Consider the following 53,895-nt stretch of genomic DNA (forward strand, 5'->3'; position numbering starts at 1 on the left):
CGACCACCCAGCCGTACCCGGCCGAGGTGAACTGCACCTCGAAGACGTCCGGTCGCTCGGCCACGAGCGCGAGCTGCTCGGCGATCGTCTGCTTGAGCCCGACGGTGCTGGTCGCCGGCCACAGGTAGCCGAACACGCGGCCGGACGCCTCGAACCGGCTCCACTTCTCCCGGTCGTGCTGGCTGACCTCGGGCAGCTGGGCGACCAGCTCGAGGAAGTCGGGGATCCGGCACGGCACGACCAGATCATGGCAAGAGCCGCCGACCTTCGTGCCAGGCCTCGACCAGCGACGGTCCGTACCAGGTGACCAGCCGGCCGCTGACCAGTCTCGTCGGAGTGCGGGCGAAGGCGTCCGGCCCGTCGGCGGCCGTGAAGACGTAGGGCTCGTCGGGCAGCAGGACCAGGTCGGCGCGTCCGTCATCCACGTCGGCGACGTCCACGTGGGGGTAGCGGTCGGGGTGGTCGGCGTAGACGTTCTCGAGGCCGAGCCGGCGCAGCAGGTCGCCGGTGAACGTGCGGCTGCCGACCACCATCCACGGGTCCCGCCAGATCGGCACCGCCACCCTCGCCGTCACCTCGGGGAGCTCGCCGGACCAGAGCCCGCGCGCCTCCGCGAGCCAGGCCGGCCGCTCCCAGCCGAGCACCTCGTCGAAGAGCTCGTCGTACGCCGCGAAGGCCTGGGGCACGGTCTCGATCTCGCAGACCCAGACGCTGATGCCCGCGTCCCGCAGTCGGCGTACGTCGATCTCGCGGTTCTCCTCCTTGTTGGCGATCACCACGTCCGGGGCGAGGTCGCGGATCGCGCGGAGGTCGGGGTTCTTGGTCCCGCGCACCCGACGGACGTCGAGGTCCGGCGGGTGCGTGCACCAGTCGGTCGCGCCGACCAGTGCCGCCGACCGCGCCGCCGCCAGCCCCTCGGTGATCGAGGGGACGAGGCTCACGACGCGGTCGGCGGGCACGCCCCCCACGTTATGGGCAGTTGTGTTGCCTCCGAGGAGCGGCGCGGGCGGTGGTTGATACCGGCGGGGGTGAGCCTCCCGGGGCCGGCTCGGACCCCACAGCACCGCTACACGTTGCGCCGGTACGCCCCGCCCACCTCGAAGAACGCCTCGGTGACCTGGCCGAGCGAGCAGACGCGGGCGGCGTCCATGAGGACGGCGAAGACGTTCTCGCCCGAGGTGGCGGCCTCCTTGAGGCGGGTCAGTGCGGCCTCGGCCTCGGACCGGTGCGCGGCCTGGAAAGCGTGGACGCGGTCGAGCTGCGACTTCTTCTCGGCCGAGGTGGCGCGGGCCAGCTCGACGTGGTCGGGCGTGCCGTCGTGGGCGTCGGGGTTGCGGAAGGTGTTGACGCCGATGATCGGCAGGGAGCCGTCGTGCTTGCGGTGCTCGTAGAGCATCGACTCGTCCTGGATGCGGCCGCGCTGGTAGCCGGTCTCCATCGCGCCGAGCACGCCGCCGCGTTCGGAGATGCGATCGAACTCGAGCAGCACCGCCTCCTCCACGAGGTCGGTGAGCTGGTCGATGATGAACGAGCCCTGCAGCGGGTTCTCGTTCATCGCCAGGCCCCACTCGCGGTTGATGATCATCTGGATCGCCAGTGCCCGGCGCACCGACTCCGCGGACGGCGTGGTCACGGCCTCGTCGTAGGCGTTGGTGTGCAGCGAGTTCGCGTTGTCGTAGATCGCGATCAGCGCCTGCAGGGTCGTGCGGATGTCGTTGAAGTCCATCTCCTGCGCGTGCAGGGACCGACCGGACGTCTGCACGTGGTACTTCAGCTTCTGCGAGCGCTCGTTGGCGCCGTACTTCTCCTTCATCGCGACCGCCCAGATGCGGCGGGCGACGCGGCCGATCACGGAGTACTCCGGGTCCATGCCGTTGGAGAAGAAGAAGGACAGGTTGGGGGCGAAGTCGTCGATGTCCATGCCGCGCGCGAGGTAGGACTCGACGTAGGTGAACCCGTTGGCGAGCGTGAACGCGAGCTGGCTGATGGGGTTCGCCCCGGCCTCGGCGATGTGGTAGCCCGAGATCGAGACCGAGTAGAAGTTGCGCACCCCCTGCTGGATGAACCACTCCTGGATGTCGGCCATGCAGCGCAGCGAGAACTCCGTGGAGAACAGGCAGGTGTTCTGCCCCTGGTCCTCCTTGAGGATGTCGGCCTGCACGGTGCCGCGCACGGTGCGCAGCGCCTCGGCCGGCTCGATGCCCTTCTCGCGCGCCTGGTCGATGACGGTGTTGAGGAAGAACGCGAGCACGGTCGGCGCCGGCCCGTTGATCGTCATCGACACGGAGGTGGTCGGCGCGAGCAGGTCGAAGCCGTCGTAGAGCTGCTTCATGTCGTCGAGCGTGGCCACGCTGACGCCGGACGTGCCGACCTTGCCGTAGATGTCGGGGCGCTCGTCTGGGTCGCGGCCGTAGAGCGTGACCGAGTCGAACGCCGTCGACAGGCGGGTCGCGGGCTGGCCCTCCGAGAGCAGCTTGAAGCGCCGGTTGGTGCGCGCGGGGTCGCCCTCGCCGGCGAACATCCGGGCGGGGTCCTCGCCCTCCCGCTTGAACGGGAAGACGCCGGCGGTGAAGGGGAAGCGGCCGGGCAGGTTCTCGCGGCGCCAGAACCTCACCAGCTCGCCGTGGTCGGCGTACGTCGGTACGGCGACCCGCGGGATCACGTTGCCCGAGAGCGACTCGCGCCCGGGCTTCGCGGCGTACTCGTCGACCACCGCAGGCCAGGCCGTGACCTGGTCGGTGACCTCGGCCGGCAGCTCCGCGCGCGCCGAGGAGAGCAGCGCGGCGACGTCGCCGCTGTCCGGCAGCTCGGCGGCGACGGCCGCCACCTGCTGCACGCGACGTGCCGCCGCGGCGAGCGCCTCGGTGGCGGCGTGGTAGTCGCGCACGGTCTGGGTGATCTCGGAGAGGTAGCGGACCCGCTCGGCGGGCAGCACCTGGGAGATGACCGTCGAGTGCCGCACGTCGACCGGGGCGAGCACCCCGTCGCTCAGCGGCAGGCCGCGCTCGGCCAGCAGGCCGCGCACGTACTGGTAGAGCGCGGTGACGCCGTCGTCGTTGAACGTCGCGGCCGAGGTGCCGAAGACCGGCATGTCCGACGGCTGCTTGCCGAAGGCCTCGCGGTTGCGGACCAGCTGGCGGCCGACGTCGCGCAGCGCGTCCATCGCGCCCCGGCGCTCGAACTTGTTGATCGCGACCGCGTCGGCGAAGTCGAGCATGTCGATCTTCTCCAGCTGCGACGCGGCGCCGAACTCCGGCGTCATCACGTAGAGCGAGGAGTCGACGAACGGCAGGATCCCCGCGTCGCCCTGGCCGATGCCGGGCGTCTCCACGACCACGAGGTCGAAGCCCGCCGCCTTCACGACCGTCAGCACGTCGTCGAGGTGCTCGGGCACCTCGTGGGCACCCCGGGTCGCCAGGGACCGGAAGAAGACCCGGTCGCCGTCGAGCGAGTTCATCCGGATCCGGTCGCCGAGCAGCGCGCCGCCGCCCTTGCGCCGGGTGGGGTCGACCGCGATGACCGCGATCCGCAGCTTGTCCTGCTGGTCGGTGCGGAAGCGGCGGACCAGCTCGTCGGTCAGGGAGGACTTGCCCGAGCCGCCGGTGCCGGTGATGCCGAGCACGGGCACGACGGCGCCGGCCCGCGCCGTACGCAGCCGGTCGAGCAGGTCGGCCGGCAGCTTGCCGGTCTCGGCGCCGGTGATCGCGCGGGCGATGGCGGACCGGTCGCCGCTGAGCACGTCGTCCGCGGTGACCGCGCGGGTCTCCCAGAGGTCGAAGTCGCAGTCGGCGACGACCGAGTTGACCATCCCGGGCAGGCCGAGCCGCTGGCCGTCCTCGGGGGAGAAGATCGTGACGCCGGACGCGCGCAGCCGCTCGATCTCGTCGTGGACGATCACGCCGCCACCGCCGCCGACGACCTTGATGTGGCCGGCGCCCTGGGCGCGCAGCAGCTCGACGAGGTACTCGAAGTACTCCACGTGGCCGCCCTGGTAGGACGAGACCGCGACGCCCTGCACGTCCTCCTCGATCGCCGCGTCGACGACCTCCTGGACGGACCGGTTGTGCCCGAGGTGCACGACCTCGCAGCCCTGCGACTGGAAGATCCGCCGCATGATGTTGATCGAGGCGTCGTGGCCGTCGAACAGGCTGGCCGCGGTGACCAGGCGGACAGGTGACGTGGGCGTGTGCAGCTCGGGCATGCGGTACCTCGGCAAACTAGTTGGACGTCCTAGTAATCGATAGTAGGACATCCAACTAGTTCCGCCTATCCGGCCGTCGGACACACTGGCGAGGTGCCCCAGCCGCGCCTCGTGACGACCTCGGCGCCCCGCGCGCCCGAGGCCGTCGTGCTCGCGCTCCACGGCGGCGCCGCGCGGGCCGGTGGCGCGGCGGTCAGCCCGGCCCAGCTGTCCGTGCTCCGGATGGTCCCGGTCGCCCGCCGCATCGCCCGCGCCGGGCGCGGCCGGCTCGCCGTGCACCGCCTGCTGAACTCCTACCGCGGCTGGAACGCCACCCACACGCCGGTCGACGACGTCCGCTGGGCGCTCGCCGAGGTCCGGGAGAGGTACGGCGACCTGCCGGTCGCGCTCGCGGGGCACTCGCTCGGTGGCCGTGCCGCGCTGCTCGCCGGCGGCGAGCCCGGCGTCCACGCCGTCGTCGCGCTCAACCCGTGGGTCTACCCGACGGACCGCGCGGACCTGTCCGGCCGCCGGGTCCTCGTCGTGCACGGCACCGAGGACCGGGTCGCGGACCTGGGCCGGGCGGAGGCCGTGGTCGCGGCGATCGGCCGGACGACCGACGTGCGGTTCGTCCGGGTCGAGGGCGGCGACCACGCGATGCTCCGCCGGGGCGGGGAGTTCGAGCGCCTGGCGGCGGACTTCTGCCTCAGTGCCCTGTCACGTCCAGGACGCTGACCAGCCGCTGCAGCCGCCTGGCCAGCAGCTCGACCTTCGCATCGGGGTCGCGCAGGCCGAGCACCACGCTCACGGTGCCGTCGGCGCCGGACCGGTAGTCGAAGCTGGCGACGTCGTGGTGCCCGAGCTGCGCGGCGATGCGGGTGAGCAGGGCGTTGCCGTCGAGCGCGGTCAGGTGCAGGGTGCCGGGCATGTCGCGTCCTCCGGGGTGTCGGGACAAACAAAAAACCTCCCGGGGTACGGGAGGTTTGCGCGTCGACGGTGGTCGGCGCGCGGCTAGGTAATGACAGCGATGACGTGGGTGGTCACGCCGCCACTATCGCAGGTCCGGGGGTCCGGGCGCGGGCCATCCCACGGATCGATGATCGAACATGTGTTCGATACGATCAGCGGATGCGGGCGGGGGACGGCACAGGGCAGCGGGGGCACGTCGCCCCGCGCCACGTGTGGGTCCGCTACGGCTCCCTGGCCTCGCCCGGCGTGCTGCTCGACTGGCGCAAGCGCGGCGACCAGTGGGAGGCCTACGTCGCCTACGCGACCGGCGGCGGCACCAGCTCGGTCACGGTCACCGTGCAGTGGGTGCCGTCGGCGCACGTGAAGCCGATGGAGTAGTCAGACGAGGGGGCGACCCCGGCGCAGCCGGCGGCGCAGGTCGGCGAGCAGCACGTTGAACGGGAAGATCCGCACGGCGGCCGGCAGCGCGCGCTCGACCCGCCCGGCGCGCCGCAGCATCCGGTCGAAGCGGGCCTGCCGCTCGGCGTCCCAGGCCAGGCCCATCGCCTCGCGGAGCTCCGGCGGCAGGAAGCCGGTCGTCACGAAGACGTTGCGCTCGCCCAGCCGCCGCAGCGGCCGCGGGAGGTTGTCGCCGCGGGTCAGCCGCATCAGGTAGTCGCGGACCGGCGGATCGATCCGCACCCGCGACAGCCCCTCCTTCCAGTACGTCTCGAAGGCCGCCCGGTCGGCCGGCCACGCGTCGGCCGGCACCTGGAGCGTCGTACCGAACCGCGCGCAGTAGGCGTAGAGCGCGTCGGCCTCGGCCTCGCTGACCGGGCGCTGCAGCTTGGCGCCGACGTCGACGGTGCCGTAGTAGAGGCAGGCCGCGACCCACAGCTGGAGCTCGGGGTCCAGAGCCCGGTAGGTCACCGGCTCGTCCGGCGCCGACACCACTCGGGCGTGCTGGCCGGTGACCGCGCGCCGGTACGCCGTGCGCTCGGCGTCGGTGCCAAGCATCGCCACGGCGAGGTAGGTGAAGGTCGTCCGCGCCCGCTTGACCGGGTGGAGCATCGCCGAGCCCTCGGGCACGCGGCTGTTCATCACGCCGTAGCCGACCTCGGGCCGGCTCAGCTGGAGGATCACGTTGGCCGGCCCCGCGAGCTGGGCGCCGATCCCGGACAGGTGCCGCCGGATGTCGAACCCGGGTGGCACGGGCACGTCGCGGTCGGCCATCCGCACAGCCTAGGGTTCCGGCATGCCCCGCTACGCGCCGTTCGTCGCGGCGGCGGTGCTGCTGGGCGTGCTCGCCGAGATCGCCGTGCGCGGGGCGACGTCGCAGATCTGGACGACGGTGGGCACGCCGTGGCTGCTGCTGGCGTTCGCGGCCGGACGTCGTACGGCGCGGCCGCTCGGCGCCGCCGCGTGGGGAGCGGGCCTCGTGCTGCTCGGCTTCGCCACCTACTACGCCTGGCTCCTGCTGGTGCAGGGCATGCCGTGGACCGAGGTGCGCGACCGCCACCATGCGCTCGGGTGGCTCGCGCTCGGTGCGGTGGCCGGCGCCGCGTGCGGCCTGGTCGGCGTGCTCAGTCGGCACCCTCGCCCGGCGATCCGGACGGCGGCCTGGTCGCTGGTCGTGGCGATCCCGCTCGTCGACCTCGTGGTCTGGGTGCGCGGCGCCCAGGAGGGGCGGCTGCTCGTCGTCGTCGGTCTGGGGCTGGTCGCCGCCGCGCTCTTCACGTGGGCGCTCCGGGCCGGCCACCTCCAGCCCGAGGTGCTGATCCCGTCCACCGTGCTCGCCACGGTCCTGTTCTGGGAGGCGCAGCTGGTCGCGCTGCGCGCGCTCTTCGACCTGCGGGTCTAGCGCAGGTGGGCGCCGGCGGCCAGGACGTCGGCCAGCTGGGTCGGTGTCGACGCGGCGGCGACGTCGCCGACGAAGGCGGTCTTGACGCAGGCGGCCGCGACCTTCTGGAGCAGGCCGAGGTAGCTCTGCGGGTCGTCGCCCGGCGCCGCGATCAGCAGCACCAGGCGCACCGGGTCGGACCCGCCGGGCCAGCTGATGGCCTCCGCGAGGAGTGCCGCGGCGACCGACGGCGTCGTCACCGCGGCGCTGCGGGCGTGCGGGATCGCGATGCCGCCGGGCAGCGCGGTCGAGCCGACGGACTCGCGGGCCAGCACCGCCTCGACGAGCGCCTCCTCGTCGGTGACGCGGCCGGCCGCGTGCAGCCGCGCGACGAGGGCGCGGACCACCGACGTGGCGTCGGTGCCGAGGTCCTCGTTGACGACGGCGATCTCGGGGGCGACGGCGGGGGAGGGAGCTGCGTTCACGCGGCCCATGCTTCCACGCGCGGCCCGGTCACCGTCAGCCGCGGTGACGGTGACGTGCGCGACGTTCGTAGGCGTCGTTGAACGAGCCGAGCGAGCGGATGAGGTCCCGGGCGGCGTCGGCGCCCATCTCGGCGAGGACAGAGCGCAGCAGGTCGGAGTGCACGGCCAGGTCGTGCTCGTACTGACGACGACCCGCCGCGGTCGGACGCACCGGCTTGCTCGGGCTCCCGGCGACGGTGAACCGCTCGAGCAGCCCGGCCCGGACGGCGGCGTTGACCTGGCGGTTGATCGTGGAGAGGTCCAGGTCCAGCTCGTCGGCGAGCTCGCGGAGCGTGCGCGGCTGGTCGTCGGAGAGCACCCAGAGCAGCTTGAACGCCGAGGAGTCGAGCTCCGCGCCCTCGATCGTCGTGTGCCGGCGCTTGCTGAACCGCAGCAGCTCGTCGGCGAGCTCGCCGAGCAGCGACTGCTCCGTCGTACGTCGGACCTCGGTGGCCATGGGGCCGAGGCTACCGCGGTGGTGTGCATCATGCATATGTATGATGCACATCGTGACCGACACCGTGAAGACAGCCAGCGAGGCCGAGCCGCTCGTCGACCAGCCGCGCTCCTCGGCGCTGCTGACGATCATCGTCCTGTGCTTCGGCGGCATGAGCGTCGCGCTCACGCAGACGCTGGTCATCCCGATCCAGATCGAGCTGCCGGGGCTGCTGCACGCCGCGCCGGCCGACGCCGCCTGGGTCGTCACGTCGACGCTGCTCGCCGCGGCGGTCACCATGCCGATCGCCGGTCGGCTGGGCGACATGTTCGGCAAGCAGCGGGTGCTGGTCGTGAGCGCCCTGCTGCTGCTCGCCGGGTCGCTCGTGTGCGCGCTCTCCGGGTCGCTCGCCCCGGTGCTCGTCGGCCGCACGCTGCAGGGACTCGCGATGGGCTTCATCCCGGTCGGCATCAGCCTGATGCGCGAGGTCGTCCCCCCGGCGATGGCGACCACCGCCGTCGCCGCGATGAGCGCGACCCTCGGCGTCGGCGGCGCGATCGGCCTGCCGCTCTCGGCCTGGATCGCCGACGCCTTCGACTGGCACGGTCTCTTCTGGGTGGCCAGCGCCTTCGCGCTCGTCGTGCTCCTCGGGGTCTGGCTGGCCGTGCCGCACGTGCACGACGAGCACCCCGGCCGCCTCGACGTCGTCGGTGGGGTCGGCCTCGCGGTCGGACTCGTCGCCACCCTGCTCGGCGTCTCCAAGGGCAACTCGTGGGGCTGGGGATCGACGGAGACGATCGGCTGCCTCGTCGGCGGCGTGGTCGTGCTGCTCGTCTGGGGCTGGTACGAGCTGCGCCAGGACGAGCCGCTCTGCGACCTGCGCGTGACCGCCCGCCGCCCGGTGCTGCTCACCAACCTCGCCGCGATCCTGATCGGCTTCGGGATGATGGCCCAGGCCATCGTCCTGCCGCAGCTGCTCCAGATGCCCGACGCGACCGGCTACGGCCTGGGTCAGTCGCTCCTCGCCGCCGGCCTCTGGCTGGCGCCCGGTGGCCTGATGATGCTGGCCTTCGCCCCGGTCTCGGCGCACATCATGCGGCGGTACGGCGCGAAGTACGCGCTGGCCCTCGGCGCGTTCGTGCTCGGCGGCGGCTACCTGCTGTCGTTCTTCCTCATGGACGCGCCGTGGCAGATCGCGGTGGCCGGGGTGGTCTGCTCGGCCGGCGTCGGCATCGGCTACGCCGCGATGCCCACGCTGATCATGGACGCGGTCCCGATGCACGAGGCCGGCTCCGCCGTCGGCATCAACGCGCTGATGCGCTCGGTCGGCACCACGGTCGCCTCGGCCGTGATGGCCGCGATCCTGACCGGCCAGACCACGCTGCTCGGCGGTGTCGAGATCCCGGCCGAGGGCGCCTTCCGGACCTGCTTCATGGTCGCCACCGTCGCCGCGGTCGTCGGCGCGCTGGTCGCGCTGACGATCCCCCGGGCCGAGAAGGCCCCCGCCTGACGTCGAGTTGGGCCTGGGTCGCACGCGAGTTGGGCCCGGTTCGCAGGGTCGTGTGAACGACGCCCAGCTCGATGGGGATTCCTGCCCAACTCAACGGTGGGTCAGGAGCCGAACATCTCTAGCCACTGCTCGGCCGCGGGCGTCATCCGGTCGTGCTCGCGCGCGGCGCGGCACCACCTCGTGGTCGCGCGCAGGAACGTGGCGGGGTTGTAGACGTCCTCCTCGCAGGACCAGAGCCCGTCGCCGGCGTAGGTGAGGATCGTGATGTTGCTGGCGCCGTGCGGCTGGCCGTCGCCGGGGTCGTGCATCTGGTTGTAGACGTCGCAGACGATCCGGCCGCGCTCCTCGTCCACGAGGTGCCACGTGATCGGGAAGCGCGGCATCTCGCAGCCCGGGAACGCCGTCATCGTGCGCACGATCCAGGCCCGGATCTCCTCGCGCCCGCTGAAGGTGCCGTAGGCGTGCTCGACGTACGTCGCGTCCTCGGTGAAGAGGTCCGCGAAGCGGGCCCAGTCGCCGGAGCCGGCGATCCGGTCCACCTCGTCCTGGTAGTGCTGGAACGCGGACTCGAGCTCGTCGCGGGAGTAGGGCGCACCTGGGACCGGCATGCGGGCGACTGTAGGGGCCTTGCGTGAAAAGGGGAACACGTTCTAGATTGGACAGGTGTCCAGTTCCACCGCCGAGCGACTGCTCGAGGCCGGCCGCGAGGAGCTCCGTGCCGTCGGCCACCAGACGCTGACGATCCGCACGGTGGCCCAGCGCGCGGGCGTCTCGTCGGCCACGGCGTACACCTACCTGGAGTCCAAGAACCGGCTCTGCGCCGAGCTCTTCTGGCGGTTCCTCGAGGAGGACGCCGACGTCGCGCCCGACGGCGCCGACCCGGTCGGGCGCGTGCGCTCGGTGACCCGCAGCCTGGCCGAGCGCCTGGCCGGTGCTCCCGAGCTGGCCGCCGCGGTGACCCCGGCCCTGCTCGGCTCCGACCCCGAGGTCGACGAGCTGCGGCTGCGCATCGGCGGCGAGCTGGTGCGTCGCTTCCGGGTCGCCCTCGGCGACGGCGCCGAGCCCGCGGTGCTCGAGGCACTCGCGCTGGCGTTCTCCGGCGCGCTGCTCCAGGCCGGCATGGGGCTGATGACGTACGCCGAGATGGCCGACCGGCTCGACTCGGTCGTCGCCGTGATCATGAAGGGCAACGTGGCATGAGCACCCCGATCGTGTTCGACCCCTACGACTACGCGTTCCAGGAGGACCCCTATCCGACGTACCGCCGGTGCCGGGACGAGGACCCGCTGCACCACAACGAGGACCTGGACATCTGGTTCCTCACGCGGCACGCCGACATCCAGCACGCGCTGCGGGTCGAGGGCACCTACTCCAACGCCATGGGCGTCTCGATCGACAAGAGCGCGTGGGGGCCGGACGCGCACAGGGTGATGTCGTTCCTCGGCATGGACCCGCCCCGCCAGAAGCGGCTCCGGTCGCTGGTCTCCAAGGGCTTCACGCCGCGCCGGGTCACCGAGCTGGCCCCGCGGATCCGGGAGCTGACCGACCACTACCTCGACCAGTGCCTGGAGATGGGCTCCTTCGACTGGATCCACGACTTCGCCGGCAAGCTCCCGATGGACGTCATCTCCGAGATGATGGGCGTGCCGGAGGCCGACCGCACGGAGATCCGCCGACTCGCCGACCTCGTCGTGCACCGCGAGCCGGGCGTGCGCGACGTGCCGCGCGAGGGCATGGAGGCGTCGCTGACGCTGGTCGTCTACTACGCCGAGATGGTCGAGGAGCGGAAGAAGCGGCCGACCGCCGACCTGACGTCGGCGCTGCTGACCGCGGAGATCGACGGCGACCGGCTGACCGACGAGGAGATCATCGCCTTCCTCTTCCTCATGGTGGTCGCCGGCAACGAGACGACGACGAAGCTGCTCGGGCACGCGCTCTTCCACCTCTCGCGGCACCCCGAGCAGCACGAGAAGGTCTTCGCCGACCCCGCTGATCCCGACGGCCTGGTGTCGCCGTGGATCGAGGAGACGCTGCGCTACGACACCTCCAGCCAGATGCTCGCGCGGCACCTGCTGGAGGACGTCGAGCTGCACGGCAAGGTCGCGCCCGCGGGCGCCAAGGCCGTGCTGGTGCTGGGCTCCGCCAATCGCGACGACCGGGTCTTCGCCGACCCGGACCGCTACGACGTCTTCCGTGACAAGGACGAGCTCGGGCAGCTGCTGAGCTTCGGCGGCGGCCGGCACTTCTGCCTCGGCGCCAACCTCGCCCGGCTCGAGGCGCAGATCGCGCTCGGCGAGCTGGTCCGGCGCGTCAAGGCCATCGACGTCGCGCACGACGACTGCCGGCGTGTGCACTCGGTCAACGTGCGCGGGTTCGCCTCGGTCCCGGTCCGGATGGAGGTCCGATGAGCAAGTACTTCCAGCCCGAGCGCCGCCCGGCGGTCGTGACCGGGGCGTCGTCGGGCATCGGCGCGGCGACCGCGCTGGCGCTGGCGGCGGCCGGGCACCCGGTGGCGCTGGGCGCACGGCGTACCGACAAGTGCGACGAGGTCGCGGCCCGGGTCCGCGAGGCCGGCGGCGAGGCCGTCGTGCACGCGCTCGACGTCACCGACGACGCGTCGGTGCGGACGTTCGCCGAGAAGGTGACCGCCGACCTCGGCGACGTCGAGGTCGTGATCTCCAATGCCGGCGCGGTCGGCCCCGGCACGATCCACGAGGTCGAGACCGAGCGGTTCGCGCGGGAGCTCGACCTCAACATCACCGGCGCGCACCGGCTGGTGCGGGCGTTCGTGCCCGGCATGGTCGAGCGGCGCCGCGGCGACGTCGTGTTCGTGTCCTCCGACGTCGCCGTGCGGGCGCGGCCGTTCATGTCGTCGTACGCCGCCGGCAAGTGGGGACTCGAGGGCCTGGCACACGCGATGCAGATGGAGCTCGAGGGGACCGGGGTGCGCGCCTCGATCGTGCGGCCCGGTCCGACGTGGAGCGAGATGGGCTCGGACTGGGACGTCGACGCGGCGGCGTTCGTGCTCGACCAGTGGGTGCGCTTCGGCCAGGCCCGGCACCCCCACTTCCTCAAGCCGGCCGCGATCGCCGATGCGATCGCCACCGTCGTCGGCGTCCCGCGCGGCGTGCACCTCAGCCTCGTCGAGGTGAACCCCGAAGCCCCCTTGGAGGATCGATGAGCGTGTCTGAAATCCGCGAGGTCTCGTACGCCGTGCCCGACGACGGGCACGGCCACCTGGCCGAGATGCGGGTCGACCCGATCGGCCTCTTCCAGCGCGTCTACGACGAGTGCGGCGACATCGGGCGCTTCCGGCTGGCCGACAAGGACGTCGTGCTCGTCTACGGCGCGGAGGCACAGGAGCAGTTCTTCCGGGCACCGGACTCGACTCTCGACCAGGCGGCGGCGTACCCCTTCATGACGCCGATCTTCGGCAAGGGCGTGGTCTTCGACGCCTCCCCCGAGGAGCGCCAGCAGATGCTCAAGAACCAGGCGCTGCGCGGCGACATGATGCGCGGGCACGCCGCCACGATCGAGGCGGAGATCAACCGGATGGTCGCCGCGTGGGGCGACGAGGGCGAGATCGACCTGCTCGACTGGTTCGCGGAGCTGACGATCTACACGACCTCGGCGTGCCTGATCGGCAAGCCGTTCCGCGAGGAGCTCGACTCCTCCTTCGCGCACCACTACCACGACCTCGAGCGCGGCACCGACGCGCTGGCCTACGTCGATCCCTACATGGACATCGAGTCCTTCCGGATCCGCGACGCCGCGCGCGAGAAGCTCGTCGAGCTGGTGCAGGGGATCATCGACCGCCGCAAGGAGCGCGGCACGGTGGCCCGTGAGGACCGCGACCTGCTCGACGTGCTGATCTCCATCGACCTGAGCGCCGACTACATCACCGGCATCTTCATCTCGATGATGTTCGCCGGCCACCACACGTCGTCGGGCACCGCGTCGTGGGCGCTCATCGAGCTGATGCGCCATCCCGAGACGATGGCCGCGGTCGTGAAGGAGCTCGACGAGCTGTACGCCGACGGCTCGGAGGTCTCGTTCCAGGCGCTGCGGTCGATCCCGCAGCTGGAGGCCGCGCTCAAGGAGACGCTCCGGCTGCACCCGCCGCTGGTGATCCTGATGCGCGTCGTGGCCGAGGAGATCGAGCTCGCCGGGCACACGATCCCGGTCGGCACCGTGGTCGCCGCGTCGCCGCGGGTGTCCAACCGGATCGCCGAGGACTTCCCGCAGCCGGACGCCTTCGACCCCGGCCGCTACATCGACCCGCGCCAGGAGGACCTGCAGAACCGCTGGACCTGGATCCCCTTCGGGGCCGGCAAGCACCGCTGTGTCGGCAACGCGTTCGCGATGATGCAGATGAAGGCGATCTTCTCGGTGATCCTGCGCGACTACGAGTTCGAGATGGCCCAGCCGTCGGAGAGCTACCGCGACGACGTCTCCAAGATGGTCATCCAGCTCCAGCAGCCGTGCCGGGTGAAGTACCGCCGGCGGGCGCGATGAGGGTCGTCGCCGACCTCGGGCTCTGCCAGGGGCACCAGATGTGCCAGGGCGAGGCGCCCGACGTCTTCGGGTTCGACGACGACGCCGACCAGGTGACGGTGCTCCAGGAGCACCCCGACGAGTCGTTGCGGTCCGACGTGCAGTCGGCCGTGAGGTACTGCCCAGCCATGGCGCTGGCGATCGAGGAGGAGTGACGGTGTCCCTGACCCGAGCAGAGATCGAGGAGTTCTGGGGCTCCTGGCTCGACATCAACCGCAAGGCCGAGCAGTCGGGCGACTGGCGCGTGATGGCGGAGTGGTACGCCGAGGACGCGACGTACGGCTGGATGCTCACGCCGGACGAGCACTTCATGGCGGTCGGCCGCGGCCAGATCCGGGACTGGGCCATCGGCATCGAGATGGACGGCTTCGACGGCTGGCACTACGACTACATGGCGACGGTCATCGACGAGAGGAACGCGATGGTCGTCGGCTTCTGGAAGCAGCGCTCCGGGATCGTCGACGACGCCACCGGCCGTGAGTTCGAGGTGCCCGGCCTGGGCGGCAGCTGGTTCGGCATCGAGCGGCAGCCGGACGGCGAGCTGAAGTTCGCGTGGCAGCGCGACTGGTTCGACTTCGGCGCGATGGCGCACACGATGGGCGCGGTCGTGAAGTCGGGCAAGGCCCCGGACACGCTGATGGAGCGGCTCAAGGTCTTCGGTCTGGAGGTGCCGGGTCACTACCGGCCGCAGGACCTGCCGTCGACCGTGTGGCCGCCGCCGGTGGAGCGCGGCGACTTCATCACCCAGGAGGACGCGCGATGAGCCTCCCGCCTCCGGCGCAGCAGCTCATCGACGGCAAGCTCGTCGCGGCCTCGGACGGCGCGACGTACCCGATCCTCAACCCGGCCACGGGTCGGGAGATCGGGCGGGCACCCGACGGCACCGCAGCGGACGTCGAGGGGGCGGTCGCTGCGGCCCGTCGGGCCTTCGACGAGACCGACTGGTCGACGGACACGGAGCTGCGGCTGCGCTGCCTGCGCCAGCTGCACGCGGCGCTGCTCGAGGACGCGGACCCGTTCAAGGAGCTGACCACGGCCGAGGTCGGGATGCCCGGCTTCATGATGGGCGCGGCCGGGTTCGACGTACCGGTGGAGGGCCTGAGGTGGGTCACCGACCTGCTCGGGTCCTACGAGTTCGAGACCGACCTCGGGGTCGCCGCGCCGATGGGCATCGCGAGCCGGAGGACGGTCCGCCGGGAGCCGGTCGGCGTGGTCGCGGCGATCTCGCCGTGGAACGTGCCGACGCAGATCAACCTCGCCAAGGTCGGCCCGGCGCTCGCCGCCGGCTGCACGGTCGTGCTCAAGCCGGCACCGGACACCCCCTGGGTGGCGGCCGAGCTGGGCCGGCTGGTCGCCGAGCACACCGACATCCCGGCCGGTGTCTTCAACGTCGTGACGCCTCGCTCCAACGAGGTCGCGGCGCTGCTGACCACCGACCCGCGCGTGGACATGGTGTCCTTCACCGGCTCGACCCAGGTGGGCAGGGCGATCATGGCCGCCGCGGCGCCCACGCTGAAGAAGGTGTTCCTCGAGCTCGGCGGCAAGTCGGCCGCGATCGTGCTCGACGACGCCGACATCGCCTCTGCTGCTGGGGCGACGGCGTTCACGGCCTGCATCCACGCCGGCCAGGGCTGCGCGATCACGACCCGGCTCGTCGTCCCGCGGGAGAGGTACGACGAGGCCGTGCAGGTCGCCGCCGCGACGATGGAGTCCATCGGCGCCAAGGACCCTGCCGACCCCGGCGCGATCTGCGGGCCGGTGATCTCGGCCGTGCAGCGCGACCGGGTCGAGGCCTACCTGCGGCTGGCCGAGGAGGAGGGCGGCACGTTCGCCACCGGCGGCCAGGTCATCGACCAGGACGGCTTCTGGATCCAGCCCACTGTGATCGCCGGGCTCGACAACTCCAGTCGCCTGGCGCAGGAGGAGATCTTCGGTCCGGTGCTCGTCGTCATCCCGCACGACGGCGACGACGACGCGGTGCGGATCGCCAACGACTCGGCGTACGGCCTCTCGGGCTCGGTCGAGTCCGGCTCGCTGGAGCGGGCCAAGGCGGTCGCCGCGCGGATCCGCACCGGCACGATCGCCGTCAACGGCGGCGTCTGGTTCAGCCCGGACGCGCCGTTCGGCGGCTACAAGCAGTCCGGGATCGGCCGGGAGATGGGTGTGGCTGGCTTCGAGGAGTACCTCGAGACCAAGACGATCGCTGAGCCTGCGAGGGGATGAGCATGCGTTTCGAGAACAAGGTCGTCGTCGTGACGGGGGCCGCGCAGGGCATCGGCGAGGCCTACGCGCGGGCGCTCGCGGCCGAGGGGGCGTCGGTCGTGGTGGCCGACCTCAACGCCGAGGCGGGCCAGAAGGTCGCGGCCGACATCGGTGGGCTGTTCGTGCGCTGCGACGTCTCGTCGCACGAGGACGCGGCGGCGCTGGTCGAGGCGACGGTGGCGGCGTACGGCGGGATCGACGGGCTGGTCAACAACGCCGCGATCTACGGCGAGATGGCCTTCGACCTGCTGATCAGCGTGGACTGGGACTACTACCGGAAGTTCATGTCGGTGAACATGGACGGCGCGCTGGTGATGACCCGCGCGGTCTATCCGGAGCTGCAGAAGCGCGGCGGCGGCTCGATCGTCAACCAGTCCAGCACCGCGGCCTACCTCTACTCCGGCTTCTACGGCCTCGCCAAGGTCGGCGTGAACGGGCTGACGCAGCAGCTCGCCCACGAGCTCGGCGGCATGAGGATCAGGGTCAACGCGATCGCGCCCGGCCCCACCGACACCGCCGCCACCCGCACCCAGGCCGGCGACGCCGCCAAGGAGCTGGTGAAGGGCCTCGCGCTCAAGCGGATGGGCCAGCCCGAGGACATGGTCGGCGCCTGCCTCTTCCTGCTCTCCGACGAGTCCGCGTGGGTGACCGGGCAGATCATCGCGGTCGACGGCGGACAGACGTTCCGCGCATGAGCGATCGGACCAGGGTGGGGTTCGTCGGCCTCGGCAACATCGGCAAGCCGATGGCGCTGCGGCTCGCGGCCGCCGACGGCATCGAGCTCACGGTGCACGACGTGGTGCCCGACCCGGTCGCCGAGCTGGTCGCGGCCGGCGCGACCGCGGCCGAGAGCGTGGCGGCGATCGAGGCCGACGTGGTCTGCGTGATGGTGCGCGACGACGAGCAGGTGCGGTCGGTCGCCGCCGACGTCGGCCCGGGCACGGTGCTGGTCGTCCACTCGACGGTGGCGCCCAGCACCCCGGCCGAGCTGGCGGCCCAGGGGCTCACCGTCCTCGACGCACCCGTCTCCGGCGGCGCGATGGGCGCCGCCGACGGCACGCTGGCGATCATGGTCGGCGGTGCAGACGACGCCGTCGCAGCGGCCCGCCCGGCGCTCGACGCGATGTCGTCGTACGTCGTGCACGCCGGTCCGCTCGGCGCCGGCACCAGGATGAAGCTGGCGCGCAACCTCATGCACTTCGTGGCGTTCACGGCGGCGACCGAGGCGCAGCGGCTCGCCGAGGCGTCCGGCCTCGACATCGTCGAGCTCGGCAGGGTCGTGCGGCACACCGACGCGATCACCGGCGGGCCCGGCGCGATCATGCACCGCGACACGACGGCGCCGCTCGCGCCGGACGACTTCTGGTACGGCGTCTTCGAGCACGTCGTGGCGCTGGGGGAGAAGGACCTCGCGTTCGCGATCGAGCTCGCGGACGAGCAGGGTGTCGACGTACCGCTCGCGCGGCTGGCGCTCGAGCGACTCGGAAAGGGGCTTGGCCTTGGGTAAGTTCGACGACCTCCCGGAGGTCCGCCGCCGCGGCCTGGAGCGGATGGAGCAGGTCTACGGCTTCGAGATGACCGACGGCACCGGCGACTTCTTCGCCTACACCGCCGACCACCTCTTCGCCGACATCTGGAACCGGCCCGGCCTCACCGACCGCGACCGCCGGCTGCTGCTGATCGGGCTGCTCGCCGGCTCCCACCAGCACGACGTGCTGACCATCCAGATCCCCGCGGCGTACGCCGCCGGCGAGCTCGACGAGCAGCAGCTGCGCGAGATCGTGATCCTGCTCTGCCACTACGCCGGCTGGCCGAGCGGCTCCCGGGTCAACCAGATCGTCGAGGAGACGATCGCCAAGGCGGCCAAGGCGGCCAAGGCGGCCGAGGCGGCCGCGTCGTCGGGATAGCCACAGACGTTCTGGCTGGTCCCAGGCGTCCGGAACGACCGGTTCGTCGCTGGCTATCCCCGCGCGGCCTCGCCCGCAGCCCAGGCCGGGACGATGAAGACGCCCTCGGCCTCCACGGTCACGCCGTCGGCGTCGCCGATGGACGCGACGACCCAGACCTTGCGGCCCTCCTCGCGGTCGATGCGCGCCTCCAGGCGGAGCGGCCCGAGCGGGGTGCCGCGGCGGTAGGTCATCGTCAGGGTCCCGGTGAACGTCACCCGGGTGAAGGCCGCGCTGGCGGTCTCACCCATCAGGTGGTCGAGCAGCATCGCGGAGACGCCGCCGTGCACGAGCCCGGGCGGTCCCTCGTACGGCGCCCCGAGCTCCACCTCGGCCCAGGCGTGCCCCGCGGACTCGTGGACGATCCGCAGCGGCGGCGCGACGGCGTTGCGCAGGCCGACGACCGCGTTGCCCCAGTTCCACGCGCGGGCCTCGGAGTTGAAGCGCACACCGGCCGGGCCGGGCAGCTGCTCGGCGCGCAGCCGGGCGACCAGGGCCTCGATCTCGGCCTGCGCGGCGCGCACCTGCTCCTCGGGCACGGTCGTGCGGATCGTCGCGTCCAGCAGGTCGCGGACCGCGTCCGCGAGCGGCCTGTACGTCGCCTCGAGCCGGTCGAGCTCGGTGCTCGGGATCTCCTCGTGGACGAACTCGCCGATGCTCACGCCCGGCTCCCTTCGGTCGTCGTGCCCCGGGCCATCAGGTGCTCCCGAGGTAGGCCGCGATCGCGGCGGTCAGCCCGCGCCGGGCGAGGTCGAGGTCGGAGTAGGTCGACAGGTGCGCCTCGGAGTTGAGGCCGCGCATGGCGCCGGGCAGCAGGGCGGCGACCTCGCGCACCCGGCCGGCGTCGAGGTCGAGGTCCGCGAACGCCGCCTGGCAGGTCTCCACCCAGCTCGCCTGCCAGGACGCGAGCGCGCCGGCCGTGCGGGGCAGCTTCTGCTCCAGCTCGCCGCGCTCGCGCGGCAGCGCCATCCGCAGTGTGTCGATCGCCCGGGCGTCCGGGGTCTCTAGGCCGCGCCACAGCGTGTCGACGATCCCCGCGACCCGGTCCGCGACGGAGCTGCCGGTGCTCGGGAAGGACAGCGGCCCGCCGCGACGCTCCTCGAGGTGGTCGAGCACCGCGGCCCAGAGGCCGTCGACGTCGCCGAACTGGTACTTCACCGCACCCCAGGTCGCGCCCGCGCGCTTGGCGACGTGGTTGGCCGACACCGCGTCCGGGTCGCCGGTCGCGAGGCAGTCGAGGGCGGCGGCGAGCATCCGGATGCGGGTCGCGTCGCCCCGCCTGTTGCGGCGGTGGTGGTCGGCGCCAGCGCCCGCGCTCACGCCACCTCCGCCCCGTGCATGCCCGGATCCTAGTTTCATCGAGCCTTCTACGAAAGACCTGTGCAGGATGCACGGGCCTGGTCGCCCGGGCCGGCGACAGCGCTCCCAGCCGGATCCCAGTGGTTCTCAAGGGGTGCGGAGCAACGTAGGTATCGCCGGGAGACCTCCCGGCGACACGAACCGGCCGGCCATCCGGCCCGCACCCAGGAGAGCCCCCCATGCACGAGACCCTCACCGCCCTCGGCTACGTCTTCATCGCGTTCGCCGCGGCCGTCGTCGCCTTCGCGGTCTACGCCGTCGTCAGCGTCCTCCGCGCCGAGCGCGTCACCACCACGCCGGTCGTCACGGTCACCCGGGCGACCGAGGTCGAGCTGACGCGCGCCGCGTGAGCACCCGGCCGAGAGCCCCTCACCGCCCCGGGCGGAGAGGGGCTCTTCGCGATTTTCGGCCGGCCGGGATCGGGTACCGGGGAGGCCCCGACCGAGGAGGCTCCATGCCAGCCAGCAAGAAGCCCGGACCCAGCGTCAAGGACGACGAGCTCTACGAGAAGCTCCGCGACGAGGGCAACAGCAAGGAGAAGTCCGCGCGCATCGCCAACGCGGCCGCCAACACCTCCCGCTCGGAGGTCGGGCACCGCGGAGGGTCCTCGCCGGCGTACGAGGACTGGACCGTCGACGACCTGCGCGAGCGAGCCGCGGAGCTGGGCATCGAGGGTCGTTCCAGCATGGACAAGGACGCCCTGATCGACGCGCTGCGACACCACTGACGAGTCCCACGCGCCACTTTCACCCCTTCGGGTGATGGGTTCGGGTGGCTCCCGAGGACCCGGTCCGGAAAGGATCGGAGCATGCCCGGGGAACCAGTCCGACTGCTGATCGCGAGCCCCGAGCCCACCGTGCGCGCGGGCCTGCGCGCCATGCTCGCGACCCACGGCGACCGCGTGGTGGTGGTGGAGGACGGCGCCGCCGACGTCGTGCTGCACGACGGCGACCGCGGCGGTGACGGCGACCTCGACGCGCTCATGCGGCGCCCCGGCGCCGCCGCCTGGGTGCCGCTGCGCGGCGGCGTGGAGCGGATCGTCGCGATGGTCGAGGGAGCGGCCCAGCGGCCCGGCTCGCCGGCCGGCTTCGGGCTCAGCGACCGCGAGGAGGAGGTGCTCGCGCTGATCGTCGCGGGCCTGTCGAACCGCGAGATCGCCGAGCGTGCCTTCATCAGCATCAACTCGGTGAAGACCTACATCCGGTCGGCCTACCGCAAGATCGGGGTCAGCAGTCGCAGCCAGGCGGTCGCCTGGGGTCTGCGCAACGGCCTCGACCAGTCGCGCGACGCCGTCTCGCCCTAGCGGCGCCCGTCGTACGCCGTCTCCATCCGGTAGTCCTTCTCCGGGCCGACCGCGTCCCACGCGACCCTCCAGGAGGAGACCGGGTGCCCGGTCACGTCGATGCGCCCGCGGTAGTGGTCGGGCGCGCACGGGTGCTCGACCTCGGCGCCCACCGACCAGGGGTGGAAGGGCCGGCCGTCCTCGAAGCGCACCAGCCAGCCGGAGGCAGCACGGTCCACGAAGAGCGTCCGCTGGACCTCGACGGCGTGCCCGGGCCACGTCATCGTGCCCGCCTCGGTCCAGCGCACCCGGTCGGGCGACTCGGCGGTCAGCGTCGCGGTCCCGGTGACGTCGCGGCGCTCGCCGGCCCAGCGGTCACGGACCACCCGGGTCAGCGTCCAGGTGCCGAGCAGGTCGGTCGGCGCCGGGATCGCTGCGGTCACGGCTCAGCGCAGGGACATCGAGCCCGAGAGCGCCGGCGCCCAGGACAGCTCGGCCTCGCTGGCGATCTGCTTGTCGATCGCCGCGGCGACGTCGTCGGGCCACGGCGCGGTCTTGCGGCTCGCCATGTCGATGTGGAGGAAGATCTCCTCCATCACGTAGCTGAGCACCTGGTGGGTGTCGTCGACGAGGTAGACCACGGCGTGCGCGGCCCGCTCGGACCGGCCGACCAGGCGGACGCGGACGGAGATCCGGTCGCCGGTGCGCAGCTCGGACAGGTAGGTCATGTGGTGCTCGGCCGTGAAGACGCCCTGCCCGGCGATCGTCGGCCAGTTCTGCGGGATGCCGACGGCGGCGAGCGACGCGTCGAGGCCCTCGCTCGCGATGCCGACGTAGTGGCGGATGTTGAGGTGGCCGTTGATGTCCTCGAAGGCCGCCGGCACCGACTGGGAGGTGTAGCCAGGCAGGTCGTGGAGCTGGTCGTACGTCGGATGCGCGGTGGTCACACCCCGGACGGTACCCAGCGGCTCCCGGGCGCGACACGCCGGGCCCGTGCTGGTCCTGCGACACGGCCGTGACCTGCGGGACGGGCGGTGCTCGCGGGACTACCGTGGCGCACAACCATCGACCGAGCCGGAGGGGAAGCCGCGTGGTCCGACGGGTCCGACCCGTGCGCCCTGCAGGCGTCCGGCGACCCCCCGCGTGGGCGGGGCCGCCGCCGCTGCTCCTGCTGGCGACCGTGCTCGGCGTCCTCGTGGCGCCCGCGGTGGCCGCCGAGGACCCCCGGTCGGCTCCGGTCGTCGCGCACGCCGCGACGACGATGGCTGCCTCCCCCCGGTCGATCGAGCCGCGGCTGGTCCTGCCCGTGACCGCCGGCCCGCTGCAGGGCGGGCAGGGCGTCCGGGGCGTCGCGCCCGTACGGCGCGCGCTCGAGGTCGGGGTCGCCAGCATGAACCTGTTCGCGCAGCAGGGCGTCGAGCAGGCATCGGCCGACGCCCACCGGCTCACCTCGAACCCGGCGGTCGACGTGGTCGGCTGGCAGGAGACCCAGAACTTCGGCAGCGTGCTCGCCGCGCTCCCGAAGCAGTGGCGGACCGCGACCGTTCCCCGTCCTGACGGCATCGGGGAGATCGCCGTGTCCTGGCGCCGCGAGCGCTTCCGGCTCGAGCGCGTCCGGCTGCTCGCGGGCACCGACGGGGTCGAGGCCGGCGAGGGCCCCTATCCGTTCGGGGGCCGCGGCATCCTGGTCGTCACGCTGACCGAGCGCTCCACGGGACATCGCCTGAGCGTCGTGAACGTGCACCTGCCGCCCCAGAGCGAGAGCTCGACGGCCCCGGGACGCTGGGCGGCGACGCTCAACGCCGATCGCGCCCGGCAGCACCTCGCCCGGCTCGCCCGGGCCTGGCGCGGCGTACCCGCCCGCTGGGTGGTCGGCACCGGCGACTTCAACTTCGACGCGAAGGCCGACCTGCGCCGGCGACCCGCCGGAGGGCCGGTCGCGACCCTGGGCCGGGTCGCCTCGTCGACCTACCAGCAGCTCGGCACCGACGTGCCGCCGACCTACCCCGGGCTCGACCGGCACATCGACTACGTCTGGGTCGACCGCGACGCGCTCCGACGCGACCGGATCGAGGTGCGCGCCCAGCGGGTGCTCGGCGGCTACCACAGCGACCACCGGCCGTTGGTGGCCCGGCTGCGGCTCCACTGACGGCGCCGCTGCACCTGCCTACATCTGAAGCGTGTCGCCCGGCCGGGCGAGCACGGCCTTGGTCTGCGGTGCGTGCGTGGCCATCGCCTTCAGGAACCGGTCGCCGGGGGTGACGAAGAGGTGCCGGTGCCGGGCGCGCATGAAGAGCCGCAGCCCCAGGGGCCAGAACGTGCCCCAGTGGACCGGGACGGCGACGTCGGCCCCGACGAGGGCGACCGCCTCCGCGCCGTGCACCGGGTCCATGTGGCCGTCCTCGAGCGTCGGCCCCCAGCCGCCGATCGGGATGAGCGCCAGGTCGACGTGCCCCACGTCCGCCATGTCCGCGCGCACCTCGGTGTCGCCCGGGAACCAGAACGACCGGCCGCCGGCGTCGACCCGGAAGCCGAGCGGCGGCCCGACCGCCTTGGACTGAGGGCCGCGCCGCCCGTCGTGGGTGGCAGGGAGCACGGTGATCCGCGCGCCGCCGACCTCGACGACGTCGCCGGGCTCGACCGGCCGCACCTGCTCGGGCCGCAGCCGGCGCAGCAGCGACTCGCCGCCCTTGGGCACCAGGACCGGCACGTCCGGGGCGAACCGGCGCAGCGACGCGACGTGCAGGTGGTCGGCGTGCAGGTGCGAGAGCAGCACGACGTCCGCGACCGCGGCGGTGACCCCCGGCGTCTGCGTGTAGCGGTGCAGGTGGAAGAGCCGGTCGGTGAGCAGCGGGTCGGTGGCGACGCGGACCCCGCCGATCTCGACGGTCGCCGACGCGTGGCCCCACCACGTCACCGCGAGGTCGCTCATGCTCGAACTCTAGGTCTCGGACCGGACGAGCGTCCCGACGGCGACGGTCGCGTCGAGGTCGTCGTCCCGCTCGACGGTCACGGTGAGCCCGGCCGCACGCTGGAGCGCCGCGCTGGTGGCCGCCTGGCCGCGGCTGGTCTCGACGAGCAGCCGACCACCCGGGCGGAGCCACGCGGGCGCGCCGGTGGCGACCCGGCGCTGCACGTCCAGCCCGTCGGCACCCCCGTCGAGCGCGACGCGGTGCTCGTGGTCGCGGGCCTCTGGCGGCATCAGCGCGATGTCGTCGGTCGGCACGTACGGCGCGTTCGCGACCACGGCCGCCACGCGCCCGCGCAGGCCGCGGGGGAGCGCGTCGTACAGGTCGCCCTCGACGACCCGCGCCGGCGGCAGGTTGCGTCGTGCGCAGGCCACGGCGTCCGGGTCCACGTCGGCGGCCCAGACCTCCAGGCCGGGCACGGTCGCGGCGAGCACCGCGCCGAGCGCGCCGGTGCCGCAGCACAGGTCGACCACGACGTCCCCCGCCCGCAGCCCGGTGGCGGCCAGCCGGACCAGGGCGAGCGAGCGCTGCCGCGGCACGAAGACCCCCGGCGCCACGGCGATGCGGACGCCGCCGAGCTCGGCGTACCCGACGACCTGCTCGAGCGGCTCCCCGGCGACCCGTCGCGCGGTGAGCGCCGCGAGCTCCTCGGCGTCGCCCGCCGCCTCGACGAGCAGCCGCGCCTCGTCCTCGGCGAACACGCAGCCGGCGGCGCGGAGGGTGCCCACGAGGCCGGCGAGGTCCATGGCCGATGATGCTCCCATGCCGAGCCTGAGCACCCAGGTGACCTGGATCGTGGTGGGGTACGCCGCGCTGGTCGCCGTCCTCGCGGTCGTGACCGCCGTGCGCCACCACGAGCGTCCGTCGTGGCTCGACCAGATGGTGTGGATGCTGGAGCTGCTGCTGGTGGTCCGCGCGCTCATCGGTCTCGGTGCCTTCTCGGGCGACGGGCCGGACTCGATGTCGACCTACGTGGGCTACCTGGTGTCGTCGGTGTGCGTGCTGCCGATCGCGATGCAGTCGATCCGCGAGGACCGGGCGGTGTGGTCGTCGGTGGTGGTCGCGGTCGTCGCCGTGGCGGTCGGGGTGATCGCCGTCCGGCTCGAGATGACCGCATGAGCGAGGTCTCCCGCAGCGGCCCGCACAAGGCGCTGCTCGCGTTCTACGCGCTCTTCACGCTCGCGGCCGGCGCCCGCGCGCTGGTCCAGCTGGTCACGCAGTACGACGAGGCGCCGGTCGCCTACTGGCTCTCGCTCGCGGCCGCGGTCACCTACGCACTGGGCTGGTACGCGATCCGCGAGGCGTCGGCCGGCAACACCGGCTTCGCGAGCGTGATGCTGTGGATCGAGCTGGCCGGGGTGCTCACCGTCGGCACGCTGAGCCTGGTGCGCTCGGAGTGGTTCCCCGACGCCTCGGTCTGGTCGGGCTACGGCATCGGCTACGGCTTCGTCCCGCTCGCCCTGCCGGTGGCCGGGCTCCTCTGGCTGCGCCGCGAGAAGCGCCGGTAGGCCGCACACCCCCAGCGCGATCCCAGCGCCGTCCCAGTGACGTCCCAGAGCCGGGCGACACGGTGGTCCCGTGAACACCCTGATCGCCCTCGCCGTCCCGGTCGCCGCGCTGGTCGCGTACCTGGCCACCGCCCCCGCGTCCGCCGCCCGGACCCGCCGGGAGGCCGCCCGCCGGGACCGCCGGGTCACCCGCCACCCGTCCCTCGCCACCCTCGGCGACGTGCAGCGCCGGCTCGCCGACGAGCTCCCGGGCAGCCACGCCGACTTCGTGCTGGCGCGCGTCGACCGGCACCACATCGACCCCAAGACGCTCTGGACCTGGCTGGACCGCTTCGGCGCCGAGTCGCTGGTGCTCGCGCTCGCGTCCGGCCAGGGCTACACCGGGATGCTGCGCGTCCTGCGCGACGAGCTGGAGCACGACGTCGCCGAGGCCACGGTGCTCGCCCGCCTGAGCGAGCCGGAGCTCTTCCAGCTCGCGGCCGTGGCCGCACCCTCGCGTCGTACTGGAACGTGTTCTAGATTGCCGGGGTGACCCCACCCGACGTGTTCGCCCCGGCCACCCTCGGCCCGGTGCGGCTGCGCAACCGCACCGTCAAGGCCGCGACGTTCGAGGGCCGGGCGCCCCACGGCCAGGTGACCGACGAGCTCATCGACTACCACCTCGCGGTGGCGCGCGGCGGCGTCGGGCTCACGACCGTCGCCTACCTCGCCGTCGCGCCCGAGGGGCGCACGCACCGCGAGCAGGTCGTGGTCGCGCCCGACACCCGCGACGGGCTCGCCCGGATGGCCGACGCGATCCACGAGGCCGGCGCGGCGATCGCCGGCCAGGTCGGCCACGCCGGGCCGGTCGCCAACGGTCGCTCCAACGGTGTCCACGCGCTCGCGGCCAGCCGGATGCCGAGCCCGCTGTCGATGCAGATGATCCGCTCGGCGACCTCCGCCGACCTGGCCCGGATCACCCGCGCGTACGTCGCGGCGGCGCGCACGCTCGTCGACGCGGGCTTCGACGTCCTCGAGCTGCACATGGCGCACAGCTATCTGATCTCCTCCTTCCTCGCGCCCGGCCTCAACCGCCGCAAGGACGAGTGGGGCGGCTCGCTCGAGGCCCGGGCGCGGCTGGGCCGGCAGGTCGCCCGCGCCGTACGCGACGAGGTCGGGTCCGCGGTCGCCGTCACGGCCAAGATCTCGGTCTCCGACGGCTTCAAGGGCGGCGTGACGACCGACGAGAGCCTGGAGTACGCCGCCATGCTCGAGGCCGACGGGTGCCTGGACGCGCTCCAGCTCAGCGGCGGCTCGTCGCTGATGAACCCGATGTACCTCTTCCGGGGCGAGGCGCCGGTCTCGGAGTTCGCCGCGACGATGCCCGCGATGGTCCGCTTCGGCATGAGGACGCCCGTCGGTCGTCGGTTCCTCAAGGAGTACCCCTTCGAGGAGGCGTACTTCCGCGAGAAGCAGCTGCGCTTCCGGGCCGCCCTGTCGATGCCGCTCATGCAGCTCGGCGGCATCAACCGGCTCGACACCATGGAGCGGTCGATGGCCGACGGCTTCGAGTTCGTCGCCATGGGCCGCGCGCTCCTGCGCGAGCCGGACCTGGTCAAGCGCCTGGCCTCCGGCCGCGCCACCGCGGGCGTCTGCATCCACTGCAACCGCTGCATGCCGACGATCTACTCGGGCACCCGGTGCGTGGTGATCGACCCGGCGCCGCCTCCGGGTTTCGGCGGCCACCCCTTCCCGCGAGACTAGAACGTGTTCTAGATTGCCCCGCATGGGAGAGCCACGTACGCCGTACAAGGTCGTCGTCTGGTCCACCGGCACCGTCGGGCGGCACGCGATCAAGGGGATCGACGCCCACCCGGACCTCGAGCTGGTGGGGGTCTGGGTGTCCAACCCCGCGAAGGACGGCAAGGACGCCGGCGAGCTGGCCGAGCTCGGCCGCGAGCTGGGCGTGCTCGCGACCACCGACAGCCAGGCGCTGCTCGACCTGCGGCCGGACGCCATCGTGCACACCGCGATGACCGACGACCGGGTCTTCGAGGCGATCGAGGACCTCATCGGGTTCCTGGAGGCCGGCGTCAACGTCACCTCGAGCGGCCCGGTGCTGCTGCAGTGGCCCGAGCACATCCTGCCGCCGGAGCTGCAGGAGCGCATCGACAAGGCCGGTGAGCGCACCGGTGCCAGCCTGCACGTCAACGGCATCGACCCGGGCTTCGCCAACGACGTCCTGCCGCTGGTGCTGACCAGCCTCTCCCAGCGCATCGACGAGGTGCGCGTGATGGAGATCTGCGACTACTCGACCTACTACCAGCCGGTGGTGATGGGCGACCTCTTCGGCTTCGGCCGGCCGATGGACGAGCCCGGGTTCCTCTGGAGCCCCGGCATCCTCAGCATGGCGTGGGGCAGCGTGGTCCGGCAGATCGCCGCCGGCCTCGGCATCGTGCTCGACGAGCCGCTCACTGAGGAGGTCGACCGGCGCCCGGCCGAGCGCGACACCGCGAGCGTCTCGGGCGACGTCAAGGCCGGCACCATGGGCGCGGTCCGCTTCCAGGTCATCGGCAAGGTCGCCGGCGTCCCGCGCGTCGTCGTCGAGCACATCACCCGCACCGACCCCGCGCAGGTGCCCGAGTGGCCGAGCCCGCCCGAGGGTGACGGCTGCTACCGCGTCGTGATCAAGGGCGAGCCGTTCATGCAGTGCGACTTCGTCCACCACGGCGAGCACGGCGACCACAACGTCTCCGGGATGATCGTCACCGCTCAGCGGATCGTGAACGCCGTACCCGCCGTCGTCGAGTCCCGGGGCGGACTCGTGACCGCCCTCGACCTGCCGCTCGTCACCGGCAAGGGCCTGGTGAGCACGACGTGAGCATCCTCGACAGGTTCGCGATCGAGGGCCAGGTCGCGATCGTCACCGGCGCCGGCCGCGGGCTCGGCGCCGCCACCGCCGTCGCCCTCGCCGAGGCCGGCGCCGACGTGCTGATCTCCGCGCGCACCGCCGAGCAGCTCGAGGTGGTCGCCGAGCAGGTCCGCGCGACGGGCCGGCGCTGCGTCGTCGTCCCGGCCGACCTCAGCGACCTCGACGCCGTCGCCGGCCTCGCGCAGGCGGCGTACGACGAGCTCGGCCGGCTCGACACGGTCGTCAACAACGTCGGCGGCACGTTCCCGCGCGAGTTCCTGCAGACCAGCAACCGCTTCCTCAACGAGGCGTTCAGCTTCAACGTCACCACCGCGCACGCGCTCACCAAGGCCGCAGTGCCGCTGATGCTGCAGCACGACGACGGCGCCCAGAAGAGCGTCGTGACGATCAGCTCGATGATGGGCCGCACGGCCGACCGCGGCTTCATCGCCTACGGCACGGCCAAGGCCGCACTCGCCCACTGGACCAAGATGGCCGCCCAGGACCTCGCCCCGCGGATCCGGGTCAACGGCATCTACGTCGGCTCGATCCTGACCAGCGCGCTGGAGTACGTCGCGGGCCAGCCGGAGCTGATGGGCCAGCTCGAGGGCAAGACGCCGCTGGGTCGGGTCGGCGAGCCGGAGGACATCGCCGCGGGCGTGCTCTACCTGTCGTCGAAGGCCGGGCAGTACGTCACCGGCAAGCTCATCGAGATCGACGGCGGCATCCAGCAGCCCACCCTGGACCTCGGGTTCCCCGACGTGGCCCCGTAGGGTCCGCGACGTGACCTCCTCCAGCACCCCGACGGCTCATGCGATCTCGCCGGACTCCGGCGAGCACTGGAGCAAGGAGGGCGCCTGGCAGGTGGCCGAGGGCATCCACCGGATCCCGCTGCCGCTGCCGATGGACGGTCTCAGGGCCGTCAACGTCTACGCGATCGAGACCGGCGACGGCCTCACCCTGATCGACGGCGGCTGGTCGATCGAGGTCGCCCGCGACCTGCTGGAGCGCTGCCTGCGCGACGTCGGCTACGGCTTCGGCGACATCAAGCGCTTCCTGGTCACCCACATCCACCGCGACCACTACACGCTGGCCACGGTCCTCGGGCACGAGTACGGCGCGGACGTCGCGCTGGGCTTCGACGAGAAGCCGGGCCTCGACCTGCTCAACGGCAAGCTCGACCTCGACGGCAACCCGTTCCTCGAGGTGCTGCGCACCGCGGGGGCGCACGAGATCGCGGACCTGTGGGCGGCCGGGTCGCCCGAGCTGCCCGACCCGCAGTGGTGGCAGTACCCCGACACCTGGCTGGTCGGCGACCAGCAGGTCCCCGTCGGGACGCGCACCCTCGACGCGGTGCACACCCCCGGGCACACGCCGGGCCACTTCGTCTTCGCCGACCGGGCGGCCGGGCTGCTCTTCGCCGGCGACCACGTGCTGCCGACGATCACGCCGTCCATCGGCTTCACGGTGCCTCCGGTCGCCGACCCGCTGGGCGACTTCATGGCCTCGCTGACCAAGGTGCGGGCGCTGCCCGACCTCGCGGTGCTGCCCGCGCACGGTCCGGTGGCGCCGTCCTCGCACGCGCGGGTCGACGAGCTGCTCGCCCACCACGAGCAGCGACTCGCGCTCAGCCTGGCCGCCCTCTCCGGTGGCCCCAGGTCCAGCCACCAGGTCGCCCACGGGCTGCCCTGGACGCGCCACGACCACCCGTACGCCGAGCTCGACGTCTTCGCCCAGGGGATGGCGTCGATGGAGACCAAGGCGCACCTCGACCTGCTCGTCGCGCAGGGGCGGGCCACCGCCGCGGGCTCCGCCGACGGCGTGCTCTACACGGCTACCGCCTGAGCCGCATCGGCGTGTGCGGGATCCCGTCCTCCAGGAACTCCGCGCCGTCGACCTCGAAGCCGTGCGTCGCGTACCAGCCCGCCAGCGGCGTCTGCGCGTCCAGCACCACGTCGCGGTCCTTGGCGACCTGGAGCGCGGTGTGCATGAGCGGGTCGGCGAGCCCGCGGCCACGTGCGTCCCGCGCGAGCACCACCCGCCCGATCCGCCACACCTCGGCGTCGTCGAGCACCCGGGCGTAGCCGAGCAGGTCGTCGTCGTCGCGCAGCAGCACGTGCCGGGTGCCCGGCTCGTCGTCGCGCCCGTCGAGGTCCGGGTAGGCGCACTCCTGCTCGACGACGAAGACGTCCTGGCGCAGCCGCCAGACGGCGTACGCCGTCGGGCCGTCGAGCGCGGTGAACGGGCCGGCGGTGATCGTGATCATCGGAGCAGCGCCGCGCAGGCGAGGCGGTCGTGGGTGCGGCTCGGCATGCGCCCACAGTAGAGATGTCACAGACCGGCGACGAGCGGTGTCTGGTGGTCATGCCCGTTAACGTCAGCAGCTGTGAGGCCCGCATGAGTGCCACCGATGTCTTCGTCGAGCACCGGAACCTGCTCTTCACCGTCGCCTACGAGATGCTCGGCTCCGCGGCCGACGCCGAGGACGTGCTCCAGGAGACCTGGTTGCGCTGGGTCGACGTCGACCACGCGACGGTCCGCGACGACCGCGCCTACCTGGTCCGGATCACCACCCGGCTCTCGCTCAACCGGATGCGCGGCAACGCGCGCCGCCGCGAGTCGTACGTCGGGCCGTGGCTGCCCGAGCCGCTGCTCACCACGCCGGACGTCGCCGAGGACGTCGAGCTCGCCGACTCGGTGTCGCTGGCGATGCTGACGGTCCTCGAGACCCTCGGCCCCACGGAGCGGGCGGTCTTCGTGCTGCGCGAGGTCTTCGACTTCGGGTACGACGAGATCGCTGCGGCCGTCGACAAGACGCCGGCCGCCGTACGCCAGATCGCGCGGCGCGCCCGCGACCACGTCGCCGAGCGCAAGCCGCGCAGCGAGGCCACGCAGGCGCAGTACCGGCGGGTGCTCGAGCAGTTCATGGTCGCGTCCAGCACCGGTGACGTGCAGGGCCTGATGGACGTGCTCGCACCCGACGTGGTGCTGGTGTCCGACGGCGGTGGCCTGAGGCGGGCCGCGCTGCGCCCGATCCTCGGTGCGGACAAGGTCGCCCGCTTCCTGAGCGGCGCGGGCGGCGACACGCCGTTCACCCTCGAGATCGCCTACGTCAACGGCGCGCCGGGCATCCACATCCTCGTCGACGGCGTGGTCGAGACCGTCGTCTCGGCGGTGCTCGAGGACGGCCTGATCACCGGCCTCTACGCCGTCCGCAACCCCGAGAAGCTGGCCCGGGTGGACACGGTGACGCCGCTGGCCCGGTGAGGGACTAGTCTCGACTCACAAGACAGGGGAGCACGCCCGTGCGTGCTGAGAGTGCGGAGAAGCCGCAGACCCTATGAACCTGCTCCGGTTAGCACCGGCGAAGGGAGTCGGAGTTGAGACATTTCCGTGCGGCCACGCCTGCCCTCCTCGCGACGGGGGCGCTCGTCCTCACCGCCTGCTCGACGGTCGGAGGTGGTGACGGCGACTCGGGGACGACGAAGGACGGCGAGCCCACCCGCGTCGTGCTCGTCACGCACGAGTCCTTCGTGCTGCCCGAGGACCTGCAGGCGGAGTTCGAGCAGCAGTCGGGCTACGAGCTGGTCGTCCGGGCCTCCGGCGACGCCGGTGCGCTGACCAACAAGCTCGTGCTCACCAAGGGCGACCCGCTCGGCGACGTCACGTTCGGCATCGACAACACCTTCGCCTCCCGCGCGCTCGACGAGGGCGTCCTCGCGCCGTACGACGCGACGCTGCCGGAGGGGGCGGAGCAGTACCGGCTGCCGGGCGACGACGACCACGCGCTCACGCCGGTCGACAACGCGAGCGTGTGCGTCAACGTCGACGACACCTGGTTCGCCGCGCACGACCAGGAGCCGCCGTCCTCGCTCGACGACCTCGCCGACCCGGCGTACCGCGACCTGTTCGTCGCCCCCGGCGCGGCCACCAGCTCGCCGGGCATGGCCTTCCTGCTCGCGACCATCGCGGAGTACGGCGACGACTGGCCGGACTACTGGGAGCGACTGATGGCCAACGGCGCCAAGCTGACCGAGGGCTGGTCGGACGCCTACCAGGTCGACTTCACCCAGGGCGGCGGCCAGGGCAAGCGGCCGGTCGTGCTGTCCTACGACTCCTCGCCGGCGTTCACGATCGCCGACGACGGCACCTCGACCACCAGCGCGCTGCTCGACACCTGCTTCCGCCAGGTCGAGTACGCCGGCGTCCTCGAGGGCGCCGAGAACCCCGACGGCGCCGAGGCGCTGGTCGACTTCCTGCTCACCCCGGAGGTGCAGGCCGCCCTGCCGGAGAGCATGTACGTCTTCCCGGTCGACGCCGGCGTCGAGCTGCCGGAGGAGTGGGCGCAGTTCGCCCGGCAGCCCGCCGACCCGCTCGAGGTCGACCCGGCCGAGATCGCCGCGAACCGGGACGACTGGCTGCGCGAGTGGAGCGACATCACCTCGCGATGAGCGCGGCATGAGGAGGACGCTCACCCTGGTCGGCCTGGCGGCGGTGCCGCTGGCCGTCCTCGGGGTGTTCTTCGTGCTGCCCGTCGCGGGGATGATCTCGGAGGGCTTCTACGTCGACGGGCAGCTCGACGTCGGCGCGGTCGTCGAGGTCCTCACCCGGCCGCGCACGGTCCGGGTCGTGTGGTTCACGGTCTGGTCCGCGCTCGCCGGCACGGCGCTGTCGCTGCTGCTCGGCGTGCCGGCCGCGCACCTGCTCCACCGTCGGCGCTTCCCCGGGCGGTCGGCGCTGCGCGCGGCGCTGCTGGTGCCGTTCGTGCTGCCGACCGTCGTCGTCGGCGTCGCGTTCCGCGAGCTCATCGGAGAGGCCGGGCCGCTGGGCTTCCTGGGCTTCGACGGCTCGGCCGCCGCCATCGTCGCCGGGCTGGCGTTCTTCAACGTCGCCGTGGTGATCCGGGCGGTCGGCGCGGCCTGGGAGTCGCTCGACCCGCGACCGGCCGAGGCCGCGGCGGCGCTCGGCGCCGGACCGGCGCACGTGTTCCGCACGGTGACCCTCCCGGCGCTGCGGCCGGCGATCGTGTCGGCGGCCAGCGTGGTCTTCCTCTTCTGTGCCACGGCGTTCGGGGTCGTGCTGACCTTGGGCGGGCTCCGCTACTCGTCGGTGGAGACCGAGATCTACCTGCTCACGACCAACCTGCTCGACCTCCAGGCGGCCGCCGCGCTGTCGATCGTGCAGCTCCTCGCGATCGTCGCGCTGCTCGCGATCACCAGCCGCCTGCGCGCGGTGGCCGACCCGACGCTGGCGCGCACCACCGCCCGACCGCCGCGGATCGGGCGCGGGGACTGGCCGAGCGTCGCGGCGACCGCGCTCGTCCTGCTGCTCGTCGGGCTCCCTGTGACGGCTCTCGTCGTCGGCTCGCTGCACGCCGGCGGCGGCTGGAGCCTCGACAACTACCGGGCGTTGACGACGGAGGGCTCACGCCAGGCCCTGCTGGTGCCGGCGACCACCGCCCTGGTCACGTCGCTGCGCACCGCCGTCGACGCCACCTGGATGTCCCTGACCCTCGGCGTCCTGGTGGCGGTCGTGGTCAGCCGCCGCTCGCACAGCCGGACCGAGCGTCGCGCGCGCGGACTCCTCGACGGCCTCTTCATGCTCCCGCTCGGGGTCTCGGCGGTGACCCTGGGCTTCGGCTTCCTCATCACCCTCGACGAGCCGCCGCTGGACCTGCGCGACAACCCGCTGCTGGTGCCGATCGCCCAGGCGCTGGTCGCGCTGCCGCTCGTCGTCCGCACGCTCGCGCCGGCGCTCGGCGGGATCGACGACCGGCAGCGCCAGGCCGCGGCGTCGCTCGGCGCCGGGCCGGTGCGCACGTTCGCGACGGTCGACCTGCCGGTGCTCTGGAAGCCCCTGCTCGCGGCCGCCGGCTTCGCGTTCGCCGTGTCGCTGGGGGAGTTCGGTGCCACGTCGTTCCTCGCTCGCGAGGAGAACCCCACCCTGCCGATCGTGATCTTCCACCTCATCGGACACCCGGGTGCGATGAACTACGGCATGGCCCTCGCCGCCTCCGTCGTCCTCGCCGCAACCACCGCCGTGGTGATGCTGGCCGTCGAGCGGCTCCGGGTGCCGTCGCTGGGAGCGCTGTGATGCTGAGCCTCGACCACGTCCACGTCGCCTACGACGGCGTGCCCGCCGTCGTCGACGCCACGCTCGACCTGCCCGACGGCCAGGTGCTGGCCGTGCTCGGCCCCAGCGGCTCCGGCAAGTCGACCCTGCTGCGCGCGATCGCGGGGCTCGAGCCGGTCGGCTCCGGCCGCATCTGCTGGGACGGCGCCGACCTGGCCGGCACCCCCACGCACAAGCGGGGGTTCGCCCTGATGTTCCAGGACGGCCAGCTCTTCGGCCACCTCACCGTCGCCCGCAACGTCGGCTACGCCCTGCGGCTGCACCGGGTGCGCGACACCGACGCCCGCGTGCGCGAGCTGCTCGCGCTGGTCGGCCTCGAGGGGTACGCCGACCGGCTGCCCGCGACGCTCTCCGGCGGCGAGCGGCAGCGCGTCGCCCTGGCCCGGTCGCTCGCTGTCCAGCCCCGGCTGCTGCTGCTCGACGAGCCGCTGTCGGCGCTCGACGCCGGGCTCCGGGAGCGGCTGGCGAGCGACCTGCGCGACATCCTCCGCGAGGCCGGGACCACGGCGCTGATGGTCACCCACGACCAGGAGGAGGCGTTCACGGTGGCCGACCGGCTGGCCGTGATGCGCGCCGGCCGGATCGTCCAGCAGGGCGACATCGCCGAGGTCTGGCGCGCGCCCACCGACCCGGAGACCGCGCTGTTCCTGGGCTACGCGCGCGTGCTCGACGGCCCGGAGGCCGCGGTGGTGCGCGCCGCCACCGGGCTCGCGGGCGACGGGCCGGTCGCCGTACGCCGGTCCGCGCTGGTCGTCGCCGCCGCCGGTCCCCTGTCCGGCGTGGTGCTCTCGGCCCGGGCCACCCCCGAGCAGATCCGCCTGGTCGTCGACGTCGACGGGATCGGCGAGCTCGACGCGGTCGCGCCGCTCGGCACGCACCCCGGCGCCGGTGACCGGGTGTCGATGGTGGTGGACGCCTCACGCGTGGCCGTGCTGCGCGAAGCGGGCTGACTCGACACAGTCCCTACACTTGCGGGCGTGTATCGCCGTGCCTGGACCCTGCTCGTGGTCAACGCCATCGTCATGGCGGTGTGGGCCGGCATCACGGCGATCTACGTCGGTCGCCCGCTGATCGACCCGGACGGCAGCTTCCTCGGCCCGGCGATGGTCCGGCTGCCGATCCTCTGCTTCGGCGCGCTCTTCCTCGACCTCGTTCCGCGGGCGGTGTGGATCTCGCGGGGCCGGGTGAAGCAGATGCCGGAGCTGGTGCAGGACAGGTGGCGCTCGCACTGGTCGCGGGAGCGGATCCTGCTGGTGATCCTCGGCATCGTCTGCTTCTACGTGATCTACGTCTGCTACCGGAACCTCAAGTCGTTCCTCCCGCTGGTGAGCGACCGGATGTACGACCGCGAGCTGCACGCCTTCGACCGGATCCTCTTCTTCGGCCACAACCCCGCCACGGTCATCCACGAGGTGCTCGGCACCACCGTGGTCGCGCACGTGCTGTCGACGTTCTACCTGCTCTTCATCCCGATGGTCGCGATCATGGTGACCGTCTGGCTGGTGTGGTCGCGCAACCTGTCCTACGGCTGGTGGTTCGTCACCGCCCAGGGCATCGCCTGGACCCTCGGCACCGTGTCCTACTACGCGCTCCCGACCCTCGGCCCCGGCCTCGAGTACTACTGGCTCTACGGCAACCTGTCCCATACCGGCACCACCGACCTGATGAACTCGTTGCTCAACGCCAGACAAGGCGTGCTCTGGGGCGACGGTCAGGCGCAGACCGTCGCCGGCTTCGCGAGCCTGCACACCGGGATCTCGCTGCTGTGGGCCCTGATGGTCCAGTTCACGGTCCGCAGCCGCTGGATCCGGATCGTCTTCTGGGTCAACTTCGGGCTCACGGTCACCGCGACCCTCTACTTCGGCTGGCACTACGTCGCCGACGACGTCGCCGGCGTGATGATCGCGTTCATCGCCTTCTACCTGGGGGGCATCGCCAGCGGCCAGAAGTTCGACCGCCACGGCCTGGCCTCGCACCCGACGACGACGACCTCGAAGGTCCCGGTCGACCACTGAGGCGGCCCGGGAGCGGTCCAGATCACTCCCGGCCGCTGGCGTGACCCGGTCCCGGGGTGGGTATTCGGCCCGCATGGCCCTCGACACCGCCGCGCCCGTGAGCGCGCCCGAGATCGACGTTCCCGCGCTGACCGCGCTGCTCGACGGCGAGTACGCCGAGATCCGCGACCTGGTGCGCAGCAACCTCACGGCGTACGCCTCGGTGCTCGAGGAGGCCGAACGGCTCGACACCGCGGCCTACCGCGACCGGGTCCGCGACCTCGTCGTCGAGATGGCGGCGACCGGCCAGACCGGCATGGGGTTCCCCGTGGAGCACGGCGGCGGAGGCGACATCGGGGCGTCGATCGCGGCGTTCGAGACGCTCGCCTACGGCGACCTCTCGGTGCTCGTGAAGGTCGGCGTGCAGTTCGGGCTGTTCGGCGGCGCGATCCTGCAGCTCGGCACCCAGCGGCACCACGACGCCTACCTCAGCGACCTCGTCACCGGGCGGTTGCTCGGCTGCTTCGCGATGACCGAGACCGGCCACGGCTCCAACGTGCAGGCACTGGGCACGGTCGCGCGCTACGACGCGACAACGCAGGAGTTCGTGATCACCACGCCCGACGACAGCGCCCGCAAGGACTACATCGGCAACGCCGCCCAGCACGGCGAGCTCGCGGTCGTCTTCGCGCAGCTCGAGGTGGGGGACCGGTCGGAGGGCGTGCACGCGTTCGTCGTCCCGATCCGCGTCGACGGCGAGGTGGCGCCCGGCGTACGCATCGAGGACGACGGACGCAAGATGGGCCTCAACGGCATCGACAACGGCCGGATCTGGTTCGACGACGTGCGGGTGCCGCGCGAGGCGCTGCTCAACCGCTTCGCCGACGTGAGCCCCGAGGGCGTCTACGAGAGCTCGGTCGAGAACCCCAACCGTCGCTTCTTCACCATGCTCGGCACCCTGGTGCAGGGCCGCGTGTGCGTCGGCGGCGCCGGCATCAACGCGGCGAAGGTCGCGCTGGCGATCGCGACGAAGTACGCCGCGCGCCGCCGGCAGTTCGAGGCGACCTCCGACACCGAGGAGGAGCTGCTCCTCGACTACGGCCTGCACCAGCGCCGGCTGCTGCCGCTGGTCGCGCGCACCTACGCGCTGCACTTCGCCCAGGACGTCGTCCGCAGCCAGCTGCACGAGGTCTTCTCCCGCGCCCAGTCGCCGGAGGGCGCCGGCGACGAGCACGACCGGCGCGCGCTCGAGGCGCGGGCCGCCGGCACCAAGGCGCTCGGCACCTGGCACGCGACCCGGACGATCCAGGAGTGCCGCGAGGCGTGCGGCGGCGCGGGCTACCTGGCCGTCAACCGGTTCGCCGCGCTCAAGGCCGACACCGACATCTTCACGACGTTCGAGGGCGACAACCACGTGCTGCTCCAGCTCGTCGCCAAGGGCCTGCTCACCGACTACGCCAGCGAGTTCGAGGACCTCGACCAGCTCGGCATGGTCCGCTTCGTCACCAACCTCGCGGTCGAGACCGTCATCGAGCGGACCTCGGCGCACAAGCTGCTCGAGCGGGTCCGCGACCTGCTGCCGGGGGGCGACCAGTGGGACCAGGAGGCGGGGATCCTGGACTCGGACTACCACCTCGCGATGCTGCGCTTCCGCGAGGAGCACATGCTCTCCGGCGTCGCCCGCCGCCTCAAGCGCGGCATCGACCAGGGCGTCAACCCCGGCTCGGTCTTCTCCCAGGTCCAGGACCACGTGGTCGCCGCCGCCAACGCGCACGTCGAGCGGCTGGTGCTGGAGGCCTTCGTCGACCGGGTGCGCGCTCTGCCCGACGGCGGCAACAAGGCCGCGCTCGGCCTGCTCTGCGACCTCTACGCGCTCACGACCATCGAGGCCGACCGCGCCTGGTTCATGGAGCACGGCCGGCTGACCGTCGTCCGGTCCAAGGCGATCAGCCGCGAGGTCGGCGAGCTGTGCCGCAGGGTGCGCCCGCTCGCGGTCGACCTCGTCGACGCCTGGGGCGTGCCAGCGGAGATGCTGCGGTCGCCGGACCTGGTCGGCTGAGCTTGGTGGGGTGGCCGGTGGTCACCCCTGCCGCGGTTTCATCAAGGGATGACGGTGAACCTGCGCATCCCTCGCCGAGCTCGTCACGGGAAGCGCGGTTCCGCCTGCATCCCTTGATGAAACGCCGCGCGCCCGCGCCGCGCGCCCGCGCCCCAGCAGCGCGCCCGACACGACGCAGACGCGCGAGGGCTCAGTGGCCCTGGGTCTTGAGCCGCTCGAACGACGCGTGCACCTCGGCCTCGGCCTCGGTGCGGCCGACCCACTCGGCGCCCTCGACGGACTTGCCGGGCTCGAGGTCCTTGTAGACCTCGAAGAAGTGCTGGATCTCGAGGCGGTCGAACTTCGACACGTGCGAGATGTCGCGCAGGTGCTCCAGGCGCGGGTCGCTCGCGGGCACGCAGAGGACCTTGTCGTCGCCGCCGGCCTCGTCGGTCATCCGGAACATGCCGATCGCGCGGCAGCGGATCAGGCAGCCCGGGAACGTCGGCTGCTGCAGGATGACCATCGCGTCGAGCGGGTCGCCGTCCTGGCCGAGGGTGTTCTCGATGAAGCCGTAGTCGGCCGGGTACGCCGTCGACGTGAACAGCGTGCGGTCCAGGCGCAGTCGGCCGGACTCGTGGTCGACCTCGTACTTGTTGCGCTCACCCTTGGGGATCTCCACCAGCACGTCGAACTCGAGCACGTCATCCTCCGCCATCGTCTGCGCCTCAGACGGGCGCGATCATCACGTTCCGGGTGGGCCCGAGCACGAGCCCGCACCAGTCTCGCGCACAATGGCGCCAAACGTGGAGTCGGAAGGGGTGCGGAGTGGGTCGACGTGACGCACGCCACGGCAGCCGCCTCGCGTTCTGGCTCCCCGTGCTGCTCGTCCTCGCCCTGCTCGGCGGCGCGGGCACGGCCTACTGGCTCGACCTCGACCGGGCCGATCCCGACGAGGAGCCGGCCGCGGTCGCACCGCCCGCCGGCCTCGACCTGCCGCCGCTCACCGAACCCGCGCCGGTCGCGCTCGCGGCCGCAGGGACGGCCGACCCCGCGCGGGTGGGTCGCGTCGTCGCGCGGCTGCTGGACGACGCCGACCTCGGGCCCCACGTGCTGGCCACGGTCGCCGGGCTCGACGGCTCGGTGCTCTACGCCGAGGGCGACGGCACGGCCGTCCCGGCCTCGACGCTCAAGCTGGTGACCGCCGCGGCCGCACTGCACACGATGCCGGCCGACCAGACGTTCGCGACCACGGTGGTCACCGACGGGCCGGGCCGGGTGGTGCTGGTCGGCGGCGGCGACCCGCTCCTCGCCTCGACCCGACCGGACCGCGACGCCTACCCGCGGCCCGCGGACGTCGTCACCCTCGCCCGCGCGACCGCGCGGTCGCTCCAGGCGAGCGGCACCACCGAGGTGAGGGTCGGGTACGACGCCTCGCTGTTCACCGGCCCCGACGTCAGTCCGCACTGGCCGGACTCCTACGTGCCTGACGGCGTGGTCGCGCCGATCGAGTCGCTCTGGGTCGACGAGGGACGGCCGGCGAGCGGGTTCGGGCGGGTCGCCGACCCGGCCCGCGCGGCGGCCACGGCGTACGCCGCGGAGCTCGCGAAGGCCGGCATCGCCGTGCGCGGCGAGCCTCGGCAGCGTCGCGCCGACCCGGCCGGCACCGAGCTCGCCCGGGTGGTCAGCCCGCCGCTGTGGCAGCTCGTCGAGCACACGCTGCTGCACAGCGACAACGAGGCGGCCGAGGTGCTGGCCCGCCAGGTCGCGGTCGCGACCGGTGCGCCCGCGACGTTCGCGGGCGGGGCGGACGCCGTGCTCGACGCACTCGCGGCGCTCGGCGTACCCACCCAGGGCGCCGAGCTGTACGACGGCAGCGGCCTGTCCCGCGACAACCGGATCGCCCCCGAGACCCTGACCGCGCTGCTGGTGGCGGCGGCGTCGACGCAGGACGCCGAGCTGCGCCCGGTGCTCACCGGGCTGCCGGTCGCGGGGTTCACCGGCTCGCTGACCGAGCGGTTCGCCGGCGGCACCGTCGACCGGGTCGGCCGCGGGGCGGTGCGCGCGAAGACCGGCACCCTGACCGGGGTCACCGGGCTGGCCGGCACCGTCGTCGACCGCACCGGCACCCCGATGGTCTTCGCCCTGCTGACCGACGACGTGGCACTGCTCGACACCCTCGACGCCCGGGCCGCCCTCGACGACGTCGCCTCGGCGCTGGCCGCCTGCCGCTGCGGCACGGGCGCGGGCTGACGTTGCGGGCGCCCGGGTACGGTCGGCGCATGAGCAGCGCGGGCATGGTCGACTGGGACCTGGCGGTCACGGTCGGCCGCCGGGTCGCCGGCGACGGTCCCGAGGTCACGCGTGCGGACGCCGAGGCGGTCGTGGCCGAGCTGCGCGCCGACGCCGCCCGCTCGACCGGCCTGGTCCGCGACTTCACCGGCATGGTCGACGCCGACCCGACCGCCCCGTCGGCGCCCGTCCTCGTCGTCGACCGCGCCGGCTGGGTGCAGGCGAACGCCGACGGCTTCGCGACCGCGCTCGCCCCGGTGATCGACAAGCTCGCCGACAAGAACACCTCCCGCGCCGCGCAGGCGGTCGGTCGGCGGGTGACCGGCGTGGAGGCGGGCCTGGTGCTCGGCTTCCTGGCGGGCAAGGTGCTCGGCCAGTTCGACCCGTTCCACGCGCCGACCGGCCGGCTGCTGCTGGTCGCCCCCAACGTCGTCCACGTCGAGCGCGAGCTCGGCGTCGACCCGCGCGACTTCCGGCTGTGGGTGTGCCTGCACGAGGAGACCCACCGCGTGCAGTTCACCGCGACGCCGTGGCTCGGTGACCACCTGATGGGGGAGATGCGCGCGCTCGCGGACTCGCTCGAGCCCAGCAACCTCCTCGAGGACGGCGCCGGCCGCCTCGTCGCGGCGCTGCGCGGCCGCGGCGACGCGAGCGTGATGGACCTGATCGGCGGCCCCGAGCAGCAGGAGATCGTCGACCGGGTCACCGGCGTCATGTCGCTGCTCGAGGGGCACGCCGACGTCGTGATGGACGGCGTCGGACCGACGGTCATCCCGACGGTCAAGGACATCCGCAAGCGCTTCAACCGCCGGCGCAAGGGGGCCGGCGCCGGCGACCGGCTGCTGCGCCGGCTGCTCGGCATGGACGCGAAGATGGCGCAGTACCGCGACGGCGCGAAGTTCGTCCGGGCCGTCGTCTCCCGAGCCGGCATGACCGAGCTGAACGCCGTCTGGGAGCGGCCCGAGCACCTCCCCTCCAAGGCCGAGATCGCCGACCCGTCGGCCTGGATCACCCGAGTGCTGTGAGCCTCCACCCGTCCGTCGCGGCCGTGCGCCTCGGCGTACGACGAGCCCTCGACGACGTCGACCCGGGGCGGACCGTCGTCGTCGCCTGCTCCGGCGGCGCCGACTCCACCGCCCTGCTCGCCGCCACCGTCTTCGAGGCCCGCCGGGCGGGCTGGCACGTCGTCGGGGCGACCGTCGACCACGGACTCCAGGACGGGTCCGCCGAGCGCGCGGCCGCCGTCGTCGCGCAGATGGCCGCGATGGGCGCCGCCGAGACCGTCGGCGCGCGGGTCCACGTCGAGGGCGGCGGGCTCGGTCCGGAGGCGGCCGCCCGTCGGGCGCGCTACGCCGTGCTGGAGGAGGTGGCCGAGCGGTTCGCCGCGGCCGCCGTGCTGCTCGGCCACACCCGCGACGACCAGGCCGAGACCGTGCTGCTCGGGCTCGCCCGCGGTTCCGGGGGGCGCTCGCTCGCCGGGATGCGGCGCGCCTTCGACGTCTTCCGCCGGCCGCTGCTCGGCGTGCCGCGCGCCGACACGGTGACCGCGTGCCAGGTCGAGGGCCACGACACCTGGGACGACCCGCACAACGCCGATCCGGCGTACACCCGGGCCCGCGTCCGGCACGCCGTGCTCCCGGTGCTCGAGGAGCAGCTCGGCCCCGGGGTCGCCGAGACCCTCGCCCGCACCGCCGACCAGCTGCGCGTGGACATCGACCACCTCGACGACCTGGCCGACACGGCGTACGCGGCCCTGCGCGAGCCCGACGGCGGCCTCCCGGTCGCGGACCTGGCCGCGCTGGCGGTGCCGGTCCGCCGCCGGGTGCTGCGGCTCGCCGCCCTCGCCGCGGGCGCCCCGGGCTCGGAGCTGACGTACGAGCACGTGCTCGCCGTGGAGGCGCTGGTCACCGCCTGGCACGGCCAGCGGTGGATCGACCTGCCCGGTCCGGTCCGGGCCACCCGCGAGGACGGGACTCTCCGGGTCATCTCCTAGGCTCTGCCCCATGGACGCATCGGACGTGCAGGACGACCTGGTCAACGTGCTCTACACCGAGGATCAGATCCAGGGCAGGCTGCGCGAGCTGGCCGCCCAGATCGAGACCGACTACGCCGGCAAGGACCTGCTCATCGTCGGCATCCTGCGCGGCGCGGTCATGGTGATGGCCGACCTGGCGCGCAGCTTCAGCCGGCACCTCGAGATGGACTGGATGGCGGTCTCGTCCTACGGCTCCGGCACCAAGTCCAGCGGTGTGGTCCGGATCCTCAAGGACCTCGACACCGACATCTCGGGCCGCCACGTGGTGATCGTCGACGAGATCATCGACACCGGCCTGACGCTCTCGTGGCTGACGTCCAACCTCGCCTCCCGCAACCCCGCGAGCGTCGAGATCTGCACCCTGCTGCGCAAGCCCGAGGCGCTCACCATGCCGGTCGACGTGAAGTACGTCGGCTGGGACATCCCCAACGAGTTCGTCGTCGGCTACGGCCTCGACTACCGCGAGCAGTACCGCAACCTCCGCGACATCGGCACCCTCGCGCCGCACGTCTACTCCTGACGGCGCCGGCGGGGCGATTCGACTGCCGGTCGGATGCGCCTGATCGGTGGTTTCCTGAGACAATGCTGATTGGCGACGGTGTGTACCGTCATCAGTCCAGTGGGGCGCCCTGCCGGCCATCTCGGCCAGGGGGGCGCCGAGGCCGTGTCGAGAGAAGCCTGTGAAGCGCATATTCAAGGGTCCGTGGCTGTGGATCGTCCTCGCGGCGGTGGGCGTGCTGCTCGCCCTGCAGTACCTCGTCCCCAACGGCGGGTACGACGAGGTCGAGGCCTCCAAGATGCAGGACTACATCACCTCCGGCGAGGTGAAGGAGATCACCTTCGTCGACGGCGGTGAGCAGGAGATGAAGGCGACCCTCCAGAACGGCGACAAGGTCCGCGCGTTCTGGCTCGACGGCACCCAGTCCACGCTCGAGGACGAGGTCAAGAAGCAGGTCGCCGCCGGCACCACCGACACGTTCAACGTCGAGGTCCCCAAGCCCAGCCTGCTCGGGTCGATCCTCTCGATGCTGCTGCCGTTCGTGCTGATCATCCTGCTGTTCCTCTGGCTGATGAACCAGGTCCAGGGCGGTGGCGGCCGCGGCGTCATGCAGTTCGCGAAGTCGCGCGCCAAGCTGATCACCAAGGACATGCCGAAGACGACGTTCGCCGACGTCGCCGGCTGCGAGGAGGCCATCGAGGAGCTCCAGGAGATCAAGGAGTTCCTGCAGGAGCCGGCCAAGTTCCAGGCGGTCGGCGCCAAGATCCCCAAGGGCGTGCTGCTCTACGGCCAGCCCGGCACCGGCAAGACCCTGCTGGCGCGCGCCGTCGCGGGCGAGGCGGGCGTGCCGTTCTACTCCATCTCCGGCTCCGACTTCGTCGAGATGTTCGTCGGTGTCGGCGCCTCCCGGGTGCGCGACCTCTTCGAGCAGGCCAAGGAGAACGCGCCGGCCATCGTCTTCATCGACGAGATCGACGCCGTCGGCCGCCACCGCGGCGCCGGCATGGGCGGCGGCCACGACGAGCGCGAGCAGACCCTCAACCAGCTGCTCGTCGAGATGGACGGCTTCGACGTCCGCGGCGGCGTCATCCTGATCGCCGCGACCAACCGACCTGACGTGCTCGACCCGGCCCTGCTGCGCCCGGGCCGCTTCGACCGCCAGATCCAGGTCGACGCCCCCGACCTCACCGGCCGCGAGCAGATCCTCAAGGTGCACGCCCGGGGCAAGCCGCTCGCCGAGGACGTCGACCTGCGCGCCGTCGCGCGGCGTACGCCGGGCTTCAGCGGCGCCGACCTGGCCAACGTGCTCAACGAGGCGGCGCTGCTGACCGCGCGCAGCAACCAGAAGCTGATCACCACGTTCTTCCTCGATGAGGCGATCGACCGCGTGATCGCCGGCCCGCAGCGCCGGACGCGACTGATGAGCGAGAAGGAGAAGCTCATCACGGCCTACCACGAGGGCGGCCACGCGCTCGTCGCCGCGGCGCTCCCCGGCACCGACCCGGTGCACAAGATCACGATCCTGCCGCGCGGCCGGGCGCTGGGCTACACGATGGTGCTGCCCGACGAGGACAAGTACTCCCAGACCCGCTCGCAGATGCTGGACACGCTCGCCTACATGCTCGGCGGCCGGGCCGCCGAGGAGCTGATCTTCCACGACCCGACCACGGGCGCCGGCAACGACATCGAGAAGGCCACCAACCTGGCTCGGGCGATGGTCACCCAGTACGGCATGACGGAGCGGCTCGGCGCGATCAAGCTGGGCGACTCCAACTCCGAGCCGTTCCTGGGTCGCGACTTCGGGCACACCCGCAACTACTCCGAGGACGTCGCCGCGATCGTCGACGAGGAGACCAAGAAGCTCCTCGCGACCGCGCACCAGGAGGCGTTCGAGATCCTCGACGAGAACCGTGACGTCCTCGACGCGCTGGTGCTCGAGCTCTTCGACAAGGAGACCCTCGACAAGGAGCAGGTCGCGCGGATCTTCGAGGCGCTGCGCCGCCGTCCCGAGCGCCCGGCGTGGACCGGCTCCGACCAGCGCGTGCCGTCCACGGTCCCGCCGGTCGAGATCCCGCAGTGGATCAGGGACCGGGTGGGCGCCAACGGCCAGGCCGCCGACGAGAGGTCCCAGGCCGGCGCGGTGCTGACCCCGCCCGGGACCGGTGGCGACGTCCACGGCGAGCCCGGCCTCGGGTCGACCGGCGGCCAGCCCGAGCCGCCGGCACCGGGAGCCTGAGCAGATGGTCGACCCGATCGGCGCTGACGTCCGCCGCCCGGAGGATGTGCCGGCCTTCGACCAGGCGCGGGCCGAGGCCGCCGTCCGGGAGCTGCTCCACGCGATCGGCGAGGACCCCGAGCGCGAGGGCCTGCGCGAGACACCGGCCCGGGTGGCCCGCGCGTACGCCGAGCTGACCGCCGGCCTCCGGATGGCCCCCGAGGACGTGCTGACCACGACGTTCGATCTGGGCCACGACGAGATGGTGCTCGTGCGCGACATCGAGCTGTGGTCGATGTGCGAGCACCACCTGGTGCCGTTCACCGGCGTCGCCCACGTCGGCTACATCCCGGCCGAGACCGGCAAGATCACCGGGCTCTCGAAGCTCGCCCGGCTGGTCGACGTCTACGCCAAGCGCCCCCAGGTGCAGGAGCGGCTGACCACCCAGGTCGCGGACGCCCTCGTCGAGCTCCTCGAGGCGCGCGGCGTGATCGTGGTGATCGAGGCCGAGCACCTCTGCATGACCATGCGCGGCGTGAAGAAGGCCGGCGCCCGCACGATCACCTCCGCGGTCCGCGGCACGATGCTCTCCAGCCCGAGCACCCGCGCCGAGGCGATGGCGCTCATCCACCGCCGCTGAGGTCAGCCGAGCTCCTCGGGATCCACCTCGAGGAACTCCTGGATTGGTGCGGGGTGGGCGCCGCCGTAGGATGACGAGGCTCCGCCGCCCGGAGCCCGCCCAGCAGCACGACCAGCCGAAGGACGCACCCGTGACCCACGCCGACCGTCAGTCCGCCGCCGACGGGCACATCCTCATCGGTGGCACCGGCCGCGCCGGCACCACGCTGCTGGTCCAGTACTTCACCGCGCTCGGCTTCGACACCGGGTTCACCCTCGAGCGGGCCCTCAGCCGCGTCGACGACATCTCCCGCTCCGGTCTCGAGCACCCGTACAAGAAGGGCAAGGCCGTCGGCCGACGGCTCGCCTACGTCGCGAAGTCGCCCAACTACGGCCAGAACCTGCACGACGACCTCGCGAACGGTGAGCTCGTCGTCAAGCACTGCATCATCCCGGTGCGCGAGCTCTCCGCGGCGGCCGAGAGCCGTCGGCACGTGACCCGCCAGGCCATCGCCTCGGGCAAGACCGGCGAGCGGCAGAAGGGCGGCGTCGTCGGCGGCCCCGGTGCAGACAAGCGCCAGGAGAAGATCCTGGCGGTCCAGTTCCACCGCCTGGTGCACACGATGCTGACGTTCGACGTGCCGATCCACTTCCTGAAGTTCCCGGAGTTCGCCAAGGGGCAGCAGGACCTCTACGTCGCGCTCGGCCCGATCATGTCGGAGCACGGCGTCACCCGGGAGGAGTCCGACCAGGCCCTCGGGCTGGTGCTGCGGCCCGACTTCATCAACGAGTTCAAGCCCAGCTGACGCGTCGGAGCCCGGCACCGCCTGGGTCGCTCCGGTAGGTTGACCGCCGTGCGGTACCTCGAGTTCCTGACCCGTGTCCACGCCCTCCAGCAGCCCGACAACTACCTCGAGATCGGGGTCCGGTTCGGCAACAGCATCGCGCTGGCCAACTGCCGGGCCGTCGGCATCGACCCGGCCTACATGATCGAGGCCGAGCTCTCGGGCGAGGTGCACCTGCGGCGCACCACCAGCGACGAGTACTTCACCCGCCCCGACCCGCTCGAGCCGACCGGCGGCCAGCCGTTCGACCTCGCCTTCATCGACGGCATGCACCTCTTCGAGTTCGCGCTGCGCGACCTGATCAACACCGAGGAGCACTGCCACCCGTGGTCGGTGGTGATCTTCGACGACGTGCTGCCGCGCAACGTGCCGGAGGCGGCGCGGGAGCGGCACACCGGCGCCTGGACCGGCGACGTCTACCCGGTCATCGAGGTGCTGCGCCGCTACCGGCCCGACGTCGCGGTCGTGCTGGTCGACACCCTGCCGACCGGGCTGATGTTCGTGCTAGGGCTCGACCCCGAGGACCGCACGCTGCGGGAGCACTACGACGAGATCATGGCCGAGTACCGCAAGCCCGACCCCCAGCCGGTGCCGCAGCAGGTGCTCGACCGCGTCTCGGTGCAGACCCCGCAGCGGGTGCTGGACGCCGGGTTCTGGAAGGTGCTCGCCGAGCAGCGCGCGAACCCGGACCTGCCGGACTTCCACCGCCGGCTGCGCGAGCAGCTCGCGGCCGACTTCGGGCCGGCGTACGGCCCGGACCAGGTCGCCTGAACCAGGTCGCCTGAACCAGGTCGACTAGCCGCGCACCGACCGGAGCGCGCGACCCGCGAGGCGGCGCGCCTTCGACGCCGGTGCGGCCTCGACCTCGGGCGCCGGCGCCGCGGCAGGTGCCGGGGCGTCCTTGCCGGCCGGCGCCACGGTCATCGCGCCCACCCCGTCGATGACGAGCCGGGCGCCGACCGGCGCGTACGGCGCGCGGCCGAAGCGGGTGTGCAGCGTGCTCTCGCCGGCGAGGCCGCTCACCCAGGCCCGCAGCACCGTCCCGGTGCCGTCGACGTCCTCCAGCCAGGCGACCACGGGCATCTTGCCCAGCCGCAGCCAGCCGGTGACCCGGGCGCCGGGCGCGAGGTCGAGGTTGCGGATCGGGCTGGTGAGCAGGCTGCCGCGCGAGTCCTCGACCACCGTGGTGCGGGCCGGGTCCAGGCGCCGGATCGGCTGCCGGGCGCCGGCGCCCACGTCGAGGCCGAGCCGGCGGTCCTCCACGAAGGAGACCGTGGTGCGGTCGCGGAACGTCGCACCGTGGGCGCGGGCCGCGGTGGCCTCGACCAGCGCCGGAGCGCCCGCGTCGCCGACCCGGAGCGTCGGCCACCAGGTGCCGGTCGGGAGCGGGCCGAGGCCGGGCACGTCCTCCGGGTCGAGCCCGAACGACACGTTGCCACCGTCGACGGTGCCCTCGCCCAGCGGCCACTCGACGCCGGTGGCGGCGGAGTAGACGCTGGCGCGGACCGGCCCGGAGGCGGCGAACGTGAGGTGCAGGACGCCGTCGCGCCAGGTCGCCTCGGCGGCGGCCACGGGCTCGGCGACGTCGGCCGGCGTGGCCGGGTCGGCGGTGTCGGGTGCGTCGAGGAAGCACAGCGTGGTGACCGCGGCGGCGCCGGCCTCTGCCGGGGCGGCGGCGAGGTCGTCGGCGAGGTCGGCCGCGCTGGTCGACGCGCGGCGGCGCAGCCGGCCGGCGGTCGCCGGGAGTGCGCCGGCGGGGTCCTGCGGGGTCTCGGGGCGTACGCCGACCCGCCCGGTCAGACCGGCGACCAGGTCCGCGCCCGTGGTGTCGGCGAGCTCGCTCAGCACGGCGAGCGCGGTCGGGGTCAGTGACCGCCCGGCGGGCACGCCGACGACGTACTCGCCCGTGGCCCGCGCCAGCAGCGCGTCCTCGGCACCGTCGGTCACCGGGACCCGGACCAGGTTGGTCCGGTGACGCGCGATGTCCTCGAGCCGGGCGGTGAGCTCCGGCGAGCGCTCGTCGTCGCCGACGAGGATCTCGAAGTCCGCGGCCGGCAGTGTCTGCCGGTCGAGGCTCGCGAGCAGCTCGCGGGAGCCGGCTGCGCTGGGAGGGACGATGACGGTGACGCGCGACTGCGAGGGACCCGGCATGGCGTCATTGTGCACGACGGGCGGGAACGGACGTCCGACACGCACGCTACCTTCGGCGCATGGTCCTGCCGCGGCTCATGGGTGTCGTCAACGTGACACCCGACTCGTTCTCCGACGGCGGCCGGTGGCTCGCGCCGGAGTCGGCGGTCGCGCACGGACTCGACCTGCTCGCCGACGGGGCGGACATCCTCGACATCGGCGGGGAGTCCACGCGGCCCGGCGCCACCCGCCCGCTGGTGGCCGAGGAGCTGGACCGGGTGATCCCGGTCGTCACCGAGCTCGCCCGCCGGGGCGCGACGGTCTCGGTCGACACGATGCGCGCGGAGGTGGCGGTCGCTGCCGTCGCGGCCGGGGCGACGGTCGTCAACGACGTCTCCGGCGGGCTGGCGGACCCCGACATGCTCACGGCGGTGGCCCGGACGGGCGCGACGTACGTCGCCATGCACTGGCGCGCGCACGCCGACCACATGCGCGACTTCGCGGTCTACGACGGGCCGGGCGGTGTCGTCGCCGCGGTGCGCGAGGAGCTCGCCGGCCGGGTGGCGGCGGCGCTCGCCGCCGGCATCGCGCCCGACCGGCTGGTGCTCGACCCGGGACTCGGCTTCGCGAAGCGCCCCGAGCACAACTGGGAGCTGCTGCGCGACCTCGGCCCGCTGCGCGAGCTCGGCCACCCCCTGCTCGTGGGTGCCAGCCGCAAGTCGTTCCTCGGTAGGCTCCTCGCCTCCGGCGGGTCTCCACGCCCGGTCGGGGAGCGGGAGCACGCCAACACGGCGCTCACGGTGCTGCTCGCCCAACAGGGCGTGTGGGGCCTGCGGGTGCACGACGTGCGCGCGGCTCGCGATGCGCTGAGCGTGGTGGAGCAGGTGCTCGGGCCGCTGACGGGAGAGGACGACCGATGACCGACGAGCTCGCGGTGCTGGGCATCGAGTGCTACGGGCACCACGGGGTGTTCGAGTTCGAGAAGCGCGAGGGCCAGGTGTTCGTCATCGACCTCGTGCTGGGCATCGACACCGCCCCGGCGGCGGCGAGCGACGACTTGCAGGACACGGTCGACTACGGAAGTCTCGTGGCCTCGGTGAAAGCCGCCGTGGAGAAGGATCCGGTCGACCTGATCGAGACCCTCGCCCAGCGGATCGCGGACGTCTGCCTCTTGGGCGACCGTGTTGAATGGGCGCGGGTGACGGTTCACAAGCCGGACGCACCCATCGACGCGACGTTCTCGGACGTCGCGCTGACGATCACCCGGAAGGGCCGCCCGTGACTGAGACCCCGAACCCCCACGTCGTCGACGCCGACACCCTCAGCGGCCAGATGCGTCCGATCCGTCGCGCGGTGCTGGCGCTGGGCTCCAACCTCGGGGAGCGGATGGCGAGCCTCCAGGGCGCGGTCGACGCGCTCGCCGACACCCCGGACGTGTGGATCACCGGCGTCTCGCCCGTCTACGAGACCGAGCCGGTCGACTGCCCGCCCGAGGCGAAGACCTACCTCAACGCGGTCGTCCTCATCGACACCACCCTGGCGGCGTCCCGCCTCATGGATCGCGCACTCGCGATCGAGGATGCCTTCGACCGCGAGCGCAGCGAGGTGCAGAACGCGCCGCGCACCCTCGACGTCGACCTGATCGTCGTCGGCGACCGGCGCAGCGACGAGGACTCGTTGCGGCTGCCGCACCCGCGTGCGCACGAGCGGGCCTTCGTGCTCCGCCCGTGGCTCGACGTCGACCCCGGTGCCGAGTTCCCGGACCTCGGTCCGGTGGCCGGCCTGCTCGAGCGGACCGACGAGAGCGGCATCAAGCTCCGCGACGACCTGGCCCTCGAGTTCCAGTGACGGCTCGGTGAGCGCGGGCCCCACCGAGCCCGAGCAGCGCCCGGGCCGGCTGCGGCCGACGTCCGCGGGCGCGATCACCGCCTGGTCCGTGGTCGGTCTCCTCGGCGGGTGGCTGGTGCACGCCGTCGTCGACCGCACCGGCGGCACCCCGCCGGTGGTGACCTGGGCCCAGCCACTCGCACTGCTGCTGGTGGCCGCGATCCTCGGTGCCACGGCCTACCTCACCTGGCGGGCGGTGCACGTGCACGAGACCCGGCTCGACCCGCAGCAGGCGGTCAACCGGCTCGTGCTGGCCCGGGCGTGCGCGCTGGTGGGCGCGCTGATGGCGGGGGGCTACCTCGGCTACGCCCTGAGCTGGCTCGGGGTCGACACCGACCTGGCGGACCAGCGGCTGTGGCGCTCGCTGGTCGCCGCGGCCGCCGGTGCTGCGATCGTCGTCACGGCGCTGCTGCTCGAGCGAGCGTGTCGCGTCCGATCCGACGAGGATCCCCCCTAACCTGCTCGCATGGCATCCGTGCAGGCTCGTCCTGGTCGGCGCCGGCAGCGCAGCACTCGGCTGACCGTCGCCGCCCTCCTGCTCGCGCTGGCCGCCCTCGCGGTGGTCGGCGCTCTCACGAGCGGCTCCTGGCCCCTGTTGGCCGGCGCCGCCGTGCTCGGTGTGCTCCTCGGAGCCGCCGCCACCCGGATCACCCACCAAGAGCTGATGACCGCCCGCCGTGAGGCGGCGCGGGACCGCGCGGAGCAGGCCCGGGCCTACCGGCGGCTGACCGAGGAGCGGACCGCCGAGCAGGCGGTGTTCGCGACTACGATGCAGCGGCGGATCGCCTACCACCAGGGCGTGGTCCTCGAGCTCGAGGAGGCGCTGGCCAACGCTCAGCAGCGGGCGAGCGAGGCGACCCGCAAGGTCAACGCCGAGGCGCGGCGCGCCGACGCCGCCGAGCGGCGGGTCAGCGACGCCACCGAGCGGTTCGGTGCCGACCTCTCCGCCGCCGAGGACCGGGCGTCCGCGGCGGCGCTGCGGGTCGTGGAGCTCGAGCAGGAGCTCGACGTCGTGCGCTCCCAGCTCGCCGCCGCCACCACCGCGTGGCGGGCCGCCGAGCAGGCCCAGCGCCGTCGCGCCTGACCCCGGCTGAGGCCTGCGCCACGTCCGCAGGACGTTTCCGCTGCCCGAGACGGCGGGCATGCTCGAGCCGTGAAGCCCCCGCAGAACCGGTTCGTGAGTGACCCCGCCCGGCTGCTCGGCGTACCCGCGAGCCTGCCCGAGGGGTGGAACGTCGGTGCCCCGGACCCGACCGACCGCTTCGACGTCGCGAGGCTGACGCACCTGCTGCGCGCCCACGAGCGGCACGGGCGCGGCTGGGCCGGCTCCGGCGTCGACGACGTGCTCGTCGAGGTCTCCGAGCACGGGCTCCGCACCCGCGAGAACGTCGTCGTGCGCGACCCCTCCGGGGAGATCCAGGCGTGGGGCAGCGTCCACGACCGCTCCGTCGGCCGGATGCTCTTCGTGCACGTCGTCCGCCGTGACCTGCCCGCCGGCGTGGCCGACGCGTGCTCGGACGTGCTCATCGCCTGGGCCGAGGCGCAGGCGCGCGAGGTCGGGGCGGCCCGCGGGCTGGAGACCCAGCAGATCGACACCGGTGCCTTCGCCGGCGACGAGCGGCAGGCCCGCTGGCTCGCCGGCGCCGGCTTCGAGCGGGTCCGGACCTGGTGGCAGATGAGCCGGTCCGTCGACCCCGAGGAGGCGACCCTCGTCGAGTCCCCGGAGCGCTGGGAGGCCGACGGCGTCGTGATCCGCCTGGTCCGGCGTACCGGCGCGGGGCTGCCCGACGAAGGCGACCTCCGCGAGGCGCACGACGTGCTCGAGAGCGCGTTCGCCGACCACTTCAACTCCAGCGAGGAGACCTTCGAGGAGTTCCTGCACCGGCTGCGGGAGGACCCGGGCCACCGGTGGGACCACTGGTGGCTGGCCGAGCTCGTCGACGAGGGCGCCGAGCCGCAACCGGTGGCCGCCCTGATCGGCACCGTCTCGGAGTCGACCGGCGGCCAGGACGGCTCGTACGTCGCCTACCTCGGCGTCCTCGAGGCGGCCCGCGGCCGCGGGGTCGCCAAGCGGCTGCTGCGGACCGTCATCGCCGACGCCGCCGCCCGCGGGCGGGACCGCGTCGGCCTCGAGGTCGACGCCGACTCCCCGACCGGTGCCGCCGGCCTCTACACCTCGATGGGCTGGGTCACCCGCTACGTCACCCAGTCCTGGCACCGCGACGTCCCCGTCGGCTGACCCCTCAGGGGCTGTCGGACTCGGCCATCTCGGCGAGCGCGGCACGCAGGGCCCGGTGCACGCCGTTGGGGGTGAGCACGCCGACGAACCGGGCGCCGTCGCGGACGCCCACCATGCCGCGGTCGTCGCGCAGGAGGACGGCCAAGGCCTCACCGAGCGTGATGTCGGCGTCGACGGCGGCGCCGAGGTCCCCGGCGCGTACGCCGTCCAGCGGCTCCACGTGCACGGGGTCGAGCGGGGTCACGGTCAGCCGCCGCAGCCCCGACGTGGAGCCGACGAACTCGGCCACGAAGTCGTCGGCGGGCCGGCCGAGCAGCCGCGCGGGGGTGTCGAACTGCGCGAGCCGGCCGCCGCCGGCGAAGACCGCGACCCGGTCGCCGAGGCGGACCGCCTCGTCGATGTCGTGGGTGACCAGCACGACCGTGACGCCGACCTCGTCCTGGAGTCGCAGGAACTCGTCCTGCAGGCGCAGCCGCACGACCGGGTCGACGGCGCCGAACGGCTCGTCCATGAGCAGCACGGCCGGGTCGCCGGCGAGCGCTCGCGCGACGCCGACGCGCTGCTGCTGCCCACCGGAGAGCTGGTGCGGGTAACGCCCGGCGTACCGGGCGGGGTCGAGGCCGACGAGCTCGAGGAGGTCCCGGGCCCGCTCGCGGGCCTTCGCCCGGGGCACGCCCTGGAGCGTGGGCACCGTCATCACGTTGTCGACCACCTTCTGGTGCGGGAAGAGGCCGACCTGCTGGATCACGTAGCCGATCCGCCG

General features: G+C 72.9%; 63 protein-coding genes and 1 riboswitch (2 of these 64 cut by a window edge). Of the genes, 45 read left to right on the forward strand and 18 right to left on the reverse strand.

Annotated elements, in window-relative coordinates; genetic code table 11:
• From HZF07_RS17345 to icmF, 3 genes are all read right to left on the reverse strand, one after another.
• Positions 1–238 carry the 5' portion of an MmcQ/YjbR family DNA-binding protein gene (locus HZF07_RS17345; protein WP_309504816.1) on the reverse strand. It extends 113 nt beyond the left edge of the window, so 238 of the gene's 351 nt are visible here — the first part of the coding sequence; its start codon is at positions 236–238; the stop codon falls past the left edge of the window.
• A 7-nt stretch (positions 239–245) separates the two neighbouring features.
• On the reverse strand, positions 246–959 hold the full coding sequence (locus tag HZF07_RS17350) for a helical backbone metal receptor (RefSeq protein WP_309504817.1): 714 nt from the start codon (positions 957–959) through the stop codon (positions 246–248).
• 107 nt (positions 960–1,066) lie between these two features.
• Positions 1,067–4,201, reverse strand: coding sequence for a fused isobutyryl-CoA mutase/GTPase IcmF (gene icmF, locus HZF07_RS17355; protein WP_157343363.1), 3,135 nt, complete (start codon positions 4,199–4,201; stop codon positions 1,067–1,069).
• A gap of 93 nt (positions 4,202–4,294) precedes the next feature.
• Between icmF and HZF07_RS17360 the strand changes: the two genes are divergently transcribed.
• Positions 4,295–4,915, forward strand: a complete 621-nt coding sequence (locus HZF07_RS17360; RefSeq protein ID WP_181645317.1) for an alpha/beta hydrolase — start codon at positions 4,295–4,297, stop codon at positions 4,913–4,915.
• Here the strand turns inward: HZF07_RS17360 and HZF07_RS17365 are convergent.
• The gene (locus HZF07_RS17365; RefSeq protein ID WP_157343365.1) at positions 4,887–5,108 is read right to left on the reverse strand and encodes a hypothetical protein; all 222 of its coding nucleotides are present in this window, start codon (positions 5,106–5,108) and stop codon (positions 4,887–4,889) included. The two genes, HZF07_RS17360 and HZF07_RS17365, sit on opposite strands and share 29 nt — an antisense overlap.
• Before the next feature lie 200 nt (positions 5,109–5,308).
• On the opposite strand from HZF07_RS17365, the gene HZF07_RS17370 reads away from it, so the two are divergent.
• Positions 5,309–5,527, forward strand: a complete 219-nt coding sequence (locus HZF07_RS17370) for a hypothetical protein (RefSeq protein WP_157343367.1) — start codon at positions 5,309–5,311, stop codon at positions 5,525–5,527.
• Here HZF07_RS17370 and HZF07_RS17375 read toward each other — a convergent pair whose 3' ends face one another.
• Positions 5,528–6,361 (reverse strand): oxygenase MpaB family protein, encoded by an 834-nt coding sequence (locus tag HZF07_RS17375; RefSeq protein ID WP_157343369.1) that lies wholly within the window; start codon positions 6,359–6,361, stop codon positions 5,528–5,530.
• Between the two features lie 22 nt (positions 6,362–6,383).
• On the opposite strand from HZF07_RS17375, the gene HZF07_RS17380 reads away from it, so the two are divergent.
• Positions 6,384–6,989, forward strand: a complete 606-nt coding sequence (locus HZF07_RS17380; RefSeq protein WP_157343371.1) for a hypothetical protein — start codon at positions 6,384–6,386, stop codon at positions 6,987–6,989.
• On the opposite strand, the gene HZF07_RS17385 is transcribed toward HZF07_RS17380, so the two are convergent.
• Together HZF07_RS17385 and HZF07_RS17390 are read right to left on the reverse strand one after the other, a co-directional pair.
• A complete protein-coding gene (locus HZF07_RS17385; RefSeq protein WP_157343373.1) occupies positions 6,986–7,453 on the reverse strand; it encodes a PTS sugar transporter subunit IIA in 468 nt (155 codons plus the stop codon). The two genes, HZF07_RS17380 and HZF07_RS17385, sit on opposite strands and share 4 nt — an antisense overlap.
• A 34-nt stretch (positions 7,454–7,487) precedes the next feature.
• Positions 7,488–7,949: a MarR family winged helix-turn-helix transcriptional regulator gene (locus HZF07_RS17390; RefSeq protein WP_157343375.1), complete on the reverse strand. Its 462-nt coding sequence runs from the start codon at positions 7,947–7,949 to the stop codon at positions 7,488–7,490.
• Between the two features lie 52 nt (positions 7,950–8,001).
• On the opposite strand from HZF07_RS17390, the gene HZF07_RS17395 reads away from it, so the two are divergent.
• The gene (locus HZF07_RS17395; protein ID WP_309504818.1) at positions 8,002–9,438 is read left to right on the forward strand and encodes an MFS transporter; all 1,437 of its coding nucleotides are present in this window, start codon (positions 8,002–8,004) and stop codon (positions 9,436–9,438) included.
• Between the two features lie 101 nt (positions 9,439–9,539).
• Here HZF07_RS17395 and HZF07_RS17400 read toward each other — a convergent pair whose 3' ends face one another.
• The gene (locus HZF07_RS17400) at positions 9,540–10,046 is read right to left on the reverse strand and encodes a nuclear transport factor 2 family protein (RefSeq protein WP_157343379.1); all 507 of its coding nucleotides are present in this window, start codon (positions 10,044–10,046) and stop codon (positions 9,540–9,542) included.
• A gap of 55 nt (positions 10,047–10,101) precedes the next feature.
• Between HZF07_RS17400 and HZF07_RS17405 the strand changes: the two genes are divergently transcribed.
• From HZF07_RS17405 to HZF07_RS17450, 10 genes are read left to right on the forward strand one after another with little or no spacing between them, the layout of a single operon-like run.
• The gene (locus HZF07_RS17405) at positions 10,102–10,638 is read left to right on the forward strand and encodes a TetR/AcrR family transcriptional regulator (protein WP_198346419.1); all 537 of its coding nucleotides are present in this window, start codon (positions 10,102–10,104) and stop codon (positions 10,636–10,638) included.
• A complete protein-coding gene (locus HZF07_RS17410) occupies positions 10,635–11,846 on the forward strand; it encodes a cytochrome P450 (RefSeq protein ID WP_157343381.1) in 1,212 nt (403 codons plus the stop codon). Before HZF07_RS17405 ends, HZF07_RS17410 begins: the two co-directional genes overlap by 4 nt.
• Positions 11,843–12,619 (forward strand): SDR family oxidoreductase, encoded by a 777-nt coding sequence (locus HZF07_RS17415; RefSeq protein ID WP_157343382.1) that lies wholly within the window; start codon positions 11,843–11,845, stop codon positions 12,617–12,619. Before HZF07_RS17410 ends, HZF07_RS17415 begins: the two co-directional genes overlap by 4 nt.
• Positions 12,620–12,621: 2 nt before the next feature.
• Positions 12,622–13,953 carry a cytochrome P450 gene (locus HZF07_RS17420; protein ID WP_309504819.1) on the forward strand — a complete coding sequence of 444 codons (1,332 nt, stop codon included), beginning with the start codon at positions 12,622–12,624 and terminating at the stop codon, positions 13,951–13,953.
• On the forward strand, positions 13,950–14,147 hold the full coding sequence (locus HZF07_RS17425; RefSeq protein WP_157343386.1) for a ferredoxin: 198 nt from the start codon (positions 13,950–13,952) through the stop codon (positions 14,145–14,147). Before HZF07_RS17420 ends, HZF07_RS17425 begins: the two co-directional genes overlap by 4 nt.
• 2 nt (positions 14,148–14,149) lie before the next feature.
• Entirely contained in the window at positions 14,150–14,755 is a 606-nt protein-coding gene (locus HZF07_RS17430) for a nuclear transport factor 2-like protein (protein WP_157343388.1), read from the forward strand.
• Positions 14,752–16,215, forward strand: coding sequence for an aldehyde dehydrogenase (locus tag HZF07_RS17435; RefSeq protein WP_157343389.1), 1,464 nt, complete (start codon positions 14,752–14,754; stop codon positions 16,213–16,215). Before HZF07_RS17430 ends, HZF07_RS17435 begins: the two co-directional genes overlap by 4 nt.
• 2 nt (positions 16,216–16,217) lie before the next feature.
• Positions 16,218–16,949, forward strand: a complete 732-nt coding sequence (locus HZF07_RS17440) for an SDR family oxidoreductase (RefSeq protein ID WP_181645318.1) — start codon at positions 16,218–16,220, stop codon at positions 16,947–16,949.
• The gene (locus HZF07_RS17445; protein WP_157343394.1) at positions 16,946–17,761 is read left to right on the forward strand and encodes an NAD(P)-dependent oxidoreductase; all 816 of its coding nucleotides are present in this window, start codon (positions 16,946–16,948) and stop codon (positions 17,759–17,761) included. The genes HZF07_RS17440 and HZF07_RS17445 overlap by 4 nt, the downstream gene beginning before the upstream one ends.
• Positions 17,754–18,161 (forward strand): carboxymuconolactone decarboxylase family protein, encoded by a 408-nt coding sequence (locus HZF07_RS17450; protein WP_232523068.1) that lies wholly within the window; start codon positions 17,754–17,756, stop codon positions 18,159–18,161. The genes HZF07_RS17445 and HZF07_RS17450 overlap by 8 nt, the downstream gene beginning before the upstream one ends.
• 53 nt (positions 18,162–18,214) lie before the next feature.
• Here HZF07_RS17450 and HZF07_RS24570 read toward each other — a convergent pair whose 3' ends face one another.
• Together HZF07_RS24570 and HZF07_RS17460 are read right to left on the reverse strand one after the other, a co-directional pair.
• Complete coding sequence (locus HZF07_RS24570; RefSeq protein ID WP_309504820.1) at positions 18,215–18,862, reverse strand: PaaI family thioesterase; 648 nt, start codon at positions 18,860–18,862, stop codon at positions 18,215–18,217.
• A 34-nt stretch (positions 18,863–18,896) separates the two neighbouring features.
• The gene (locus tag HZF07_RS17460; RefSeq protein ID WP_220131845.1) at positions 18,897–19,520 is read right to left on the reverse strand and encodes a TetR/AcrR family transcriptional regulator; all 624 of its coding nucleotides are present in this window, start codon (positions 19,518–19,520) and stop codon (positions 18,897–18,899) included.
• 218 nt (positions 19,521–19,738) lie between these two features.
• On the opposite strand from HZF07_RS17460, the gene HZF07_RS17465 reads away from it, so the two are divergent.
• The 3 genes from HZF07_RS17465 (at position 19,739) to HZF07_RS17475 (ending at position 20,862) form a co-directional block, all read left to right on the forward strand.
• A complete protein-coding gene (locus HZF07_RS17465) occupies positions 19,739–19,909 on the forward strand; it encodes a hypothetical protein (protein ID WP_157343398.1) in 171 nt (56 codons plus the stop codon).
• Positions 19,910–20,013: 104 nt separating this feature from the next.
• Positions 20,014–20,286: a DUF7218 family protein gene (locus tag HZF07_RS17470; RefSeq protein ID WP_157343400.1), complete on the forward strand. Its 273-nt coding sequence runs from the start codon at positions 20,014–20,016 to the stop codon at positions 20,284–20,286.
• 81 nt (positions 20,287–20,367) lie between these two features.
• The gene (locus HZF07_RS17475) at positions 20,368–20,862 is read left to right on the forward strand and encodes a response regulator transcription factor (RefSeq protein ID WP_157343402.1); all 495 of its coding nucleotides are present in this window, start codon (positions 20,368–20,370) and stop codon (positions 20,860–20,862) included.
• Here HZF07_RS17475 and HZF07_RS17480 read toward each other — a convergent pair.
• Together HZF07_RS17480 and HZF07_RS17485 are read right to left on the reverse strand one after the other, a co-directional pair.
• Positions 20,859–21,284: a DUF6314 family protein gene (locus tag HZF07_RS17480; protein WP_157343404.1), complete on the reverse strand. Its 426-nt coding sequence runs from the start codon at positions 21,282–21,284 to the stop codon at positions 20,859–20,861. The genes HZF07_RS17475 and HZF07_RS17480 overlap by 4 nt on opposite strands.
• Before the next feature lie 3 nt (positions 21,285–21,287).
• On the reverse strand, positions 21,288–21,788 hold the full coding sequence (locus tag HZF07_RS17485; protein WP_157343406.1) for a thioesterase family protein: 501 nt from the start codon (positions 21,786–21,788) through the stop codon (positions 21,288–21,290).
• A 164-nt stretch (positions 21,789–21,952) separates the two neighbouring features.
• Between HZF07_RS17485 and HZF07_RS17490 the strand changes: the two genes are divergently transcribed.
• Complete coding sequence (locus HZF07_RS17490) at positions 21,953–22,990, forward strand: endonuclease/exonuclease/phosphatase family protein (protein ID WP_157343408.1); 1,038 nt, start codon at positions 21,953–21,955, stop codon at positions 22,988–22,990.
• 18 nt (positions 22,991–23,008) lie between these two features.
• Here HZF07_RS17490 and HZF07_RS17495 read toward each other — a convergent pair whose 3' ends face one another.
• Both HZF07_RS17495 and HZF07_RS17500 read right to left on the reverse strand, forming a co-directional pair.
• The gene (locus HZF07_RS17495) at positions 23,009–23,773 is read right to left on the reverse strand and encodes an MBL fold metallo-hydrolase (protein ID WP_157343411.1); all 765 of its coding nucleotides are present in this window, start codon (positions 23,771–23,773) and stop codon (positions 23,009–23,011) included.
• 9 nt (positions 23,774–23,782) lie between these two features.
• Entirely contained in the window at positions 23,783–24,556 is a 774-nt protein-coding gene (locus HZF07_RS17500; RefSeq protein WP_157343413.1) for a putative protein N(5)-glutamine methyltransferase, read from the reverse strand.
• A 16-nt stretch (positions 24,557–24,572) separates the two neighbouring features.
• Here HZF07_RS17500 and HZF07_RS17505 point away from each other — a divergent pair, with 16 nt between their 5' ends.
• The 7 genes from HZF07_RS17505 (at position 24,573) to HZF07_RS17535 (ending at position 30,053) form a co-directional block, all read left to right on the forward strand.
• Positions 24,573–24,929, forward strand: a complete 357-nt coding sequence (locus HZF07_RS17505) for a hypothetical protein (protein ID WP_157343415.1) — start codon at positions 24,573–24,575, stop codon at positions 24,927–24,929.
• Positions 24,926–25,318, forward strand: coding sequence for a hypothetical protein (locus HZF07_RS17510; RefSeq protein WP_157343417.1), 393 nt, complete (start codon positions 24,926–24,928; stop codon positions 25,316–25,318). Before HZF07_RS17505 ends, HZF07_RS17510 begins: the two co-directional genes overlap by 4 nt.
• Before the next feature lie 70 nt (positions 25,319–25,388).
• Entirely contained in the window at positions 25,389–25,850 is a 462-nt protein-coding gene (locus HZF07_RS17515) for a hypothetical protein (protein ID WP_157343419.1), read from the forward strand.
• On the forward strand, positions 25,847–27,061 hold the full coding sequence (locus HZF07_RS24575; RefSeq protein WP_309504821.1) for an NADH:flavin oxidoreductase: 1,215 nt from the start codon (positions 25,847–25,849) through the stop codon (positions 27,059–27,061). The genes HZF07_RS17515 and HZF07_RS24575 overlap by 4 nt, the downstream gene beginning before the upstream one ends.
• Positions 27,062–27,083: 22 nt before the next feature.
• Positions 27,084–28,178: an NAD(P)H-dependent amine dehydrogenase family protein gene (locus HZF07_RS17525; protein WP_157343422.1), complete on the forward strand. Its 1,095-nt coding sequence runs from the start codon at positions 27,084–27,086 to the stop codon at positions 28,176–28,178.
• Positions 28,175–28,981, forward strand: a complete 807-nt coding sequence (locus HZF07_RS17530) for an SDR family oxidoreductase (RefSeq protein WP_181645320.1) — start codon at positions 28,175–28,177, stop codon at positions 28,979–28,981. The genes HZF07_RS17525 and HZF07_RS17530 overlap by 4 nt, the downstream gene beginning before the upstream one ends.
• Positions 28,982–28,991: 10 nt before the next feature.
• Positions 28,992–30,053, forward strand: coding sequence for an MBL fold metallo-hydrolase (locus HZF07_RS17535; RefSeq protein WP_181645321.1), 1,062 nt, complete (start codon positions 28,992–28,994; stop codon positions 30,051–30,053).
• Here HZF07_RS17535 and HZF07_RS17540 read toward each other — a convergent pair.
• Positions 30,043–30,474, reverse strand: coding sequence for a GNAT family N-acetyltransferase (locus HZF07_RS17540; protein WP_157343426.1), 432 nt, complete (start codon positions 30,472–30,474; stop codon positions 30,043–30,045). The genes HZF07_RS17535 and HZF07_RS17540 overlap by 11 nt on opposite strands.
• A 131-nt stretch (positions 30,475–30,605) precedes the next feature.
• Here HZF07_RS17540 and HZF07_RS17545 point away from each other — a divergent pair, with 131 nt between their 5' ends.
• The 6 genes from HZF07_RS17545 to HZF07_RS17570 all read left to right on the forward strand — a co-directional run bounded on the left by HZF07_RS17545 (position 30,606) and on the right by HZF07_RS17570 (position 38,393).
• Complete coding sequence (locus tag HZF07_RS17545; protein WP_157343428.1) at positions 30,606–31,475, forward strand: RNA polymerase sigma-70 factor; 870 nt, start codon at positions 30,606–30,608, stop codon at positions 31,473–31,475.
• A gap of 14 nt (positions 31,476–31,489) precedes the next feature.
• Positions 31,490–31,598, forward strand: a riboswitch (TPP riboswitch).
• Positions 31,589–32,659 (forward strand): thiamine ABC transporter substrate-binding protein, encoded by a 1,071-nt coding sequence (locus HZF07_RS17550; RefSeq protein ID WP_157343430.1) that lies wholly within the window; start codon positions 31,589–31,591, stop codon positions 32,657–32,659. Its footprint overlaps the riboswitch before it by 10 nt.
• Before the next feature lie 7 nt (positions 32,660–32,666).
• Positions 32,667–34,301 carry an ABC transporter permease gene (locus tag HZF07_RS17555; RefSeq protein ID WP_157343432.1) on the forward strand — a complete coding sequence of 545 codons (1,635 nt, stop codon included), beginning with the start codon at positions 32,667–32,669 and terminating at the stop codon, positions 34,299–34,301.
• Positions 34,301–35,290 (forward strand): ABC transporter ATP-binding protein, encoded by a 990-nt coding sequence (locus HZF07_RS17560; protein WP_157343435.1) that lies wholly within the window; start codon positions 34,301–34,303, stop codon positions 35,288–35,290. Before HZF07_RS17555 ends, HZF07_RS17560 begins: the two co-directional genes overlap by 1 nt.
• Before the next feature lie 27 nt (positions 35,291–35,317).
• Complete coding sequence (locus HZF07_RS17565) at positions 35,318–36,355, forward strand: phosphatase PAP2 family protein (RefSeq protein WP_309504822.1); 1,038 nt, start codon at positions 35,318–35,320, stop codon at positions 36,353–36,355.
• A gap of 73 nt (positions 36,356–36,428) precedes the next feature.
• Positions 36,429–38,393, forward strand: a complete 1,965-nt coding sequence (locus tag HZF07_RS17570) for an acyl-CoA dehydrogenase family protein (protein WP_157343437.1) — start codon at positions 36,429–36,431, stop codon at positions 38,391–38,393.
• Between the two features lie 190 nt (positions 38,394–38,583).
• Here HZF07_RS17570 and HZF07_RS17575 read toward each other — a convergent pair whose 3' ends face one another.
• Positions 38,584–39,090 (reverse strand): inorganic diphosphatase, encoded by a 507-nt coding sequence (locus tag HZF07_RS17575; protein WP_157343439.1) that lies wholly within the window; start codon positions 39,088–39,090, stop codon positions 38,584–38,586.
• A 110-nt stretch (positions 39,091–39,200) separates the two neighbouring features.
• On the opposite strand from HZF07_RS17575, the gene dacB reads away from it, so the two are divergent.
• From dacB to HZF07_RS17615, 8 genes are all read left to right on the forward strand, one after another.
• Complete coding sequence (dacB, locus tag HZF07_RS17580) at positions 39,201–40,625, forward strand: D-alanyl-D-alanine carboxypeptidase/D-alanyl-D-alanine endopeptidase (protein WP_157343441.1); 1,425 nt, start codon at positions 39,201–39,203, stop codon at positions 40,623–40,625.
• A gap of 29 nt (positions 40,626–40,654) precedes the next feature.
• A complete protein-coding gene (locus tag HZF07_RS17585) occupies positions 40,655–41,689 on the forward strand; it encodes a zinc-dependent metalloprotease (RefSeq protein ID WP_232523069.1) in 1,035 nt (344 codons plus the stop codon).
• A complete protein-coding gene (gene tilS, locus HZF07_RS17590) occupies positions 41,686–42,657 on the forward strand; it encodes a tRNA lysidine(34) synthetase TilS (RefSeq protein WP_181645322.1) in 972 nt (323 codons plus the stop codon). The genes HZF07_RS17585 and tilS overlap by 4 nt, the downstream gene beginning before the upstream one ends.
• Before the next feature lie 10 nt (positions 42,658–42,667).
• Positions 42,668–43,219 carry a hypoxanthine phosphoribosyltransferase gene (hpt, locus tag HZF07_RS17595; RefSeq protein WP_157343444.1) on the forward strand — a complete coding sequence of 184 codons (552 nt, stop codon included), beginning with the start codon at positions 42,668–42,670 and terminating at the stop codon, positions 43,217–43,219.
• 160 nt (positions 43,220–43,379) lie between these two features.
• The gene (gene ftsH, locus HZF07_RS17600) at positions 43,380–45,434 is read left to right on the forward strand and encodes an ATP-dependent zinc metalloprotease FtsH (protein WP_181645323.1); all 2,055 of its coding nucleotides are present in this window, start codon (positions 43,380–43,382) and stop codon (positions 45,432–45,434) included.
• A 4-nt stretch (positions 45,435–45,438) separates the two neighbouring features.
• The gene (gene folE, locus HZF07_RS17605; protein ID WP_157343446.1) at positions 45,439–46,053 is read left to right on the forward strand and encodes a GTP cyclohydrolase I FolE; all 615 of its coding nucleotides are present in this window, start codon (positions 45,439–45,441) and stop codon (positions 46,051–46,053) included.
• A 70-nt stretch (positions 46,054–46,123) separates the two neighbouring features.
• Positions 46,124–46,837 (forward strand): hypothetical protein, encoded by a 714-nt coding sequence (locus HZF07_RS17610; RefSeq protein ID WP_157343448.1) that lies wholly within the window; start codon positions 46,124–46,126, stop codon positions 46,835–46,837.
• Positions 46,838–46,885: 48 nt separating this feature from the next.
• Positions 46,886–47,647 carry a class I SAM-dependent methyltransferase gene (locus HZF07_RS17615; protein ID WP_309504823.1) on the forward strand — a complete coding sequence of 254 codons (762 nt, stop codon included), beginning with the start codon at positions 46,886–46,888 and terminating at the stop codon, positions 47,645–47,647.
• 24 nt (positions 47,648–47,671) lie between these two features.
• Here the strand turns inward: HZF07_RS17615 and HZF07_RS17620 are convergent, their stop codons facing one another.
• On the reverse strand, positions 47,672–49,027 hold the full coding sequence (locus HZF07_RS17620) for a glycosyltransferase family A protein (RefSeq protein ID WP_157343450.1): 1,356 nt from the start codon (positions 49,025–49,027) through the stop codon (positions 47,672–47,674).
• A 59-nt stretch (positions 49,028–49,086) separates the two neighbouring features.
• On the opposite strand from HZF07_RS17620, the gene folP reads away from it, so the two are divergent.
• The 6 genes from folP (at position 49,087) to HZF07_RS24580 (ending at position 53,132) form a co-directional block, all read left to right on the forward strand.
• Entirely contained in the window at positions 49,087–49,926 is an 840-nt protein-coding gene (folP, locus tag HZF07_RS17625) for a dihydropteroate synthase (protein ID WP_198346420.1), read from the forward strand.
• Positions 49,923–50,288 (forward strand): dihydroneopterin aldolase, encoded by a 366-nt coding sequence (gene folB, locus HZF07_RS17630; RefSeq protein ID WP_157343452.1) that lies wholly within the window; start codon positions 49,923–49,925, stop codon positions 50,286–50,288. Before folP ends, folB begins: the two co-directional genes overlap by 4 nt.
• Positions 50,285–50,854: a 2-amino-4-hydroxy-6-hydroxymethyldihydropteridine diphosphokinase gene (folK, locus tag HZF07_RS17635; protein WP_181645324.1), complete on the forward strand. Its 570-nt coding sequence runs from the start codon at positions 50,285–50,287 to the stop codon at positions 50,852–50,854. The genes folB and folK overlap by 4 nt, the downstream gene beginning before the upstream one ends.
• Before the next feature lie 7 nt (positions 50,855–50,861).
• Positions 50,862–51,350, forward strand: coding sequence for a DUF3180 domain-containing protein (locus HZF07_RS17640; protein WP_181645325.1), 489 nt, complete (start codon positions 50,862–50,864; stop codon positions 51,348–51,350).
• A 9-nt stretch (positions 51,351–51,359) separates the two neighbouring features.
• Positions 51,360–51,977 (forward strand): hypothetical protein, encoded by a 618-nt coding sequence (locus HZF07_RS17645; protein WP_157343456.1) that lies wholly within the window; start codon positions 51,360–51,362, stop codon positions 51,975–51,977.
• Positions 51,978–52,046: 69 nt separating this feature from the next.
• Positions 52,047–53,132 (forward strand): GNAT family N-acetyltransferase, encoded by a 1,086-nt coding sequence (locus tag HZF07_RS24580; protein ID WP_198346421.1) that lies wholly within the window; start codon positions 52,047–52,049, stop codon positions 53,130–53,132.
• Between the two features lie 4 nt (positions 53,133–53,136).
• Here the strand turns inward: HZF07_RS24580 and HZF07_RS17655 are convergent, their stop codons facing one another.
• Positions 53,137–53,895, reverse strand: the 3' portion of a protein-coding gene (locus HZF07_RS17655; RefSeq protein ID WP_198346422.1) for an ABC transporter ATP-binding protein. 240 nt of this gene lie beyond the right edge of the window; the window shows 759 of its 999 coding nt (coding positions 241–999); its start codon lies off the right edge, out of view; it ends in the stop codon at positions 53,137–53,139.

Origin of the sequence: Nocardioides agri (assembly GCF_013778305.1) — a bacterium.
Lineage (GTDB): Bacteria > Actinomycetota > Actinomycetes > Propionibacteriales > Nocardioidaceae > Nocardioides > Nocardioides agri.

Excerpts from the sequence above, each read along its gene's own strand:
- HZF07_RS17425 (WP_157343386.1), top strand. The coding sequence starts at position 13,950 with ATGAGGGTCGTCGCCGACCTCGGGCTCTGCCAGGGGCACCAGATGTGC.
- HZF07_RS17400 (WP_157343379.1), bottom strand. The coding sequence starts at position 10,046 with ATGCCGGTCCCAGGTGCGCCCTACTCCCGCGACGAGCTCGAGTCCGCG.
- HZF07_RS17585 (WP_232523069.1), top strand. The coding sequence starts at position 40,655 with ATGAGCAGCGCGGGCATGGTCGACTGGGACCTGGCGGTCACGGTCGGC.
- HZF07_RS17575 (WP_157343439.1), bottom strand. The coding sequence starts at position 39,090 with ATGGCGGAGGATGACGTGCTCGAGTTCGACGTGCTGGTGGAGATCCCC.
- HZF07_RS17495 (WP_157343411.1), bottom strand. The coding sequence starts at position 23,773 with ATGAGCGACCTCGCGGTGACGTGGTGGGGCCACGCGTCGGCGACCGTC.
- HZF07_RS17370 (WP_157343367.1), top strand. The coding sequence starts at position 5,309 with ATGCGGGCGGGGGACGGCACAGGGCAGCGGGGGCACGTCGCCCCGCGC.
- HZF07_RS17375 (WP_157343369.1), bottom strand. The coding sequence starts at position 6,361 with ATGGCCGACCGCGACGTGCCCGTGCCACCCGGGTTCGACATCCGGCGG.
- HZF07_RS17470 (WP_157343400.1), top strand. The coding sequence starts at position 20,014 with ATGCCAGCCAGCAAGAAGCCCGGACCCAGCGTCAAGGACGACGAGCTC.
- folE (WP_157343446.1), top strand. The coding sequence starts at position 45,439 with ATGGTCGACCCGATCGGCGCTGACGTCCGCCGCCCGGAGGATGTGCCG.
- folB (WP_157343452.1), top strand. The coding sequence starts at position 49,923 with ATGACCGACGAGCTCGCGGTGCTGGGCATCGAGTGCTACGGGCACCAC.
- HZF07_RS17645 (WP_157343456.1), top strand. The coding sequence starts at position 51,360 with ATGGCATCCGTGCAGGCTCGTCCTGGTCGGCGCCGGCAGCGCAGCACT.
- HZF07_RS17555 (WP_157343432.1), top strand. The coding sequence starts at position 32,667 with ATGAGGAGGACGCTCACCCTGGTCGGCCTGGCGGCGGTGCCGCTGGCC.
- HZF07_RS17475 (WP_157343402.1), top strand. The coding sequence starts at position 20,368 with ATGCCCGGGGAACCAGTCCGACTGCTGATCGCGAGCCCCGAGCCCACC.
- HZF07_RS17560 (WP_157343435.1), top strand. The coding sequence starts at position 34,301 with ATGCTGAGCCTCGACCACGTCCACGTCGCCTACGACGGCGTGCCCGCC.
- HZF07_RS17390 (WP_157343375.1), bottom strand. The coding sequence starts at position 7,949 with ATGGCCACCGAGGTCCGACGTACGACGGAGCAGTCGCTGCTCGGCGAG.
- HZF07_RS17410 (WP_157343381.1), top strand. The coding sequence starts at position 10,635 with ATGAGCACCCCGATCGTGTTCGACCCCTACGACTACGCGTTCCAGGAG.
- HZF07_RS17440 (WP_181645318.1), top strand. The coding sequence starts at position 16,218 with ATGCGTTTCGAGAACAAGGTCGTCGTCGTGACGGGGGCCGCGCAGGGC.
- HZF07_RS17445 (WP_157343394.1), top strand. The coding sequence starts at position 16,946 with ATGAGCGATCGGACCAGGGTGGGGTTCGTCGGCCTCGGCAACATCGGC.
- hpt (WP_157343444.1), top strand. The coding sequence starts at position 42,668 with ATGGACGCATCGGACGTGCAGGACGACCTGGTCAACGTGCTCTACACC.
- HZF07_RS17500 (WP_157343413.1), bottom strand. The coding sequence starts at position 24,556 with ATGGACCTCGCCGGCCTCGTGGGCACCCTCCGCGCCGCCGGCTGCGTG.
- icmF (WP_157343363.1), bottom strand. The coding sequence starts at position 4,201 with ATGCCCGAGCTGCACACGCCCACGTCACCTGTCCGCCTGGTCACCGCG.
- HZF07_RS17505 (WP_157343415.1), top strand. The coding sequence starts at position 24,573 with ATGCCGAGCCTGAGCACCCAGGTGACCTGGATCGTGGTGGGGTACGCC.
- HZF07_RS17545 (WP_157343428.1), top strand. The coding sequence starts at position 30,606 with ATGAGTGCCACCGATGTCTTCGTCGAGCACCGGAACCTGCTCTTCACC.
- HZF07_RS17435 (WP_157343389.1), top strand. The coding sequence starts at position 14,752 with ATGAGCCTCCCGCCTCCGGCGCAGCAGCTCATCGACGGCAAGCTCGTC.
- HZF07_RS17525 (WP_157343422.1), top strand. The coding sequence starts at position 27,084 with ATGGGAGAGCCACGTACGCCGTACAAGGTCGTCGTCTGGTCCACCGGC.
- HZF07_RS17465 (WP_157343398.1), top strand. The coding sequence starts at position 19,739 with ATGCACGAGACCCTCACCGCCCTCGGCTACGTCTTCATCGCGTTCGCC.
- folP (WP_198346420.1), top strand. The coding sequence starts at position 49,087 with ATGGTCCTGCCGCGGCTCATGGGTGTCGTCAACGTGACACCCGACTCG.
- HZF07_RS17380 (WP_157343371.1), top strand. The coding sequence starts at position 6,384 with ATGCCCCGCTACGCGCCGTTCGTCGCGGCGGCGGTGCTGCTGGGCGTG.
- HZF07_RS17610 (WP_157343448.1), top strand. The coding sequence starts at position 46,124 with ATGACGAGGCTCCGCCGCCCGGAGCCCGCCCAGCAGCACGACCAGCCG.
- HZF07_RS17415 (WP_157343382.1), top strand. The coding sequence starts at position 11,843 with ATGAGCAAGTACTTCCAGCCCGAGCGCCGCCCGGCGGTCGTGACCGGG.
- HZF07_RS17510 (WP_157343417.1), top strand. The coding sequence starts at position 24,926 with ATGAGCGAGGTCTCCCGCAGCGGCCCGCACAAGGCGCTGCTCGCGTTC.
- HZF07_RS17570 (WP_157343437.1), top strand. The coding sequence starts at position 36,429 with ATGGCCCTCGACACCGCCGCGCCCGTGAGCGCGCCCGAGATCGACGTT.
- HZF07_RS17365 (WP_157343365.1), bottom strand. The coding sequence starts at position 5,108 with ATGCCCGGCACCCTGCACCTGACCGCGCTCGACGGCAACGCCCTGCTC.
- HZF07_RS17620 (WP_157343450.1), bottom strand. The coding sequence starts at position 49,027 with ATGCCGGGTCCCTCGCAGTCGCGCGTCACCGTCATCGTCCCTCCCAGC.
- HZF07_RS17540 (WP_157343426.1), bottom strand. The coding sequence starts at position 30,474 with ATGATCACGATCACCGCCGGCCCGTTCACCGCGCTCGACGGCCCGACG.